The organism is Humibacillus xanthopallidus, from assembly GCF_006716675.1.
Lineage (GTDB): Bacteria > Actinomycetota > Actinomycetes > Actinomycetales > Dermatophilaceae > Humibacillus > Humibacillus xanthopallidus_B.
Window position 1 is genome coordinate 57,236 of record NZ_VFPM01000006.1, and the last position, 56,558, is coordinate 113,793.

Here is a 56,558-nt window from a genome sequence, read left to right on the forward strand (position 1 = left end):
TGCGAGCGGCTCTCCGAGACGGCGACCTACCGGTTCCCCTCGAGCCAGCGGCGACACTACGAGAAGGTGCGCGACCTCCTGCCCGGGCTCGTGACCCTCGGCGACGCGTCGAGCAGCTTCGACCCCATCTACGGGCAGGGGATGACGTCGTCCGCGTTGCAGGCAGCAGCCCTCGGAGACGTCGCCTCGCGGATCGGCGTCCTGTCGCCCGAGCTGCCGAAGCGCTTCCACCGCAAAGCTGCTCGCATCATCGACGTCCCTTGGCGCATCGCCGTCGGTGGCGACTTCGGCCACCCCGCGACGGTCGGTCCTCGCCCCCTCGGAACGGCAGAGCTCAACGGCTACCTCCAGCGGGTGGTGCGGGCCTCGCACGTGTCGGTCCCCGTCGCTCGCGCGTTCAACCGCGTCCTCCAGCTCGCCGACCCGCCGACCGCGCTCGTGCACCCCCGGCTGGTCGCGACAGTGCTGCGCGCGTCCAGGCACTCGCCGGTCGCGACCGGCGCCGAGGTGCGTCACCCCCGGATCGGCCCGCCGCAGCCTGCCTGACCCGACCAGCAGCCCTCTGCAGTCGGGCCGCGCGGCCAGCCGTCCGCACGCGTCCCGGATGGGCCGGAGCGCGTCGTGGGTACGACGGGTCGGAGGGGGCGCGCGAGCCCCGCCGGACGGCATACGTTGGTGGTCGCCGCCACCGACCCCGAGCGAGGACAGCGATGCTGAGGACCGACCACTTCATCCGTTTCGAGCGCGTCTCGAGCGTGCGCGAGACCCACCGCGGCATCGAGGCCGACGTGCACGGCGAGCGCTTCCGCGTCGAGGTGTGCCGCCCCGACGTCGTGCGCCTGCGGATGAGCCGCGGCGGCGCCTTCGACGACCAGCCGACGTATGCCGTGTGCGTCGACCCGCTCGCCGCTGACGTCGCGTGGTTGGCCGAGCCGGGCGAGCAGGTGTGGCGCGTCGTCACCGATGAGCTGACGGTCTCGGTGTGGCTCGACCCCTTCCGCGTCGACGTGCACCGGGCCGACGGCTCAGCGGTGCTCGAGACGGCCGCTGACGAGGAGGGGCGCTACTGGACCTATGCGACGCTCAACGACTCGTGGACGACGCGGCGGGTGTGCGGGCCGGACGACGCGTTCTTCGGGCTGGGTGAGAAGGGTGGTCGCCTCGACCGTCGCGGCCGCGACTTCACGATGTGGAACACCGACGTGCTCAACGAGCATGCGACGGCGGAGTTCCGCGCCGGTCTCGAGCAGGCCGACCCCCGGTCCGACATGTCGAGCACGGAGTTCGACCCGTACTACGTCAACATCCCCTTCCTCTACCACCAGAGCAATCCCTCTGCGGCCATGGGCGGTTCGTTCGTCGACAACGGCTACCGCGGCTACTACGAGCTGAGTCGCGAGGCCGACTTCGGCATCGCGTTCGCGGGCGGCCAGTGGACGGAGTACGTCTTCGCCGGCCCCGCCATGCCCTCGGTGCTCGGGGCCTACACCTGGCTCACGGGGCGCGCCTCGATGCCGCCGCTCTGGGCGCTCGGCTACCACCAGTGCCGTTGGCAGGCCTACTCGCAGGACGACCTCGTGGCTCTCGGCGACCGGCTTCGCGCGGAGGGCTTCCCGTGCGACGCGCTGTGGCTCGACATCGACTACATGGACGGCTACCGCGTCTTTACGTGGGACGAGAAGCTCTTCCCTGACCCCTCAGCGATGCTGGTTCGCTTGCGGGACAAGGGGTTCAAGGTCGTCACCATCGTCGACCCCGGGGTCAAGCACGACCCCGGCTACGAGGTCTACGACGACGGACTCGCGCGCGACGTCTTCTGTCGCACCGAGGGCGGTGACACCTACATCGGCCAGGTCTGGCCGGGCAACACGGCCTTCCCCGACTTCGCGACTCCTGAGGCGCGGGAGTGGTGGGGAACGCTCAACGCTGCGCACGTGGAGTCGGGTCTTGCCGGCATCTGGAACGACATGAACGAGCCTGCGACCGGTGAGATCCCCCCTGGGGCAATGCGATTCGACCACGGTCGAGAGTCGCACGAGCGCTACCACAACCAGTACGCGCTGCTCATGGCCATGGGGACGCACGAGGGCCTGAACCGGGCCCGCCCCGGTGAGCCGACCTTCATCCTCTCGCGGGCCGGCTTCGCGGGCATCCAGCGCTATGCCGCGAACTGGATGGGTGACAACCAGGCCCGGTGGGACCACCTGTGGCTCAGCGTGCCCATGGCCTGCGGCTTCGGCCTGTCGGGCCAGCCCTTCGTCGGGGCTGACATCGGCGGCTTCCAGGGCAACAGCAACCCCGAGCTCTTCGCCCGGTGGATGCAGGCCGGCACGCTGACCCCCTTCTGCCGCAACCACTCCGAGACAGGGAACATCGACCAGTACCCGTGGTCGTTCGGGCCCGAGGTGCTCGACATCGCACGCGAGGCGGTGCGGCTGCGCTACCGGCTCATGCCCTACATCCATGCCGCCTTCGAGCACGCGGTCGCCACGGGTGAGCCGGTGCAGCGGCCGCTCGTGCTCGACCACCAGGACGACCCCGCGGCCGTCGCCGCGGACGACGAGTACCTCTTCGGCCGGGACCTGCTCGTCGCACCCGTTTACGAGCCCGGCGTCACGTCGCGCGATGTCTACCTGCCGCGGGGGCACTGGTACGACTGGCACTCCGGTGAGCTCCACGAGGGCGGCCAGACGATCACGGCGGCCGCCCCGCTCGACCGGATCCCGATCTTCGCGCGGGCGGGGGCACGAATCCCCCTGTGGCGCGAGGCTCCCGCCTCGACGGCCGACGCCGACCTGTCTGACGTCGAGTGGCGCGAGTTCGCAGAGGTGGAGAGCTGATGTCCGAGATAGAACATGGGGAGACGGACGCGACCGCGAAGACGGGCGAGCACGGGGAGACGGCTGAGCGCGGGGGGAAGGGAGAGCAGGCCGGCGGGGGCGAGAGCATGCTCACCGTCATCATCGCGCTGGTCGCCAACGCCCTCATCGCCGTCGCGAAGTCGATCGTCGCCGTCATCACCGGCTCGGCCTCGATGGTCGCCGAGGCCGCGCACTCGTGGGCCGACGCGGGCAACGAGATCTTCCTGCTCATCGCCGAGCGCCGGGCCGCGAAGCCGCGCGATGCCGGGCACCCGTTCGGCTACGGGCGCGAGGCCTACGTGTGGTCGATGTTCGCGGCCTTCGGGCTCTTCGGAGCCGGCGCCGTCGTCTCGGTCTGGCACGGCATCACGGCACTCGGTCATGAGGAGCCGGAGACGTCGTACTTCTGGGCGTATGCCGTTCTCGCCATCGCCTTCATCCTCGAGAGCGTCTCCTTCTTCCAGGCGACCCGCCAGACGCGGGCCGAGGCACGCCGGCTCGGGCTGCGGCCGCTGCGGTTCATCGCCAACACGTCGAACCCGACCTTGCGTGCCGTCTTCGCCGAGGATGCGGCGGCGCTCGTCGGTCTCGTCATCGCGGGACTCGGCATCCTCCTGCACCAGATCACGGGAAACGCGGTCTACGACGCGATCGGCTCGATCCTCGTCGGACTGCTCCTCGGCGTCGTCGCGATCTTCCTCATCGGTCGCAACCGTGACTTCCTCGTCGGTGAGACCGTGCGCCCAGAGCTGTGGCGCCGTGCCTACGACGAGCTGCACGCCAGCGGAGAGGTGGAGCGCGTCACCTTTCTCCACCTCGAGTTCGTCGGACCGAGCAAGGTCTTCCTGGTGGCCGCAGTCGACCTGACCGGCGACGACACCGAGGCGCACGTCGCCGGCCGGCTCACCGAGCTGGGTCGCCGCCTGGAGCGCAGCGAGCTCATCGAACGAGCCATGATCACCCTGTCGCGCAGCGACGCCCCGGAGCTCGACTTGGGTGACGGCCCCCTCGCGCACGGGGGAAGAGTCAGCGCCGACCCCGCCTGACCGCTACCGAGGTTGCCGGCAGAACCAGGAGAGCGGCCTACCGCCGATCGCGGCAGAGCCGAGCGGGCTACAGGTCACCCTCGAGGAACTGCGCGCGGCCGAGGCCGAAGGACCAGTCGGCGGGCGTGTTCTCGACGACGGAGACGACGAGGTCGGTCGGGGCGAGGCCGCAGCGCGCTTCGAGCTGCTCGGCGAGGGCGGCGTAGAGCGCCTTCTTCTGCTGCTCGTCGCGCCCCTGTTGGGTGATCTGGATGACCACCACCTCGTCGGTGCGCTCGAAGCCGAGGCCGGTGTCGAGCGCGATGATGCGGCCTGGCCGGTGCTCGTGGATGACCTGGTAGCGGTCGCGCTCCGGTGCGGCGAAGTGCTCGACGAGGACGTCCTGGACGGTGTCGGCGAGGCGGCGGAGGTCATCGTCGGACCGTCCTTCGATGACGTCGATGCGCACGAGAGGCATGGCGGCTCCTTGGGTGGGTTGGGCTCGTCCCCCTTCGTACCCGACGACCCTGCAAACGGCTCTCAGACGGCTGCGGGCATGCCTCAGTCCCCGCTGGTCTCGGCGGGGATTGGGGCGGGTGGTTCAGGTGTGCCAGGTGACGCCGTGGGCGGTGACTGTCGCGGTGAGGTTGCGGCGGTGGACCTCGGTGTGGTGTCTCGGGCACAGCAGGGCGGCGTTGAGCAGGTCGGTGGGGCCGCCGAGGGCCCAGTGGGTGACGTGGTGGGCGTCGCACCAGCTCGGGGGCATGGTGCAGCCTTGCCAGCTGCAGCCCTTGTCGCGCACGCCGAGGGCGAGGCGCTGGGAGCGGGTGAAGAGGCGTCTGCGCTGGCCGACGTCGAGGGGTTTGCTGTCGCCGCCGAGGACCATGGGGATGATCTGGGCGTCGCAGGCCATGCGGCGCACCACGCCCGGTGACAGGACGTCGCCGCTGAGGGTGATGCCAGTCCCGGTTCCCGTGCCGGTGGCTGTGCCGGTGCGGGTGCTGGTGGGGGGCTTGCGGCGGAACGCGTCGGGGATGTCGTCGCCGATGTGGTCGCCGAGGTCGTCGCTCAGGTCGGTGAGGAGGGTGTCGAGGTCGATGAGGACGACGACTTTCGCCTTGTCGGTGGTCGGCACCCGGTCGGCGGAGGCGACGCCACGTTGGAGCATGGCCAGCAGGGCGTCCATCCGGCGGCGGGCGGGGGTGCGGTCGTCGGCGGTGATGGTGTGGCCGTGTTCGTCTCTTTCGGGGTGGGGGAGTGAGAGGGGGTCGATGGCGGACTTGAGGATGGCGGCGCCTTCGGGGTCGAGGGTGCCGCGCAGGCCGACCATGCCGGTGGCGTTGGGTGGGGTGAACCACAGCCCCCGCGCGGTGCGCCGGCGGTGGTCGAGGTCGTCCTGGTCGCGGGGCGGTGTGATCTGTTCGGTGTGGTGGCGCACGAGCCGGGCCAGCTCCTCGGGGCGGAGCTGGCGGGCTTGGTCGGTGAGGTCGGTGAGGGCGGTGGTGAGGTCGCCATCGTCGGCGACCGGGGCGGTGCGGGTGTGGAAGTCGAGGATCTGGGCGGCGTTGCCGGCGGTGACCTGCCCGGTGGTGACGAGCAGGCGCAGGTGCGCCCAGCGGGGGTCGGTCAGGGCGGTGCCGACGGTGACGAGGGCTTTGGCCTGGGCGGCGGTGAGGGAGGGGTCGTGGCGGCGGAGCCAGTCGACCCGTGAGAGCCCGTCGGGGGTGTCGACGCCGCGGGAGACCAGCTCGGAGACGATGGTGACGAGGGTGACCTCGAGGGTGGCGCGCTGCGCGGCGACCCGCTCGGCCGCGGCCGCGAGGTCGGTGTCGGCGTGAGCGGTCAGGGACCGGCCGACGACGGCGTCGAGCTGCACAGCCTGGCGGGCGTCGGCGCGGCTGCGGTCGCTGTCCCACGTTGCGGCGCGGGCGGCGGTGGCCTCGATCCAGTCCGGGTCGTCGACCATCGCGAGCCACTCCGTCTCGGTCAGGGGCTCGAGTCCTTGCGGGTCGATCGAGTCCAGCACCTCCGCAGGCACCCCGGACCACGGCCCCCGCGGCGAGGTCACCGGCCGCACCTGCGGCGCGACCCGGCGGCTCGGCCTGCGCCGCGACGTCCCCGTCGATCCTTGGGACGGCCCCGGCTCTGCCGGGCCGCTCGTGGTCCTGCCCCACTCGGCCCACACGCCCGCCCCGTCAGCCTCCGCGGGTGCAGTCGTCACAGACGGTCGCGACGGGCCCGACGCGGTCGCGGAGGACGTGTCGGGCGCGGACGGGCCGGACGGGCCGGATGGCATACCGCCCGTGAGGCGGTGCCAGAAGTCGGTCGCGGACGTGCCGACACCGGAGCGCTGCCGCGTCTCCAGGTCGGCGAGCCGGCTCCTCAGGAGCTCGAGCACGTCTGCGTTCTCTGCCATGAAACGACACTAGAGGCGACCACCGACAGTGCTCGTCCGCGGAGTCCCGACGCCGCATCCCCCTGTGGATAGGCCCGCAAACCCCAGCAGTGCCAGCTCAGCCCAGCGAGCGGACCGACCCCCGCACCTGGAGCGGCATCTCGACGAGGTGCTCGCCTGTCGCGTCGTCAGGTCGCAGCAGCAGCTCCATGGCCTGACGACCCATCTCCTCGTAGGGCAGCCGCGCCGTCGTGAGCGCGGGCCGCATGTAGGAGGCGATCTCGTCGTCGTCGAAGGATGCGATGGACACGTCGTCGGGCACGCGCAGCCCCCGCTCCGTCAGCGCCTGCTGCGCACCGAACGCGACACGGTCGTTGAGGCAGATGAGCCCCGTCACCGGCGCACCGGACTCGAGCACCTTCTTCGCCGCGTCATAGCCGTGCCACGGCTCCCAGAACTCGAAGTCCTCGACGGCCACTGGTGTCACTCCGGCTTCGGAGAGTGCGCGGTGAATCCCGTTGAAGCGGCGTCCGATCGTCACCGAGACATGCGGATCTGACTGCGCCACGGGCGCATTGCCGAGGATTGCCAGCCCGGCACCATGGCCGGCGTCAAGCAGCTGGCGGGCGACGGCATACCCCGCCTCCTCCTCCGAGGGGAGGACTGCGGTGGGCACGGTGGGGCTCACGCAGTTGACGGTAACGGCGCGCATCGACTCGGGGAGCGTGGGCAGCTCGAGCAGGCGGGCGGTGAGGGCGCCGAAGACGAGGCCGTCGACCTGGCGGTCGACCATGAACTCCAGCGCCTTGGCCAGCTGCTTGGGGTGGTTGCCGGTCTCGGCGATGAGCACGCCGTTCTCGTTCTCGTCGGCGACGTCGAGCAGGCCGCGGATCATGGCGGAGGCAAAGCGGGTGATCGTCACCTCGTCGGAGATGAAGCCGACGGTGCCGGTGCGGCCGAGGCGCAGCGAGCGCGCGGCCGCGTTGGGTCGGTAGTTGAGCTCGCGCGCGGCCTCGTGGATGCGCGCGACGGCATCGGCCGACAGGCGCGAGCCGGGTCGGTCGTTGAGCACGAGGCTCACGGCCGTCTTCGACAGTCCTGCGCGCGCGGCGACGTCGGCGAGCGTCGGTCGCTTGGTCACGTCCACCCCCTCGTGCGGGCGCCAGAGCAGCCCGTATGCCGTGTGGCGCCGTCCGTGGCACCCGTGGGCCAGCGTAACCCACCCCGAAACGGACAGTGACACGTCTTCGCAGGTGAAAAGGTTTTAGCAAACTCTTGTGTCGCGGTTCCCGAGCCGCTACGGTCTGTTGCTGAAAGGTTTTAGCAGTGGCGCTGACCTTCCCACCCCGGAGGAACCGATGACACACACCTCGACCACCAAGCGCGTTGCCGTCGGCCTGCTCGCAGCCGCGCTCCCCCTCACGATGGCTGCCTGCGGCAAGGGCGGCAGCAGCTCGAGCGACGCCTCCGGCGGCGGCGAGCTGACGATGTGGACCCACAACGCCGGCAACAAGGCCGAGCTCGGGGCCATCACGGCGATCGTCAACGACTACAACGCGAGCCAGAGCAAGTACAAGGTCAAGATCCAGGCCTTCCCGCAGGACTCCTACAACCAGTCCGTCGTGGCCGCCGCCGCCAGCAAGAAACTGCCGTGCATCCTCGACATCGACGGCCCCAACGTGCCCAACTGGGCCTGGGCGGGCTACCTCGCCCCGCTCGAGGGCCTCGACGACACGCTGTCGAAGTACCTCCCGACCGTGCTCGGCAAGTACGACAACAAGACGTACTCGTACGGCTACTACGACGTCGCGCTCGTCATGGTCACCCGCAAGACGATCCTCGACAAGTACGGCATCCGCATCCCGACGGCCGACCAGCCGTGGACCAAGGACGAGTTCGACGCGGCGCTGAAGAAGATCAAGGCCTCCGGCGACTTCCAGAACCCGCTCGACATCGCGACGAGCTTCACCGGCGAGTGGTGGCCCTACGCGTACTCGCCGATGCTCCAGAGCTTCGGCGGCGACCTCATCGACCGCAAGGAGTACAAGAGCGCCGAGGGCGTCCTCAACGGCCCGCAGGCAGTCGCCTGGGCGACGTGGTTCCGCAGCCTCGTCACGGACGGCCTCGTGCCGCTCAAGTCCGGCGCTGACCCGGCCAAGGACTTCATCAACGGCAAGTCGGCGATGCTCTACAACGGCACCTGGACGGCAGTCGACACGCGCAAGGCCTTCGGCAAGGACACCCTCTTCCTCCCGCCGCCGGACCTCGGCAACGGCCCCAAGATCGGTGGCGGCTCGTGGCAGTGGGGCATCTCGCAGAACTGCTCCGACCAGGCCGGCGCGCTCGACTACATGAAGTTCGCGGCCCAGGACAAGTACGTCGCGAGCGTCGCTCGTGACACGAACAACATCCCCGCGACCGACGCGGCCGCCGCGCAGGTCAAGGGCTACGAGGAGGGCGGCGAGAACCGCATCTTCCTCGACTACGCCAAGAAGTTCGCCGTGCTGCGCCCCGTGACTCCTGGGTACCCGTTCATCGCAACGGAGTTCACCAAGACCGCGCAGGACATCCTCAACGGGGCCGACCCCAAGCAGGCCCTCGACTCGGCCGTCAAGAACATCGACGCCAACCAGAAGTCCAACGGCTACTTCCAGTGAGCTCCTGAGCAGGGGTATGCCGCCGGGTGCGGCAGGAGGGGCAGCGTGACCGCGCGCTCTTCCCGCCAGCCCGCCGGACGGCATACCCCTGCTCGAAGCCCTGCAAGTGACCGCACGCTGACCCACGAAAGGGATGGACAATGTCGACCATCACCGCGGCTGAGAGCGCGAGCGCTCCGGCTGCCACGGCGCGAAAGCGCAAGCCCATGAAGGGCTCTCGCTCGTCGACCACCACGGCGCTGCTCATGCTGCTGCCCGCTGCGGTCCTGCTGATCACGTTCCTGCTCATCCCGATCGGTCTGACGTTCGGGCTGGCCTTCACCAACGCCCGGCTCATCTCGCCGCGCCCGGCCGAGTTCGTCGGTGTCGACAACTTCACGCGGCTCTTCGACGACGAGACCTTCTGGGCGTCGTTGCGCAACACGATCATCTTCGCAGTGGTCATCGTTCCGCTGCAGTCGGCCTGTGCCCTCGGGCTGGCGCTGCTCGTCAACGTGAAGATGCGCGGTGTCAACTTCTTCCGCACCGTCTACTTCCTGCCCGTCGTCACCTCGATGGTCGTCGTGTCGATGCTCTGGCTCTTCCTCTACCAGCCCAACGGCCTCATCAACCAGGCGCTGGCCCGCTTCGGCATCCAGGGGCCCGACTGGCTCGGCGACCCGCACACGGCCCTGCTCGCGATCATCCTCATGTCGGCGTGGCAGGCCATGGGCTTCCACATGGTCATCTGGCTCTCCGGGCTGCAGACCATCCCCGGGGACCTCTACGAGGCGGCCGACCTCGACGGCGCCGACACCTGGCAGAAGTTCCGCTACGTCACGTGGCCGGGCCTGCGCGCGACCCGCACGTTCATCCTCATCACCATCACGATCTCGGCGTTCGCGCTGTTCACCCAGGTCAACATCATGACCCAGGGTGGCCCGCTCGACTCGACCTCGACGCTGGTGCTGATGGCGGTGCGAACCGGCTTCCAGCAGCAACAGACCGGCTACGCGTCGGCGATCTCGCTCGCGTTCTTCGTCCTCGTGCTCGCTGTCACCCTCGTCAACCGCTACTTCACCCGAGACAAGGACGTCGTCCGATGAGCGCCACAGCCGCCAGCGAGACCCTGGCCCACGTCGCCGAGACCGCCGCCCCGGAGCACCACCGCAGCGGCGAGCGGTCGCACCGGGCCCGGGCGGGTCTGGGGATGCTGTTGCGCATCATTCTCTGCCTCGTCTTCGGGTTGCCGCTGCTGTTCATGCTCGTCTCGAGCTTCAAGCCCGACCTGCAGATCTTCGACGACCTGGGCAGCATCAAGGCCTTCCTGCCCACCGGGGACATCTCGACCGCCAACTACAGCGGCGTCTTCGGCCGGGTCCCGTTCGCGCAGTTCATGATGAACTCGGTCGTCATCACCGTGGTGACCGTCGTGTTCGGCATCCTCGTCAACTCGATGGCCGCCTTCGCGCTGGCCCGGATCGGGTTCAAGGGCGCTGGCATCGTGCTCGGCATCATCCTCGCCACGCTCATCGTGCCTTTCGAGACGCTCGCGCTGCCGTTGCTGTGGTGGTCGAACCAGCTGCCCTTCCTCGGACCAGACGGGTTCAGCCAGGGCTGGCTCGACACCTACCAGGTGCAGATCATCCCCTTCATCGCGAACGCCTTCTCGATCTTCCTCTTCTACCAGTACTTCGACTCCATCCCGAAGGAGCTCGACGAGGCCGCGAAGGTCGACGGTGCGGGCTGGTTCCGCATCTACCGCAGCATCATCATGCCCCTGTCGGGGCCGGCCGTCGCGACCGTCGCGATCCTGACGTTCCTGCCGATGTGGAACCAGTACCTCTGGCCGCTCATGGCCGTTCAGTCCGAGGAGCTGCGGCCGGTCATGGTCGGCATCGACTACTTCAAGCAGCTCAACACCTCGTGGGGGCAGATCATGGCGTACGCCACGATGATCACCGCGCCCGTGCTCATTCTCTTCATCGCCTTCCAGCGGTCCTTCATCAACTCCATCGCCAGCAGTGGCGTGAAAGGCTGAGTCGTGTTCAAGCTTCCCGAGGCGTGGGTGTGGGACTTCTGGACCGTCGACGACGGCGACCGCTACCACCTCTTCTTCCTGTATGCGTCTCGCGCGCTTCGCGACCCGCACGCGCGGCACTACCGCGCCTCCGTCGGCCACGCGGTGTCGGACGACCTCGTGCACTGGGAGCGGGTCGTGGATGCGCTCGTGCGCTCGGACGCGCCGGCCTTCGACGACCTCGCCACGTGGACCGGGTCGGTCGTGCAACACCCGGACGGGCGGTGGTTCATGTTCTACACCGGGGCGTCGCTGAACGCTGACGGGGCCAACGTCCAGTCCATCGGGTATGCCGTCTCGTCCGACCTCTACACGTGGGACAAGGCGCCCGGACCGGTGCTGCGCGCGGACGGCGAGTGGTACGAAAGGTTCGCGCCCGCGCCCGAGGGGAACTGGCACGACGAAGCATTCCGTGACCCGTGGGTCTTCGCCGACCCCGACGGGGACGGCTGGCACATGCTCATCACGGCCCGGTCGGCGGTGGGGCCTGCTTCGGATCTCGCTGAGACGGTGGACCGTGGTGTCGTGGGGCACGCGTGGTCGGCGGACCTCGAGAACTGGGAGCTGCGGGAGCCGTTGACCTCGCCCGGCCAGGGGTTCGGGCAGCTCGAGGTGCTCCAGCCCTTCGTAGTCGACGGTCGGCAGGTGCTGCTCTTCAACTGCCTCGCCGGCGACGCGTCCGACCGTTTGAAGGCGACGGGCACCGAGGGTGGCGTGTGGATCGCCACGGCCGAGTCACCGCTCGGGCCCTACGACATCGCCGGTGCACAGCGGATCGACGACCCGAGCCTCTACGTCGGAAAGTTCATCGCCGACCGCGAGACGGGCGAGACGAAGTTCATGGCCTTCCGCAACGAGACCGGCGGCTCCTTCATCGGCGAGATCACCGACCCGTATGTCGTGAGCTGGGAGGGTGACCGCCTCGTCCTCACGCCCTCGGTCAGCGAGGCGCCCCTCCTGGAGAGCGTGACGGGGTGATGGGCGCGTCCTGATCGAGACGGGACCCGCCGGGCGCGGACTCAGCCTCGGTCAGGGTGCGCGGCGGGCGGCATACGTCCGCCGCGCATCCTGTCAGTACATGGGGCCCTGCTCGGCGAGCGCCCTCTCGCGGCGGCGAATGAGGTCGCGTCGCGCGGCGCTCGTCAGCCAATCCGGGCGGCCGAGCGAGGTGGTCGTGGCGTAGGGGTCGAGGCCGGCGGCCTTGCGGAACATGGGGCCGCGCGACGATGCGCCCTTGATGCCGAAGTGCGCCCAGAGCTCGCCGGCCGTGATGCCGTAAGAGCCGCTGACGACGATCCCGTTGGCGCGACCCACGAGCCAGGCCACCACGGCTGCCGCGCTCGCGGTCGACCCACGTCGGCGAAAGATGCCGGGGTCGCCCGCGACGACGGTGGCGAGGAACCGGCGACAGGCGGTGCGGAACTCGACGTCGAAGCGCTCGGTCGCGAAGTTGTCGAGCAGTCTGACCGTCTCGGCCACCGGCTCGGTGATGTCGGCGGGCACGACTGACCAGTCGAAGTCCTCGTCGGGCAGCGGATCGGAGTCGAGGGCCGCGAGAGCCTCCCGCCCCCCGACGTGGTCCGCTGCCTGGTCGAGCACGAACTCCGTCCAGTCGAAGGCCTCCGAGCTCTCGAGCACCGGCACGATGCCCACTGGGTCGCCGAGGAGGGCCGCGTAGTCCTTCACGGCTTCGCGCAGCCGCAGCGCCTCGAAGGACGTGACGAGGCCGACGTAGTCCGGCCCGAACTCGTCGACGGCCTTGCGCACCGCGACGATGTCTGCATCTGCCGCATCGGCCTGCCCCATGCACCAGACGGCAAAAGCCTTGAGCAGCTCAGGGATTCGCCGGGCGATGTGCTCGTCGACAAGCAGGGTGCGAGGGAGCAGGCCGAAGAGGAAGTCGCCCAGGCGGTCTGGCGTCCAGTGGAGGAACTCGTCATCGGGCATGGGCCCGGAGGTCCCGACGATGAGGGCCAGGGCCGCCTGATCCCGGTCGCGCGACAGATCCAGTCCCGCCAGAGACGCCGCCGTCGACGACGCGAACTGGTCGACGAGCTCTCGTCGTGAGTCGAGGAGCGTCTCGACGAGCTCGTCGAGCGCGGACTCCTCGTCGAGGACGATGAGATCGCGGGGGTCGTCGAAGTCCTTGCGGCCGTCGAGCTGGGCCCAGCCCTTGCCGCCCTCGGGCATCGTGCCGAGCAGCCAGTCGAGGATCGGCCGGGCCGCCGGCCACGTGTCTGACGCAGGGTCCCAGTCGTCCTCGTCGCTCGCGTCGAGGGCCTGCTCGATGAGGCGCCGCGCCTGCGCCAGGTCGATCTCCTCGAAGGTCGGCTGCTCCTCCTCGGGGGACGAGTCGGTGATCTGGCCCAGGACGCTCTCGATGGGAACGGGCGTCGGGAAGGCGTCACGCACCACGGTGCCGAGCCGGTGGTCGACGTAGACGAGGAAGGACGCCCCGCCACCTCCCGACCACTCGACGTCGAGGACGACATTGGCGCCGAGGTCGTCATCGGCAGACATGAGATGCGCCCTGCTGACGCGCAGTTCGCGAAGGTCCCTCAGCCACAAGGGCATCGGCTGCCGTCGGTGGGCGAGCTCCTGGTCGATGTCATCGACGATCTCTGGGTCCGGCACGAGAACGGCGAGGGCCGTCAGCGCTGCGGTCGTCTCGGCGAGGTCGACGCCGATGAAGGACTCGACGAGGCCTGCGAGCCCGACGCTTGAGCCGGTGGTGTTGGTGCCGTCTGCGTCATTTGGTCCAGCGACCTGGACGATCGTCGACACGAAGGCCAGGAACGACCACGGGTCGTCGTCGCGCAGCCTGCGACGCAGGTCGAGGATGAGCGGCTGCATCGCATCGCCAGCCACGGTCGTCCCGCGCTTCGGCTGGGCCGCCCCGCCGTGCACGACGCGCAGCCGCGCGTCACCCCTGCCCCGCTTGTGTGCTCGCCTGCTCACGTGGCTCGTTCTCCCGCTGCCGTATGCCGTCCGGTGCCTCTCGCTGGGCATCTTCCCATCGCCAACGGGTCACCGGGGGAGGCGTGCGGCGCAACCGTCATGAGCACCAGCGCCTGGAGGGTGTCGCCCCAACTTCGACCCGTCACCTCATGGATAGAGTGGTCGGATCATTGCGGACCGACGGGCTTCCCTGCGGACATGCCCCCACACCGCACGAGTCACTTCGTGCTGCCAGGGGACCTGTTCGTGCACCTTCTCCGCACCTCCGTTCGCGGGTTCTCCGCGCTGGAGGCCCATCTTGCCGACCGCCTCACTGAGCAGATGAGTATCCAGACTGGTCGTCGCCCGGCGGCTAGCGAGTCGCGATCCTGGGAACGGAGTTTGCCAGCGCTCCGGGCCGACCTCGTGTCGGCCGGGCTGGACGACGTCGAGATGCTCATCGAGTACCAGCTGCCGCTGACCAGCAAGCGCGCCGACGTGGTGCTCGCAGGCAAGCACCCCAAGACCGGACTGCCTTCGTACGTGATTGTCGAGCTCAAGCAGTGGAGCTCAGCCGAGAGCTTCGAGGGCAGCGAGACGCTCGTGTCGGTGGAGCAGTACGGGCGCCGTGCGGTCACGCACCCAGCGCTGCAGGTAGCCGACTACTGCGACTACCTGGCGTCTTTCACTGTCGTCTTGGCCGACCACCCGCACTCTCTCGCCGGCGTCGCCTACCTGCACAACGCGACGGACCTTGGCGTTTCGGACCTTCTCGCTTTGAAGCGGACGAAGGAGGGCGCCATCTTCCTGGGCAGCGTCGCGGAGCGTTCATCGACTACCTGCGCTCGCTTTTGGCGCCGGGTCAGAGCGGAGCCGACGCTGCCGACGCCCTCCTGCGAAGCAAGATCCAGCCGAGCAAGCAGCTGTTGGCCGTCGCCGCCGAAGAAGTCCAGAGTAGGGAGCAGTTCGTGCTCCTCGACGAGCAGCGCGACGCTTACGAGCACGTCCTGCATGCCGTCGAGCGGGCTCGACGATCGAACACCAAAACCGCAGTCGTGGTCAGCGGCGGGCCGGGCAGCGGCAAGTCGGTGATTGCTCTCTCCCTCGTGGGTGAGCTGTCCCGACAGGGCCGGTCAGTCATGCATGCGACGGGTTCGCGGTCCTTCACGATGACGCTGCGTAAGGTGGCAGGCAGGCGGGCCCGAGGGTGCAGAAGCTCTTCACGTACTTCAACTCGTTCATGACGGCGGAGCCCAACGACCTCGACTGCCTCATCCTCGACGAGGCACACCGCATCCGCGAGACCTCCGTCAGCCGGTACACCCGGAAGGAGCTCCGAAGCGTCGGACGTCCGCAGATCCACGAGCTTCTCTCCGCTGCAAAGGTGCCGGTCTTCCTTCTGGACGAGCATCAGGTGGTCCGGCCCGGCGAGATGGGCACGGTCGATGACATTGAGGCGCACGCCAAGGCGCTGGGGCTCAAGGTCGAGCACATCAACCTCAACGACCAGTTCCGTTGCGGCGGCTCGGAGGTCTTCGTGGACTGGGTGCTGCGCCTGCTCGGCCTCAAGCCCGGCGGGCCGATCGAGTGGAAGGGCGACGACGGTTTCCACGTGTCGGTGGCTGACACGCCGGAGGAGCTGGAGCACGTTCTCGCGACGTGGCAGGGCGATGGCTACTCAGCTCGGATGGCGGCTGGCTACTGCTGGCCATGGAGCGATCCTCGCCCTGACGGGTCGTTGGTCAACGACGTCCAGATCGACGGGTGGTCACGTCCTTGGAACCTTCGCGGCGACCGCTCTGTCGGTGGTGCTCCCCCTGCCGCCCTGTGGGCGAGCGATCCCGCAGGCTTCGGACAGGTCGGCTGCGTTTACACCGCGCAGGGCTTTGAGTACGACCATGCGGGCGTCATCATCGGGCCGGACTTAGTCTGGCGCGACGGACGGTGGAGGGCCGTTCGAGAGGCGAACCGCGACCCGGACTTCCGGAACCGGATCAAGGTCACCGACCAGGAGTTCGACCGCCTCGTCCGCAATGTGTACAAGGTGCTCCTCACCCGCGGGATGCAAAGCGTGACCATCTATTCGACCGATCCACAGACGCGCGAGTACCTACGGAGCCTCATCGGCCACTGACGGCCCGGGAAGACCAACCTGTCCGGCAAGTGCGCTGACCTTGGGCAATCGCGGCGGTGTGACGGCTGTCGCCGGCCACCCACTAGATCCAGGTGCTGGACCGGCGGATCTGATTGAAGATCGTTTCGACCTCTTGATCGGGCAGGACGGACGGCAGTGCTGATGCCCACCGTTTCAGCCCGCGCCGTGTGGTGATGGTGACGTCTCGCGGCGACGTGCGAATCGTGAGCTTGCCGGGGTCCACGAGAACGATCACGCTGTGCGCCTCGATGGGGCTTCCGGTGGCGGCGGTCAGCAGGCGGCTGGCGCGAGCAGCTTCATGCCGCGAGTTACGCAGGTACGGCTGCTTGCGTCCGTTCACCATGAATGTGTGCTCACCGACCCAGATGGATGCGCCCGGATGCGCCTTGGTATTGAGGGTGAAGACGCCTCCTGGGCCTACGAGTACGTGATCGATGTCGGAGCCTCTGGTCCCCACCGGAACTGAATGGACGTAGCGCCAGGCCCCGGGGCGGGCGATGCGCCAGAGTTCCGCTGCCACGGTCTCCTCACCCCGGGCGCCTTGGGTCCACGCGCGGGTTTCCCGTCTGGCGGAGAAATCGAACCACCGTGGCTCGGGCAGCTGGGCGGCGCGGTGCCAGAGTGCGTGGCCGGGATCATTCCTGACCAGGTCGCGCCAGCCTGCATGGGGAGGGTCCACCGGCACTCTCCAGCTGGGGTGGTCCAGCTGCCACTCTCGGTGGGCCGCGACGGCGCGCGCGTGCTCCCGTTGTGAACGGCGTCGGGCCAGCCAGGCAGTCAGCCCACGACCGGACGGCGGTTCGGGCGGGGACGGTTCGCTCGACTCTGGGCCGCAGCGGATGCCGTGCGTGCGTAGCCAGTCGGCCAGCACGTGCTCCATCAGTTGGGCGTAGTCCGGAGAAGTCGGGTAGTCGTTTCCGGTGTCGAGGTCCCGATAGCCTGCAATCGTGCCATCGCTGAACCAGACATAAGCGTGGTTGATTCCTGGTTCCTGGCGCCATGAGATCTCTGCCGACAACACGCGTAGAGAATGCCCGCCTAAGCGGTCGGTGTCCTCAGATTCGGGAAATTGAGAGGCGCAGAGCGAGGTCGAATCCCGCGACCTGACGCAGCGCGGCGAAGCCCCGGGTCCAACGATTAGTAGCGGGTCGTCCCGGCGGGACATCGCGTCCGAACGGCGGCGTCGCCAGATGACCCGCGGAAATGCCCGGTGCCAACGCGGCGGTGGACTTTCGTGGTTGACCATCGAACGGCAACGCGTCAGGCTAGCCTGACAGGCGTGGGACGAGGACGCAGCAAGTGGCAGGACGGTCGACGTGCATGGGAGCGACTGAACCACTGGCATCGTGGCGTCGTCGATCGCTTCCCGGACGAGTATCCGGATCGAGCATTGGTCGGCCGGGGAGCAGTTGCCGCTCTAAGCGACATCACTTTCGTGCGCCAACTGCTCGATGAACTCGAGACCCGACTGGTCCGAACCGCTCGTCAAGGTGGAGTCGCCTGGTCCGAGATCGCAGCACCTCTGGCGATTACTCGTCAGGCAGCTTGGGAGAGGTGGCATGACTTGGACGATCTCACTTCCAGTGAAAGCACCCAGACCGCCGAGTGATCAGCTCCGTTTCGTAGCCATCAACTGGCGGTCTCAGTGTTTGAGGCCGAGGACGAGGCTGAGGGCGACTCGCGGCGTGAAGACGCACCATGCGTCGGCCGCGTGCAGACCTCGTCGGGAGCCTCCGCTGGGCGCCGAAGCCCCTTCATCGAGATGCGGCCTCTAGCCGCGTCGAATAGCGTGACCCAGTCGAAAGGGAGTTGGATGGCGGGAAATACGGCGTCTGGTTGGTACCCGGATCCGATGGGGAGGTTCGATCACCGTTACTGGGATGGCAACGGATGGACCGAGCATGTAAGCAGCGCTGGCACGCAGGCCATAGATCCGGTGGAAGCGACCGCATATGAGGGTGCAACCGCCATTGCCCCATCCGGGGGTGCGGCCGAGCCGGGGACCTTGACCGACGCAGGAGGGACCAACTCCGGGTCGGCAGGCGTCCTGGCAGGAGCGTCGACTCCGCTGTCTGAGGCTGCCGCCCACGCAGCGACCATGAAGGTCAACACCTTCAATGCGAAGCGCGTCGCCACTGAGCTCCAGAGCGAGTACGGCGTCCTGACCCGTGAAGTGGCACGCCTCCGGGGGATCCTGGCCGATCTGGGTGCCTTGGATATGGCCGCCCGGCAGCGCCGCATCGACGAGCAGCGACAGACGGAAGAGGCGCTGCGCCATCAGGTCGCCGAACTGCGGCGCCAGCTCAGCGAACTGGACCAACAGGTGATCGTCAACCGCGACCGACTTGTCCTCGAGGAGGTTGGCCTCTTCGACTTCGAACATCCTGCTGAAGCGTCTGCCTCGCTGGCGACGGAACTGGAGTCCCTCAGGTCACAGATTCGCCAGGCAAACAAGCTGGGAACCGCCATCACCGCAACATCGAACTTCACGTTCAACAACTCCGCCGCGAAGGGTCGCACCTTCGTCAACCAGATGAGCAGGATCATGCTCAGGGCCTACAACGCCGAGGCCGAAAACGCCGTCAAAACCGTCAAGGCCGGCAACCTGGCTTCAGCGCAGAAGCGACTGTCAACCGCCCGCGACCAAATCGCCAAGCAAGGCCAGATGATCGATCTCACCGTGACCGATCACTACCACTGGCTGCGGCTTCGCGAGCTGGAACTGGCGTCACGACACCTGCAGGCCGTTGCCGCCGAGAAGGAACTCGACCGCGAACGGCGGGCCGAACTGAGAGAGCAACGCGCGCTGGAAGCCGAGATCAAACGCGAGAAGGAACGCCTGGAGAAGGAACGCGCGCACTACCTCAACTCGATCCAACGGCTACGAGACTCCGGTGACGCCCAAGCGGCCGACGCGCTCCAAGCCGAACTCGACCGCATCGACGCCGAAATCGCTGAGGCCGACTACCGCGCAGCGAACATCCGCGCCGGGTACGTCTACGTCATCTCCAACATCGGCGCCTTCGGCGAGGGCGTCGTCAAGATCGGCATGACACGACGACTGGAACCGATGGACCGCATCCGCGAACTCGGAGACGCATCCGTCCCGTTCACATTCGACGTGCACGCCCTCTTCTTCAGCGACGACGCTGTCACCATCGAGGCCATGCTCCACAGAGAGTTCGCCCAGCAAAGGCTCAACAAGGTCAACCCGCGCCGCGAGTTCTTCAGAGTGCGACCCCAGCAGGTCCTCGAGGCCTTGACCGAGCACAAGGTCTCCGTGCTCGAATTCACCACGCACGCCGCGGCAGATGACTTCAGAATGAGCTGGCCAAGCGGATACTCATCAGAACCCGACGACACGGCAGCCAGAGCAGCCGGACCCGGCGGACCCGACCATTTGCTTCCCTCACGTTGAGACTCCAGCGATAGGCCGCGCTGAGGTGGGCCAAGGTCGGCGGTCGGCACGCGGCGGAGTGACCCACCTTACGTCTGTGGCTCGAGGGATCTATCAGCATGTCGCACTCGTGACGGGTCGGCAGGGCCCGGGTTGGGCATGGCCATGCGATCACGGCGAGTCGCTTTTCACCGTGCGTGGTCCCGAATCAAGTGGCATGCTCTGAGAAATTCGTTTCGAGGACAAGGAGTCATGGGTGGCGGACGAGACTCTGGAACTGTCCTATGCTGGCCCGGCCCTCGAATCGCACAGCATCGACGCCAGAGAACTCGGGCCGGCGCTCATCGCCATTTCTGACCTCTTTGTCACCGCACACATTGAGCTGGGTCGCGAGGGTCCGCTCCCGGCTGTGCGCGTTGTAGCCACCTCCGAGGGATCCTTCATTGTTCACCTACTCGTCAGTACGCCTTCCAACGTCCTTGGCGCGTACCTAGAACCAGTCGCGGACTGGCTAAATACGTCGGGACCGATGGCCACAGTCACTGGGCTGGGCATCGTTACACCCGTCATCGGGGGTCTAGCGTGGATGGTCGCGCGGGTTCGAAAGGGCATAGAGAAGCGCGTTACTCCGGTGGCACCCGGGGAAATCGAAATCGAGTGGCCTGATGGCACCAAGCTGCGCGTGTTGGGAGAGGCCGCCCAGATCGTCGAGAGCATGGACATGAGACGTGCCATCAAGAAGGTTGGCGCGCCACTCCGCCGCAGGGGCGAGATCGACCGAATGACTATCCGGACCACGGACGAGAACCAGCCCGAAGTCGCGATGGAGTCCGCCGATCTTCGTGCGCTCGATGCCCTTCCTACCGATGACACGCTTCTCACCGACACCGAGCGAGAGGTTGTCCTTCGGCTCAAGAAGGTCGCCTTCGATCACGAGCGCAAGTGGCAGGTCACCGACGGCAGTTCAACCTTCTGGGCGGCGATGATGGACCTCAACTTCGCCCTCAAGGTCGCAGATTCACAGGAGTCCTTCTCCGCGAATGATCAGCTTCGGGTCAGCCTGCGCGAGAGGCAGTTCACTACGGACAGTGGCGGCATCCGAGCTGAGCATTCGATCGTTCACGTGATCGAGCATCTCAAGTCGCCTGAGCAGTCACACCTTCCCTTCGATGATTCGTAGGCCCTAGTGGAGCCTCACACAGAGGTGGAAGGGCACGGGTCCTTCGCGGCGAAGTGGGGCACCCATGGCGGGCGCTCTTGCCGCCGATCGTCCCCGCCGCCGGCCCCCGAGCCGCCGCGCAAGAACTGGTTCGCCGGCCGCAAGACCCTCACGGGGCTGGTCGGACTGGGTCGTCCTCGCGATCGTCGCCGCGGCTCTCAACGGCGGTGGAGGGGGGCGCGGCGTCCACCATCCTGTCGCCCGTCGTTGTTACGGTGCGGGCACCGAGACAGGGGAGATGCACGATGGCGAACGACGAGTGGTCGCGACCGACGACGGAGCAGTTGACCCATGCGAAGAGCCAGGCGCTCCTGGCTCTGCAAACGGAGCGCTCCGGGTGGCGCCTTCGCCGCTACTACGACACGGCGGGTGACTACGCCGGTGCCAGCTTCGCCACGATCGGCACGAACGACGCCAGCGTGATCGCGGCCGACGACCTCTTCGCGGTGACCCTGCTCAGCGTCAGCATCCCGGCAGGTGCAGCCCGCCTCCTCACGGAGCCGGGAGGGTCGAGCGACACGGTGAACGAGGCGCTGCGAGCGCTACCGACCGAGTCGCTTCGAGACGTCGAGGATGGCGGGCTGCGTGACATGGAGACGTTCTATCGACGCGTCAAGGCCGCCCTGGCGAAGGCCGGCGTCGAGAACTCCAACCCGTGGGTCACGGCCAGCAAGCTCTGTGCGCGCAAGCGCCCAGATCTCCTTCCGGTGCGTGACAACGTCGTATGCGCGCTGCTGGGCCTGCTGCCCAAGGGCAACTACCAGGTGGACTGGCAGGTCTTCCGCCATCTCATGCGGGATCAGGAGGTGCTCGATGCCATCGAAGCCGCCGCTGAAACGGCCATGCAGGACGCGGACGGCACGCTCGTGGTGATCGACAGGGAGCCGCTCCGGATCCTCGACGCAGCCCTGTGGTGCAGCGTGATCATGCCCGATCGTGTCGAGGCCACTGCCTGAACCAGGTCGTGTCCCGACGGGTCGCTCGGTGGACACGGCGCCGCCCCCTGCGGGTCACTCGCAGTTGATGCACACTCCGGAGAGCGGCATCTCCATGAAGCAGGTCGGGCAGATCGACCCGCGGCGTACCTCCGGCGTCGCCGCCCTGGGACTGCGCTCCCGAGACTCGCGCATGCGGGGAGTCAGGGTCGGCCGCGCATCGCCCGGGACGTCCGCTCCCCAGTGTCGGTAGCACTCGAGGCGCGAGGCGGCTGCGTGGGTTTCCCGCTCGAGCTGGTCGTGGATCGGCGGCTGGCCGGAGACGCGCAGCACTTCGTCGTAGCCGGCACCGACCTGTCCGTCGTCCTTGTGCACGACGAGTGACGTGAGCGGCGGCTCGCTGCGTACGTGGTTGACCTTGACGATGTCGGCCAGCAGGCCACCGATCCAGTTGCGCATTGCGGACCGCGTGTAGAGCTTCGAGCGCCGCTGCACCTCCTCGGCCAGCTCGGAGTAGGTGATCACCGCGTTGTAGCGCCCCGCAGTCTCCACCAGCACCTCGTACGCGTGCTTCGCCCAGTAGGGCTGAGCCACCTTGGGCGTCACATACCTCTCGCTGTCCGACACAGTCAGTCATTCCCTTCCACGCGTCATCGACAGTGGACAGTCTCCACCGGCGGCGAACTTGCCACCGAGGCGGTGCCCTGCGGCTCGGCAGAACCCGCGCGGTGAGCCGAGCGTTCGCGCCGCGAGCGCGGACGGTGTCGCGACGCACGGGGCGGGCGGTCTCGCCAATGACTGATCGACCGCGGCTCGCTGGTGGTGTTGGACATGCCGGGGACGTTCCTCGCACCCTGCTCCAACTGACGGAGCAGGGTGCGAGGAACCGCCCGAGACGTCTCGTCGCCAGGGACCTTCGTCAGTCGAGTGGGTCGCGGGTCGCCACCCACAGCACCGCAAGACTGACCAGGGCAACGGTTCCCCACAGCGTCAGCGAACCAGCCCAGCGCTGACCGGTCGCAGACGGGAAGAGCTCCACCCACCGCTCGAGCGGGCGGGCGACGGCCAGCACCAGCACGATCGCAAGGAGCCCCCCTGCCACAGCATCACCTGGCTCGGCCGCCCGCCGCCGCGCCGCCGCCGAGACGGCGAGAGCCCCGAGTACGAGCCCGGCCAGCTGTGTGACGACGCCGAACCGAGCACTGTCGCCGGTGCGCCCCGCCGCCAGGACCATTGCGAGGGCGCCCAGCCCGACGATCGCAGCAGCGACGAGGAGCCGAGCCAGGCTCCGGGCGCGCAGCGTGGTCGGCGTCGCCGCCACGGCCTCGCTCGCTGCCTCGTCCAGCACGTATGCCGTCCCCGCCGCCAGCAGCGGAACGCCCACTGCCGCAATGGTGCCCGCGACGGACGCGGTCGGCCAGGCCGAGACCACCAGCAGGAGCGCGAGCCCGCTCGTGGTGAGCAGCGCGACGGGCCGCCACGGCACTCCCGTGACGGGCCCGAGCGCGGGGGGAAGAATCACTTCGTCGTGACGACGGCAGGGCCGTCCGGGTAGGAGCGGACGGGTTCGCTGAGGCCACCACTCGCCGCGAGGACGTAGGTCACCAGCGACACGGCGACGAGCACGCCACCAGCCCTGACGAGACGGCGCCGGGTCTGGCCTTCGGACCGCCACAGCAAGGCGGCAAGCCCGGCAAGGGCGCACAGGGTCAACAGCCAGACGAAATACCACCACGGCGATCCCGTGAGGCTGAGCACGCTGTCGGTGTTCTCCGACACTGTGGTGAAGCCGCTCAGCGGGGCGAAGAGCCGCACCCAGCGGTGCCAGGCGGGTGGCGAAGCCTCGTCGCCGCTGAACGCACTCATCACCGTCAGGGTCCAGACCGCGACGAGGATGACGAGCACAGCTGACGCACCGCGGAAGCGCCACCACCGCCCCGCGGCGATCCCGAGCAACGTTGCACCGGCGGCCGCGACGACCGAGTTGCCGACGATGACCGTGGCGATCTCGCTGTGGGAGAACACGCCATACATCCAGTCGGGTGCGTCCAGTGCCGCCGGGGTGAAGCCGTAGTAGAAGACGAGCCACCACGACGCCACGAGGCAGGGGATCAGCGTGATGACGCATAGCGCCGCGGTCCGGGCGGTTGTCGAGGTGGGCGCTGCCTCGACGAGCTCGTCGGCGCGGTCGAACGAGCGGGTGATCCGGTAGGCGGCCAGCATCGCGCCGAGTCCCACGGTCAGGGCGACGACGGGAAGCCCCAAGGCGTTGCCCGTGACCTGGTCGGGCTCCTCGCTGAGAGCCATGGCCGTCGACACGATGCCGAAGGCAGTGCCCCCGACGAAGGCGGGGTGGCGTGCGAGGCGCCCAGCCTCGAGGCGGGCGAGAGCAGGCAAGGCGCCGCGTGGGACAGTCGACGTGGCCACGGTCGGCGCGGTCAGGGCGTCGTGCGGTGTGCTCGTCATGACGACACCTCCGTCGAGATCGTGGGGTCGTCGGAGGAGCGACCGGTCGCGCCACGGAGCAGCAGGTAGGCGTCCTCAAGGCTGGGCTCCACGAGCTCCGCGCCACGCGGCACCTGCTCGCCGACGTTGCGATAGCGACCCGACGCCGTGCGCCAGGAGGCCTGCGCCGCCGCATCGGGCTCGGCGGCCATCCACACGCGGCCGGCCGCCAGCGACACGAGCTCGGGCACGGTGCCGTCGAAGTGGACGCGCCCGGCGTCGAGCACGATGACGCGACTGCAGAGCGCTGCGACGTCCTCGGTCTGGTGGGTGGAGATGACCATCGTCGAGGTCGCGGCGATGTCGGCGAGCACCCCGCGCAGCGAGGCCCGCTGCTCCGGGTCGAGACCGGTCGTGGGCTCGTCGAGGACGAGCAGCTCCGGCGTGCCGAGGAGCGACTGCGCGAGAGCGACCCGACGGCGCTGGCCCCCGGAAAGCCGGCTGATCCGCTTCGTCGAGACGTCACCGAGGCCGACAAGATCGAGCACGCGGCGCACCTCATTCGTGCGAGCACTCCGATCTGCCCACTCCTTGAGGACGGCCATGTAGTTGACGAACGCCATGGCGGAGAAGCCACGGGGGAAGCCGAGCTCCTGCGGTTGGTAGCCGAGCCGCCGCCTCACCTCGGTGCGCGCGGCAGGGTCGCCCGGGTCGCGTCCCAGCAGGCGCACCTCGCCGTCATCGGGACGTAGCACGGTGGCGATGACACGCAGCATCGTCGTCTTGCCGGCGCCGTTCGGCCCGAGAAGCCCGGTGATGCCCGGGCCGAGGTCGAGGTCGACCCCGTCGAGGGCGGCGAGGGAGCGATAGCGCTTCGTGACGCCACGGAGCGTGACCGTGGTCGAGCTGCCCGGGCCGTGTGGACGACTCGAGGGGGTTGACCTGCTCGAGCCGGGTGATGAGGTCGAGGTCATGACGAGATCCTTCCGATGGTGCCGAGACGTCGCGCCCGGAGGACGAGCACTGGAGGCCCGATGAGAAGTAGGAGGAGATAGAGGACGACGTAGCGCGGTGCGAAAACCGCCCAGATGCTGTCGAGCCTGCTGGCCGCAGCGGTGCTGATGACCCAGAGGAGGGTGATCGCCGTCGCCGGACGCCACGGACCGAACCACGTCGAGAGCCCGAGCACCGCGGCGGTGAAACCCAATGCCGGCAGCAGCCAGACCCAGGCGGCCGCCTCGCGGAAGAAGAGCTGGCCGACGAGCACGACCGGCAGCGCGGCGAGCAGCACTGCCCCCGTGCGGAGCAGGACCAGCCGTGCGAGGGGATAGGGCGTCGCACTCTCCTGCTCGAGCGCTGCCCCCGCCTCGGGCCCGAAGGCCGTCGCGACCGCGAGCACCGGCACGAGCGGCGCGACGGTGAGGAACATCGTGACGGTGCCGGTCCGAGCCGCCACCGCACCCCCCACCGCGAAGGCGACCGCGAGCGAGACTGCGCAGATCCATGAGCCACGGAGCGCGGGAGCAACGGCGACGAGCATCGCGTCGCCCTGAGGCAGGCCGAGACGACCCAGGATTCGCTCGAGTCGCGACACCCGCGGCAGCTCGATCTCGTCGCGCACGGATGCCCAGACGGCGTCGAGGTCAGGAAGTGAGCCCACGTGGGAGGCCGGCGGATCAGGCTCGCTCGACGCGGCGGCATACGGCAGCGGAGCGGCGTCGAGCACGCTCGCAACGGCGCCCTGGCATTCGGCGCACGCGACGACGTGCTGCTCGACCGAGAGCGACACGAGACCGTCCGCCTCACCGAGCACCCACGCGCGGAGGTCGCGGGGGAGGACGTGGTGCGTGCTCATGAGCGGTGTCCTTCCATGAGACTGGCGCGCAGATGCGCCTTGGCGCGGTGCACGCGCGTCTTGACCGTGCCCTGCGGGATGTCGAGCAGCCGTGCGGTCTCTCGGGTCGTGAGCCCGTCGAGGACCGTGGCCTGGATGACGGCTCGCATCTCCGGGGAGAGGTTCGCCATCGCTCGGCCGAGGTCGCCGTACTCCACCCCCTGGAGCAGCTCGTCCTCGACGGTCGGCGAGGTGGCCCCCGAGACCGCCGGGTCGCGCAGCAGCACGACGTCACGACGGGAGCGCAGGCGACTCACGAGACGACGGATCGCGATGCCCCACAGCCACGCGCCCACCTCCCCCCGCCCCCGGTAGCGCTGGGCGCCCTGCCACGCCGCAACGAACGTGTCCTGGAGGACGTCCTCGACGACCTCACGGTCGTTGCACCGGCGTGCGAGTCGCACCGACAGCCACGGCGCGTGCCGGTCGTAGAGCTGCCGGAGGGCGCCCAGGTCACCATCGGCCAGAGCCTCGAGGAGGGCCTGGTCGTCGGGGACGACGAGCGGTGCCATATCTCCACTGTCGCGCGGTGGTGCCCGAACGGTTCCCTGATCTCCGGTATGCCGCCTGGCTCAGGCAGTGGGGCAACGCCTCCTCGCGTCGGGGCCGGGGACAACACCGCGGCCCGGACGGCACCCATCGCGACCGGTATCAGGCCGGTGCTGCCGCTGGGCCTCAGGCGGTGGCGGCGTTGGCCTCGAGCAGCCACTCGATCATCTGATCGGTGGTGGTGACCTGTGCAAAGAGCGCTCCGACCGTGGCGAGCGATGCGCGCTGGACCGCCTCGACACTGAGGCCCGGAACTCCGCCGGTGGTCGTCGCATCGCTGATGAAGAAGGCCCGGACGTCGCGGACCATCGCCTCGCGAGCAGTGGTCTCGCAGCAGACGTTGGTCTCGATGCCGGTGATGATGATCGTGTCGGCCCCGAGCTGCTCGAGCCGCTCCAACAGGTCGGTGTCGTGGAAAGCCCCGAAGTGCGGCTTCTCGAGGCGCTGGTCCTTGCGCTCGATGATGAGGGACTCGTGGAAGGCCGCCGTCTGCGAGGTGCGTTCGAGCATCCCGTCACGCACGGACGGGAAGAGCTCGCCGAGCAGGCCGGTGTCCGCCCCCGCCGGGTGGGCATGTCGCACGTGGATCACCGGCATGCCGAGCGAGCGGCACGCAGCTGCAAGGCGGTTGATTCGCCCCACGACCTCGAGCGAGTTCGCCGCCATCTCGACGAAGACGTTCTGGATGTCGACGTTGATCAGAGCCATCCGATGCGGCGCGACCTCGAACTGCATCATGGGCAAGCCTCCTCAGCGGCCCGTGCGAGCCGAGCGCCGGAGAGAGAGGCGCACGCCGAGGGAGTCCGTCGCCGTTGCGGGCAGCACGAGAGAGTGGTCGTGCGGCCACGCTACTCGGGACGGCGCTGTCGCACGGCTGGATGCGGACGGCATACGGAAGGGGCGGGGTCGGCGTGACACCGACCCAGCCCCTTCGCGCGCAGTATGTCTCTCAGCAGCCCGTGGCAGGCGCCCGGAAGCCGGGGAACGGGTTGAGGTCGCCCATGAGGGTGTAGCGACCGCCGACACCCGACTGGTTCACCTCGGAGCCTGTCGCGTTGGACGGCAGCCGCAGGAACCACGGCAGGAGCGCCTCGTCCTCCGGGTGGTAGTAGCCGTCGGCGCTCTGCGTGCCGTCGGGGTTGGGGCCCTGGCGGTAGGCGTTCGCGCCCATCGCGAAGCCGATCGAGACGACGGGGTCACCGGTCTCGAGCACGCCGGTGCAGCCGTACTGCGGGGCGGTCGGCGTGACCCACGGGTTCACCGTGTTGTTGACGAACGGGTCGTCCGCCCACTCGGCGATCTCGTGGCTGATCGCGTGGATGTCCTGCAGCGCCCAGTTGGTGCCGCCGTCGGGCCGCGAGTAGAAGCCGGGGCGCACGTAGGACGCCCACGCGAAGGTCTGCACCGGGGCGTCGCCCTGTGTCTTGCCCGTGCCGAGCCGGTCACCGGCGGCCTTCGTGCCGTGGTAGCCGATGATGCAGCAGTCAGCGATCGACTTGCCGGTGTGCAGGAAGATGTTGTCGGTCAGGTAGAGCGGCAGGTGCGTCGGGTCGGCGCTCGTCTCGAGATTGTTGATCTGCGATGACCACCAGCCCACGTCGATGCTCGCGCCGTGCACTCCGCGACCGCTCTGGATCAGGCCGCCCTGATTGCTCGGCACCGTGATCGTCACGGGCGCAAGGACATTCGCGTGCAGACGCAGGTGGTAGCTGCTCCCACCGGTCTTGGCGAACTGCGCACGCATCGTCGCGTCCTGCAGCTGGAGGGGCACCCCGGCGTCCGCCTGTGACAGCGCGCCGCCCGGTCCACGCTTGAACGCGGCGTCCGTCGCCGCCGGCGTCGTGCCGTAGTCGTTGTCCGCGAACTGCGGCGAGGCGAGCGTCGGCGCGACGACGTCAGAGCCGTCGAAGGTCTCCCCGCCGATGACGACCTTGATCGGGGTGATGTCGACCTCCACGGTGACGTCGCACGCAACGCCGCTGCACGTGTGAGGGTTCGCGCCGACCATGTTGTAGCCGTACGTCACCCCGTTCGACGGATCCTTCGTCTGGCCGTACCAGTGCGGGATCGTCTTCGTCGTGGGCAGGACCTTCGCCCCGCCCATCGTGATCGACTGGGCCTTGAGGTCCTCGTCGTGGATGAGCTGCGGCTCCGTGGCCGTCGTCGCACTGGTGCCGCTGGTGGGGCTCGTGCTGCTCGTCGTGCTGGCTGTCGCGGTGGTTCCCGCCGCCAGCACCAAGGCGCCGGCGGCGATGACCGCCGTCGTCAACGAACGAATCGTCATGTGATTGTGGCTCCGTCCATGGGTTGTGGAACTGACCCCCGATGGATCGGAATGTAACCTCGCGAATCCGCGCTTCGGACGCTGGGCGGGGGGTCAGTTTCGGCCGAATTCCTCTGCTACGCACGGCATTCAGCGAACTCACATGGTCCTGGCATCTCCGTCCCAGCCACCCGGGGCGCCGCCCGCCACCCTCCGACACAATGAGCCATGGCCCTCGCGCTCTGCCTCCTCTTCGACGCACCGACCGACCGCCGCGTGCGCGAGCTGTGGGAGCGGCTCGAAGCACACGGCATACGGACGCTGCTCACCCACACCCACGGGCGTCACCATCCCCACCTGTCGTATGCCGTCCTGCGGGCCTGGGATGCCGAGGCCGTGGGTGCCGCCGTGGCGGGCTTGCCGGACGGTGGGGCGGTCGAGGTCTCGGTGCAGGGCTCGCTCGTCTTCCCCCGCGGACGGGTCTCGTTCGCCTGCTCCGTCAGCTCAGACCTCGCCGCACGGCAGGAGCGGGCGGTCGCGGCCCTCACGTCGACGGGCGCCGACCTGCACTGGCACTACGCGACGGGGCGGTGGGTCCCGCACGTGTCCGTCTCCACGGGGGCTAGTGCCGACCAGCTGCCCGTGATCACCTCGGCGGTCTCGGACGTGCTGCCCCTGACCCTCCACTGCGACCGCGCAGCGCTGATCGACAGCTCGACCGGCGAGGTGTGGCCACTCGACGGCGTGCCATGACGGCGTGCCATGACCGCGTGAGGTCAGTGCTGCGAGCCTCTGGAGTGAGTCACGCGTTGACTCAACGCAGAGGCGCTACGCGACGGCGATGTCGACGAGAAGCTCGGCGGCGAGCCGCTCGAGGTCGGCGCGGAGTGCGCTGGTGTCCGACCCCGCGGGCACGTCGACGACGACGTGCGCCTCGAAGAGCAGGCCACCGGCCATCGGCGCCTCGCGGGTTCCGGTCGTCATCGTCTCGATGGAGAGGTCGTGGTGGCTGAGCACCGTGGAGACCTCGCGGACGATGCCGGGGTGGTCGTTGCCGAGCAGGTCGATCGTCAGCTGGTCGGTGGCCGCACCTGCGCCCTGGACCTCCGCCGCGGGCTCGGCCCCGGGGTGGGCCGACACCTCGAGCAGCCCATCGAGCGTGCTGAGCGACGTCGCGAACTCCTCGGCGCGGTCCTCGGGCACGCTCACCACGACGATGCCGGCGAACTTGCCCGCCAGCTCCGCGAGCTGACTCTCCTCCCAGTTGCCACCGTGCTCGGTGACGACGTCTGCGAGGGCGCGGACGAGGCCGGAGCGGTCGTCGCCGATGACGGTGAGCACGAGTCTGGGCACGCGCCGATCCTATCGACCGCTCGCCCGGACCGAGGTGGCAAGCACCGACACCCACAGGTCCGACGTCACGACGGCCGCGACCCGAGCACCTCCCAGAAATGGTCCCGCAGGAGGTAGCGCAGGTGCTCGTCCACGTCATAGACGCCGAGCCGCGCCGACAGGTCGAGCAACAGTGCCCGGTCGAGGTCGTTCGGGATGTAGGGCCGCTCCGCGAGCATGCGGCGGCGGTCGTCGGCGCTCGCGGTCACGGACCACGCGGAGATCACCCCACGGCATACCTCGTCGATGAGCTCGAGCTCGCTCGCGCTCGTGGAAGCGGTCTGACGCGACCCCGCTCCGTCGCTCGAGCTCGACCAGATCGGCCTGCTCGCCGCTGACCCCGGTCGGGCGCTGCCGCCCGTCGCATCAGCCGCACGCGCGACCGGTCGCTGGCCGGCGAGCATCGCCGGAGTCGGGCGGGGCTCCGACCCAGCGCTCGCGGTCGCCGCCGCCTCGGAGGAGCGTGGACCCGGCAGCGGAACCACCGTGCCGCCCTCGGCCCCCGCCGCGGCAGCCGACCCCACCGGAGCCTCCTCCGGCTGGAGCTGGCGCACGTGTACCGTGTCGTCGACGACCGAGCCGTCGAGGACGATGAGGTCGTCGGCCTCGCGGATGAGGTGCTTCGAGACAGCGTGCGGCTTGCCCGCGCGGTCCGGCACGGCCATGAGCACGACCTGGACGCCGTGGTTCTGTGCCTCCTCCACGGCCTCGCACAGGTCGTCGTCGCCGGAGACGAGATAGATGACGTCGACGACGCGGTTGCGGCCGTGCGCGGCGAGGTCGAGCCCGATCCGCAGGTCGACACCCTTCTGCTCACCCTGCGGCGAGATGCGCCCGAGCCGCAGCTTCACCCGCGGCAGCATGCCGATGGCCTCCTGGGCGCCGTCCGGCGCGCCCCCGCTGCGGCGGCCGGAGTCGTACCAGTGGACCCGCAGGAGCGGCATACCGCTGGCCTCCTCGGCGGCGGCGACGAGCCGCGCCACGAGGTCGGGGTAGGACACGACGACCCCGCTGCGCAGGGACGTGCCCGTGACGCGCGTCGCCGACGCGGCGAGCAGGTAGCCGACGTCGACATAGAGCGCGCAGTGAGACCTCATGTTCAGCACACTGTCACGGCTGGGCCGATGCCGCCCGAGGCGCCAGCGACGGCATCCTCCGAGATCCCACAGATTCCGCGCATTCCGCCACGCGCGTACCACATCTGATGCTAGGAAAGGGACATTGCGCGGTGCGTCGTCCGTGAGTTGCGACACCCACAGGGGGGAGCGCGACGGCGACAGCCGAGACCGGAGGTCGCAATGTCGCGTGTCAGTGCCCTGCTCTCCCGTATCGCCGCCGCGTGCGCCGTGCTGCTCGTCGCGGCCCTCCTCGCCCCCGCCGGCTCGGCAGCCGCCGCACCCGTGGCGGGCGAGATGTCGTATGCGTGCGCGCTCAAGAGCAACGGCGTCCTGAGGGCCGTCTCCTCGCTGAGCGAGTGCAAGGGCAACGAGACCAAGGTGACGCTCAAGCCGGGCCCAGCCATCTTCTGCGTCCAGCCCTCCGGCTCCACCCGCCTCGCCACCAAGCCCAAGGACTGCAAGTCGCCGGCGACCGCGCTCACGCTGCCGCCCACGTCGGGCACCGTCTACTTCTGCGCGGCCCTGCCCTCCGGCACCCTGCGCTACGTCACGGGCCCCGGCCAGTGCCTCACCGGCGAGGTGCAGGTGCAGGTCACCCCCAACGACGCCGCGCCGAGCGTGACGTCGACGAGTCCCGCCGACGGCGCGACCCACGTCGCGACTGACGTCAGTCCGACCGTCACCTTCAGCGAGCCCGTCACCGCGACCGTCGGCTCCTTCGCCTTCGCGTGCGACGCAACCCCCATCCCCTTCGCCGTCAGCGGGTCCGGGGGATCCACGCTGACTCTCGACCCGACCGGCTCGCTCCCGCAGGGGGCCAGCTGCACCGTCACGGTGTATGCCGCCGGGGTCACCGACGTCGACTCGCTCGACCCGCCCGACAACATGGTCGCCAACCGCACCTTCTCGTTCGAGACCGACGCCGCGCCCAGCCTCGTCTCCTCGACGCCGGTCGACGGCGCGGTCGGGGTCGCCACCTCGACGAACATCGTCCTGACGTTCAGCGAGCCCGTCGACGTCGCGAACGGCGCCTTCTCGCTCGCCTGCGGCGGCCCGGCCCTGCCGTATACCGTCACGGGCTCGGGAACGTCGACAGTGACGGTCAACCCCGACGCCGATCTGGCACAGACCGCGACCTGCACCCTGACGGCGCCGGCCGCAGACATCACCGACGTCGATGCGGGCGACCCGCCGAACGCACTGACCGCCGCCGTCGACATCAGCTTCCAGACCGTCGATGCAGCCCCGACGCTCGTTTCGATCTCGCCGGCGGACGGGGCGACCCATGTCGCAACCGACGCGAACATCGTCATGACGTTCTCCGAGCCGGTCAGTGTGCCGAACGCCGGCACCTTCTCCCTCGAGTGCCCGGCCGGCTTCCCCCAGGGCTACACCGTCCTCGGGCTCAGCGGGACCACCCTGACGATCGATCCGGCAGGCCCGCTGCCCGAGGGGGAGACCTGCCGGTTCACCGGCGACGCCTCGACCATCACCGACAACGACGCGGTCGACCCTCCGGACAACCTCACGGCGAACATCGACGCGAGCTTCACCGTCGACAGCCCGCCGGCCGTCGTCTCGACCGACCCGGCTGACAACGCGACGAATGTGCCCGCGGACCAAGAGCTCACGGTCACCTTCAGCGAGCCCGTCACCGTCAGCCAGAGCTCCTTCACCCTGACCTGCGACAGCAACCCCGTGGCCTTCACCATCGGCGGCACTGACACTGCCGTCACCCTGACCCCGACGAGCGCCCTGCCGGGCACTGCTGCGTGCCTCCTCACGGTCGTCGCCGCGCAGGTGTCGGACGCCGATGCAGGCGACCCGCCAGACACGATGACGGCCAACGTCACCGTGAGCTTCACGACCGTCGACACCGCGCCGACCGTCGTCTCGACGAGCCCGACCAACGGCGCGACCGACGTGGCCAGCGGCGCCACCATCACCGTAACCTTCAGCGAGCCGGTGACAGCGGACGCCGGCGCGTTCAGCCTCGAGTGCCCCGTCGCCACGACGACGGCCTTCGCGCTCAGCGGGTCGGGCACAGACTGGACGCTCACCCCCGACGCCAAGCTGCCCGCCGCCGTCCTCTGCACCCTCACCATCGACGGCAGCAAGATCCACGACACCGACACGGTCGACCCGCCCGATGAGATGGTCGCGGACGTCACGGTGGAGTTCACCGTGGCCGCCAACAGCGCGCCGACCGACCTCGCGCTCTCCGCAGCGACGGTGGCCGAGAACCAGCCGTCCGGCACCGCCGTCGGCACATTCTCGAGCACCGACCCCGACCCGGGCGACACCTTCACCTACACCTTGGACGCCGGCCCCGGTGACACCGACAACGGGTCGTTCACCATCGTCGGCGACAAGCTGCGCACCGCGGCGAGCTTCGACTTCGAGGCCAAGGCCTCCTACTCGATCAACGTGCGCACGACCGACTCTGCCGGCAACGTCTTCGAGAAGTCCTTCGTCATCACCGTGACGGACGTCAACGAGGCGCCGACCGACATCAGCCTCAGCAACGCGACGGTCGCCGAGAACGAACCTGCCGCAACGGTCGTCGGATCCCTCACCGCCACCGACCCCGACGCGGGCCAGAGCCACACCTTCACCGTCGTCACGACTGGATGCGGCGGCACGTACGCCGACGGCAGCAGCTTTACGGTCACCGGAGGATCGCTCGTCACCTCGGCCCCTCTCGACTACGAGGCGAAGTCGTCCTACACCGTGTGCGTGCGGGTCACCGATAGCGGCACTCCCGGCCTGACCTTCGACGAGCTCTTCACGATCACCGTGACCAACGTCAACGAGGCCCCGGTCGTCGGCGGTGACAGCTACTCCGGCGCCATCGGCAACACCCTGGCGCTGCGCGGCGTGACCGCGACCGGCCCCAGCACGACCCTGACCGGCGCCCTGCCGCTCGCCAACGACACCGACCCCGAAGGTGACACGATCAGCGTCGTCGCCGGCACCCTCGCGACGACCGGCGGCGGCAGCGTCACGATCAACGCCAACGGCACCTTCAGCTACCTCCCCGGCGTCGGTGACGTCGGCCAGACCGACACCGTCACCTACACGGTCACCGACGGTCTGCTGACCTCCACCGGGACGATGAGCATCGCGATCGGCAACGATCGGGTGTGGTGGGTCAACGCCGCCGCCCCGGCGGGTGGCGACGGTCGCTCCACGGCTCCGCTCACCACGCTGACGACGCTCAACGGCGCCGGCGGATCGGGCGATGTCGACGGTCCCGGCGACTACCTCTTCGTCTACGCCGCGGCGGGGTCGTATGCCGGTGGGCTGGCTCTCGAGGCCAACCAGCGTCTCCACGGCCAGCGTCACGGGCTGACCGTGGGGGGCACGGTCCTCGTGCCCGCCGGCGCCACCGCCCCGACGATCACCAACGCCGCGGGCAACGGGGTCACCCTCGCCAACGGCGTCGACGTGCAGGGCGTCACGGTGTCGGGCGCGTCGGCCGACGGCATCCACGGCGACAACGTCACGACCGCCACCATCGGCAGCGCCGTCACCGTCAGCGGCAGTGGCGCCGACGGTATCGACCTCACGGGTGCGGCCACCGGCAGCATCGGCGTCGCCGCCACCGTCACGGGCAGCACGGCCCGCTCGGTCAACGTCAGCAACCGCTCCGGTGGGACGACCTCCTTCACCGGCCCGATCAGCGGAACCGGCATCAACCTCGCGTCCAACACCGGGGCGACGGTCACCTTCAGCGCCGCGCTGACGATCTCGTCCGGCGGCACGAGCGCCTTCAGCGCCACGGGCGGCGGCACGGTCACCGCCTCCGACACGACGTCGACGCTGACGAGCACGACCGGATCGACCCTCGTCGTCGAGAACACGACGATCGGCGGGGCCGGCCTGAAGTTCCGCTCGATCAGCGCGAACGGCGCGGCGAACGGCATACGGCTCAACACCACCGGCAGCTCCGGTGGGCTGAGCGTGCTCGGTGGTGGCAACACGTCGCTTGGCGGCAACGCGAGCGGCGGAACGATCCAGAACACCACCGGCCCCGGGGTCTCCCTCACGAGCACGTCCTCGGTCAGCCTCAACAACCTCACGGTGAGCAACACTCCTGGCGCGTCGGGCATCAAGGGCACCGGCGTCGCCGGCTTCTCCTTCACCTACGGCACGGTCACGGGCAGCGGCTCAGCCGGGGGCGGTGCCGCCGGCGCGGTCGCGTCCAACATCGCCTTCGACGGCACCGGTGACGGGATATCCAACGTCAGCGGCGCTGTGACGGTGAGCAACTCGGTGCTCACGAGCGGCTACAACCACGGCCTGACGATCTACAACAACTCCGGGGTCATCTCCACCCTCACGGTGACGGGCAACACGATCACCAGCGCAGCCACCGCGGCTGGCTCGATCGGCAGCGGGGTGCTCGTCCAGGAGTTCGGCTCCGCCGGCACCGGTGCGACGATCACCACCGGCTCGATCTCGAGCAACTCGATCACGGGCTTCCCGAACGGCAGTGGCATCCGCCTGACCGGTGGCAACCCGACCTCCCTCGCGGCTCCCGTCTCGCAGATCGGCACGTCCGGCAGCCACTTCGCCATCACCGGCAACCTCGTTCACGGCTTCAGCACGTCGGTGCTCATGTCGACCGAGGCGATCATCGTGCTGGCCCAGGGCCGCGGCACGAGCTACATCGACGTCACCAACAACGGCACGGTCGCGAACCCCGTCGGCCTGACCCAGGGCGACGGCATCTCCGTCAACGCCACGTGGCAGCACAACCTCACGTCCGCGATCACCGGCAACGTCATCGCGCCGGGCACCGGAGGCGTCGTCACCAACCGCGGCATCACGGGTGGCGCTGCAGCCGGCGGCATCCCCGGCGGCACCGGTGACACGGCGGTGCTCAACGCCACGATCAGCAACAACACGGTGAGCCAGACGAGGGGCAACGGCATCTACTTCGTCGCTCGCGAGAGCAGCACGCTCCGCACGACGGTGCAGAACAACTCGGTCGCGGCCCCGACCCTCATCGGTGCCGGCATCCGGTTCGACTCCGGCACGCCTGCCCCCAACAGCGTCAACGCCACGCTGTGCGCCCTGATCAGCGGCAACACGACGGCTGGGTTCTCGCCCAACCCGGGCATCGCGCTCCGCAAGGAGGGCACCGTCTCCAACGTCAACACCTTCGGGATCTTCGGCCTCAGCCCGTCGCCGACGACCACGGCGCTCGAGACGACGAGCTACGTCGCCACCCAGAACCCCGCCAGCAGCGGAGGCGCGCTGCTCGTCTCGGCCCAGACCGGTTTCACCGCCTGCACGCCCTGACCGACCAAAGGAGCACGTCATGACTGAACCGTTCCTCGCAGAGATCCGGCTCATGAGCTTCCAGTTCGCCCCCAAGGGCTGGGCGCTGTGCAACGGGCAGCTGCTGCCGATCAACCAGAACCAAGCGCTCTTCGCACTGCTCGGCACGACCTACGGCGGCAACGGCCAGACCACCTTCGCCCTGCCCAACCTCCAGGGGCGCGTCCCGCTCCACCGCGGGAACGGGCACACCCAGGGCGAGGTGCAGGGGGAGCAGACGCACACCCTGTCGGTCGCCGAGACACCCGGCCACACGCATACCGTGACCGGCACGAGCACGCAGGCCACGACGCCCGTGCCGGGCAACACCGTCACTCTGGGCACGAGCGTCGGGGCCGCGGCCTACCAGGTGCCCGAGGGCTTTGTCGCGATGAGCAACGGGTCGATCTCACCCTCCGGTGGGAGTCAGCCGCACCCGAACATGCAGCCCTACCTCACGCTGAGCTTCTGCATCGCCCTCCAGGGCATCTTCCCGTCGCAGAACTGACCCATCCCCGCACCGACCCACAGACCGAGCACGACCCTCTGAAGGAGGCGACATGTCACAGCCGTACGTCGGCGAGATCCGAATGTTCGGAGGCAACTTCGCGCCATCGGGCTGGATGTTCTGCGAGGGGCAGCTCATGCCCATCTCCGAGAACGAGACGCTCTTCAACCTCATCGGCACGACCTACGGGGGGGACGGCCAGTCCACCTTCGCCCTGCCCGACCTGCGCGGCCGGGCGCCCCTGCACCAGGGTGGCGGCTTCGTCCTCGCGCAGACCGGTGGCACCGAGACGGTCACCCTGACGACGGGCCAGATGCCGGCCCACACCCACGGCGTGCTCGGCAGTGCCGCAGGCGCGGCGGGCACGAGCGCGGCGGGCAACATCCCCGGCGCGATGGCGGGTGTCACGACCTACGCCTACGGCAGCGACCAGCCGACGACCCCTCTCGCGCCCGGCACCATCGGGCCCGCGGCGGGGGGCAACCAGCCCCACGACAACATGCAGCCCTACCTCTGCATCAGCTTCATCATCTCGCTCTTCGGCATCTTCCCTTCCCAGACCTGAGGAGCCATCATGACCGACCCCTTCGTCGCCGAGATCCGCATCTTCGGCTTCAACTTCGCCCCCAAGGGCTGGGCCTTCTGCGACGGCCAGCTCATGCCGATCTCGCAGAACACCGCCCTCTTCTCCCTCCTCGGCACGACCTACGGAGGAGACGGCAAGTCCACCTTCGCGCTGCCGAACCTCCAGGGCAGCGTGCCGCTCCACCCCGGTCAGGGGCCCGGCCTGTCGCTCTACGACCTCGGGCAGACCGGTGGCTCCGAGACGGTCACGCTGCTCCAGAGCGAGGTGCCGTCGCACACCCACGATCTCAACGCGTCGGCTTCGGAGGCCGTCGCGACCTCTCCGGAGGGGCAGCTCTTCGCCGCGGGGCAGGGGGTCGCGGAGTTCGCGCCACCGGGGTCTGCGGTGACACTCGCGCCGCAGATGGTCACGCCCGTCGGCGGCAACCAGCCCCACAACAACATCCAGCCGTCGCTCACCCTGAGCTTCTGCATCGCGTTGCAGGGCGTCTTCCCGCCGCGCTCCTGACCGCCGTATGCCGCCCGCCCCACGTGCCGTGCCAGCGTCGGTGACGCTTCGTCCCGTCACCGACGACGACCGCGAGTTCCTCTGTGCCGTGTACCGATCCACCCGGGAGCCGGAGCTCGCGATGGTGCCGTGGGACGAGGCGACGAAGGACGCTTTCGTCGCGCAGCAGTTCACGGCCCAGGACCGATCCTGGGCGGCGCAACGTCCGGACACGGTGCGCGAGGTGGTGGTCATCGACGGGGTTCCGGCTGGGCGGCTCTACGTCGACCGCACGGCCGACGAGATCCGCGTCGTCGACATCACCCTCCTGCCCGAGCACCGGGGGACGGGCGTGGGGGAGGCGCTGCTCCGACCGATCCTCGACGAGGGCGACCGTGATGGGTTGCCCGTGACGATCCACGTCGAGCGACACAACCCGGCACTGCGGCTCTACGGCCGGCTCGGCTTCGAGGTCGTCGACGACCTCGGCGTCTACCTCTTCCTCCGGCGACCGAGCGGTCAGGCGAAGACGGCCTCGTAGCGCTGCCGCCCGTCGACACCCGGCCCGATGGGCACGAGGAAAAGGTCGAGCCCGCCCAGCGACTCGTGGTCGAGCCGCAGGATCCTTTGTCGCACAGGGGGATTCGGCCCGCCGGCGAAGGTGAGCGTGAACTGCTCGCGCGTCGGGCCGCCCGCCCCACGGCATACGTCGACGAGGGTGAGCCTGAAGTCGTCGCCCGCGGGCATGCTTGCGGTGAAAGGGGTCTCGAGGTGCGGCGTGAAGTCGGCTGCGGCTGCGGTGGCGAGGTCGAGGGTCACAGTCGGTTCACCACGGCCGTCCAGGTGGTGCCGTTGGATCCGGGCACGAGGTGCAGCGTCGTGGCCGCGAAGCCGGCCCGGCTCAGGCTCACGGTGCTCTCACGACCCGCGGCCGCCGAGGTGAGGCGCAGCGCGTAGCGGCGGTCGGAGCCAGGCGAGCCGGGCAGGTCGTCGACGGCGGCCAGGCGCACCGACCACGTCGACGTCGAGGACTTCGCGCTGAACGTGCTGCCGACGTAGGGGGTCCACCGCGACCTGCTGAGCGGGTCGGTCGGCGCCTTCGCCGCGAGCGCGGTGCCCGACGGCAGGGCAACCGCTGCGACGCTGACGGGGACGCTCTGCAGCACCCGACGACGACTGATGACGACCATGTCCACCCGCCTATCCCTTCCCCGAGGCCACCCCTCCCGGGCGACCTCTCAGATCATCCCGTGGGAGGCGCGTCGCCGTCAGCAAAATGCCCCGACGGCGTCGGGAAGTGAGCACTCGACGCGAGAGTGCTTGACGCGAACCGCAATGTCGAGTGCCCAGTTCCCGACGGCCGCGCCAGGTCGAGTGCCCAGTTCCCCACGGCACCTCAAGGTCGAGTGCCCAGTTCCCGACGGGTCCCGGTGTGGGGAACTGGGCACTCGACGAGAGGGTCGAGAGTGAGAGGAGCCGGTCAGGCCGTGATCTCGGGGAGCGCGCTCTTGCGGCCGCGGGCGAAGTAGCTGATCGGGCCGACGAAGTTGACGAGGATGACCGCCGCCCACTTGCCCTTGCTGCCGTTGATCTGGTCAGCCGGTCGGCGCAGCAGGTCGACGTAGGCCGCCGTTGCGAGAGCCACCTCGACGACCCCCAGCGCGACCACGGCCTTGCGCTGGCCGCTGGTGAGGTCTGCCCACTTCTTCTTCGCCATCGTCTCCACCTCTCTCGCGGGCCACGACGGCCCTCTCTCCTGCCTAGCACGCGGGCGCCGGTCCGGCCCACCGGTGTGAGCGACGAGACGCCACAGGCCCCTGCCGGGCCTGCCAATGCGGTGTCACGCTGGAAGGGTCAGGCCCACCGGAGGAGTCACCATGAAACGCGCATGTGCCATCGTCGCAGCCGTCGCTCTCCCACTCGCTCTCGGGCCGCTCGTGGCGGGGCCTGCCGGGGCCGCGCAGCCCCGGATCTACCACACCATCAGCAGCACCCACGGCTCTGCCAACCTCGTCGTGACGCAGGGGTGCGAGGTCTCCGAGGTCTACGTGTCGTCGAGCAAAGCCATGTATGCCGCCCAGCCGGGTCCCGTCGGCAAGCAGGGGCTGACGGGTGTCTTCGTCCGCGTCACCGACGTCTGTGCGTCCTCGCATGCGCTCGCCTCGGCCCCTGCCGCCGGCGGTGGTGGGAGCGTGGTCTTCGAGGCCGACGTGCAGAACAGCGCACCGCTCGTCGTCGACGCGCGCCTGACCAAGGCCTCTGTGACCACCGACCTGCCCGGCACGGACGGCAACGGTGACCCGGTCACGGTCCACCTCGTCGCGCGCTGGACGGGAACCGGGCCCCTGGAGCACTCGACCGTCAGCACGCACACCCACTTCGGCGACGGCAACGTCAGCGCGAACGACAACAACCTCCGCCGCGCGGCCGTCGCCTCGGTCTCGGTGCAGGTCGCCGGGCGCAGCATCACCGGACGGACCGACGATGCCGGCCTCGAGCAGGTCAAGTCGCACTGCATCGAGGTGCCGCGGCCCGGCGCGATCGACTTCTACCCTTGCTTCGGCTTCCCCGGCTGAGCCGGACGCCGGTCGCGTCAGCCGGCGGGGGTCTCGGGGTGGCGACGGAGGTAGGACGCGTCGTCGTTGACGTAGGCGTAGTAGAGGCCGATGAGCACGCCGCCGCCGATGAAGTTGCCGACGAGCGCGATGGCGACGTTGCCGGCGGCGAGCCCGATGTCGAGCCCCTCCTGCAGGCCGACGATCGTGAAGAGGACGGTGTTGGCGACCGAGTGCTCGAAGCCCATGAACGCGAAGATCGCGACGGCGACGACCATGACGAGGCTCTTCGTCAGGTCGTCGCGGATGAGGCCGTTGTAGACGAGCAGCACCGCGATGTTGATCATGAAGTTGCAGAGCACGGCTCGCATGAACAGGTCGCTCCAGCCCGACGGCCCGGCGGAGACGTAGGCGAGCTTCGTGTCGACGGCGTGCTGCATGAGCGGCATCGCGGTGCGCGTGACGGTGCTGAAGAGAAAGGGCAGCGCGACGAAGAAGCCGCCGATGGCGTTGCCGAGGTAGCAGAGGCCGAGGAGGCGCAGTGCTCGCCGCCACGACGTGCGCCGGTGGTAGGCGCCGATCGAGACGATCATCATGTTTGACGTCAGCAGCTCGGACTTCGAGTAGTGGATGAAGACGAGGGCCCAGCCGAACGTCACGGCGCCGGCGAGACGCCCGAGCGTGATGAGCGACGAGCCGCCGACCTCCACCGCCTCGAAGGCCGCGACGACGGCATAGCTCGTCGCGTAGAAGAGGCCGATGATGATGCCCGCCATGGCGGCCCGCTGGAGGTAGCGGCGCGTCATCTCGCCCGACATCTCCACCTTGGCGTCGAGCGCGCCGAGCACCGTGCCGATGAAGTGCTTGCCCGGGAAGAGCGGGTTCGCCTGGGTCGTCATGCGATCACTGTGGCACGGGCCCTGCTGTCTCAGCGCAGGATCGCGCGGAGGGCCTCGAGCAGGATCTCGACCTCGGTCTCGCCGACGACGAGCGGGGGAGCGAGGCGCACGGTGCTGCCGTGCGTGTCCTTGACGAGCACGCCGTGCTCGAGGAGGCGGTGGCACGCCTCGCGGCCGGTCATGAGGTCCGGGTCGATGTCGATGCCCGCCCAGAGGCCGCGGCAGCGCACGGCGTCCACCCCGTGGCCGACGAGCTCCTCCAGGCCGGCGGCGAGTTCGCTGCCGAGACGCCGGGCGCGCTGCTGGTACTCCCCGGTCGCGAGCAGGTCGACGACGGCGTGCCCGACGGCTGCACCGAGCGGGTTGCCGCCGAAGGTCGAGCCGTGGCTGCCGGGGGTGATGACGCCGAGCACGTCGCGGTCGGCGACGATCGCCGAGACCGGCACGATGCCGCCGCCGAGCGCCTTGCCGAGGATGTAGACGTCGGGCACGACGCCCTCGATGTCGCAGGCGAAGGTCGAGCCGGTGCGGCCCAGGCCCGACTGGATCTCGTCGGCGAGCATGAGAACGTTGCGGCGGCGGGTGAGGTCGCGCACGCCGCGCAGCCAGCCGTCGGGCGGCAGGATGACGCCGCCCTCGCCCTGGATCGGCTCGAGCAGCACGGCGACCGTGTCGTCGGTGATTGCCGCCTCCAGCGCGGCGAGGTCGCCGTAGGGCACCGTGTCGAAGCCGGGCGTGTACGGGCCGTAGTGGTCGTGGGCCACCGGGTCGTCGGAGAAGCTGATGATCGTCGTCGTGCGTCCGTGGAAGTTGCCGGCCATGACGACGATGCGCGCCTGACCGTCGGGAACGCCCTTGACCTCGTAGCCCCAGCGCCGGGCGACCTTGATCGCCGTCTCGACGGCCTCGGCTCCGGTGTTCATCGGCAGGACGAGCTCCTTGCCGGCGAGCGTTGCGAGGTCGCGGCAGAAGGGGCCGAGACGGTCGCTGTGGAAGGCGCGGCTCGTCAGGGTGAGGCGGTCGAGCTGCGCGCGGGCCGCGCCGACGAGGGCCGGGTGCAGGTGACCGAAGTTGAGGGCGGAGTAGCCCGCGAGAGCGTCGAGGTAGCGCCGCCCCTCGACGTCGGTCACCCACGCGCCCTCGGCGTGCGAGATGACGACGGGCAGCGGGTGGTAGTTGCTCGCCAGCCACAGCTCCGCGAGGGAGATGTGCTCGTGGGTCGGGGTGCCGGGGGCTGGGCCGCGGTGCTCACGGGCCCCGGGTCGTGCGGCCGTGTCGCTCACTCCTCGATCGTCGCACCACGAGTCACCACCGGGCCACGGATTGTGAGGTGATCCCGCTCTCGGGACGGCGCCGGCACGCGCACCCGGTGGGAGACTGGCAGTGGCGGGTCTCGCAGCCAGGACTACCCGCGCTGGGGTGTGTCGGTCACGTCGGTGACCTGAGCCGTGGAGACTGCTATGACCACTGCCCCCTCGTCAGCCACCCGCGTCGTCATCCTCGGTGCGGCCGGACGCGACTTCCACGACTTCAACGTCGTGTTCCGCGACGACCCGACGCACGAGGTCATCGCCTTCACCGCGACGCAGATCCCTGACATCGACGGCCGGCGCTACCCGCACGAGCTCGCGGGCCGGCTCTATCCGCAGGGCATCCCGATCGTCGACGAGTCCGAGCTGCCCGACCTCATCACCCGCGAGCACGTCGACCTCGTCGTCTTCGCCTACTCCGACGTGCGGCACGAGCAGGTCATGCACCTCGCCTCGACGTGCATCGCGGCCGGCGCCGACTTCCGGCTGCACAGCGCCCGCCGGACGATGCTGCGCAGCACGCGCCCGGTCGTCGCCGTGACCGCCGTGCGCACGGGCGTCGGCAAGAGCCAGACGGTGCGCTACCTCTCCCGCCTGATGCGCGAGCAGGGGCTGCGGGTCGTCGCCGTGCGCCACCCCATGCCCTACGGCGACCTCGCCGCCCAGGCGTGCCAGCGCTTCGCGACGTATGCCGACCTCGACCGCTACGACTGCACGATCGAGGAGCGCGAGGAGTACGAGCCACACATCGACAACGGGGTCGTCGTCTATGCGGGCGTCGACTACGAGCGCATCCTGCGCGAGGCAGAGCAGGAGGCCGACGTCGTGCTCTGGGACGGCGGCAACAACGACCTGCCGTTCTACGAGCCCGACCTGCACATCGTGCTCGCCGACCCGTTGCGCCCGGGGGACGAGGCGGCATACCACCCCGGCGAGGCGAACGTCCGGATGGCTGACGTCGTCGTCATCGCCAAGTGCGACTCGGCGCGGTCGGTCGACATCGAGGCCGTCGAGGCCTCGGTGCGCTCCCTCAACCCGCGCGCCACGGTGCTGCGCGCCGAAAGCCCTGTCACCGTTGACGATCCGACGGTCGTCCGCGGCCGCAAGGTCGTCGTCGTCGAGGACGGCCCCACCCTGACCCACGGGTCGATGAGCTACGGGGCCGGCGTCGTCGGCGCGCGCGCCGCGGGTGCCTCCCACATCGTCGATCCGGTGCCGTATGCCGTGGGGTCGATCGCCGCGACCTACGCGAAGTACCCGAACGCCCGGGGCATCCTGCCCGCCATGGGTTACGGGGCCGAGCAGGTCGCCGACCTCGAGGCGACGATCCGCGCGGCGGTCGACGCGGGCGCGTGTGACGCCGTCGTCGCCGGCACGCCGATCGACCTCACGAGGGTGTTCACGGTGCCCGTCCCGCTCGTGCGGGCGCGCTACGAGCTGCGCGAGGTCGTTCCCGGTGGCCTGGCCGCCGCCGTCCGGGGGGCGCTGCCGGTGGGCGTGAGCGATGCTCGGGAGGCGAGCCTGTCATGAGCGCCCCAGCTGCACCTCGGTCGCCCGGGTCGCCGAACGCGTCTCCGGGCCGTCATGCCACGCGTTCCGCCCGGCGGGAGGCCTCGCGGTCGTCGAGCAGGCGCGCCGGCTACGCGGGCTCGCTCGTCGTCAACCTCCTCATGCTCTGGCTCGTCAACGTGTGGCCCGGCTGGCAGGCGGTGCCCTTCCTCACCGCCGCCACCGTGCTCGTCATCGGGGCCGTCAACGCCTCGATCGTCGCGCGGGCGGCGGCCGACCTGGTCAACCTCGTCTTCGACCTGCCCCGGCTCCGGGCGCTCGGCGACATCATCTCGATCGCCTTCGGGCTTGTCGCCCTCGTGCGGATCTGGCAGGTCTTCCCCCTCGATGTCATCGGCACCCCGTGGGAGGTCGTGGCGCGGGTCCTGCTCGCCATCGGCATCGTCGGAAGCGTGATCGGGATCATCGAGGCCGCGGTGCGGCTGTTCCGTGGGTATTTCCCAGGAGGTGCGTCATGACTGCCACCGGCGGTCCCAGCGGTCCCAGCGGTCCCGACGTCCCCGGCGGCCCAGGCGGCCCCGGCGGCCCCGGTGGTCCCGGCGCGCCGGTGGCTACTGCTCCGCACCCTGCCAAGCGGCACCTCGTCGCGCTCATCATCGGCTGCCTGCTCATCCTGCCCGGGCTCGGACTGCTCCTCGGAGGGGCAGCAGTGGCCGGTGCCTACGCGTTCGGCCGCGACGACGCGGGCTTCCTCTCCCTGTCCGTGCCGACGCTGCGCAGCCCGACGGCCGCGATCACGGTGGAGGACATCATCGTCGAGAACGCTCCCGACGCGCCGTCGTGGGCGCTCGACCGGCTCGACCTCGACCTGCGGATGACGGCGCGTCCGGTCACGCCCGGTGCCGACCTCTTCCTCGGCGTCGCGCCGGCCGATTCGCTGACGACCTATCTCCGGGGAGTCGCGCACGACGAGGTCGTCGGCCTCAGCGAACCCCGCTCCGGGGAGTCGAGGATCGCGGTCCTGCGGACCTCGCCCGGCGCGGCCACGGCCCCGGCGCCGACGGGCGAGACCTTCTGGACCACCTCGGCGACCGGTGCCGGGCAGCAGACGCTGACCTGGAACGTCACCGGCGGACGCTGGGCCGTCGCGGTCATGAACGCCGACGGCAGCGCCGGCGTCGACGTGGCCACGACGATCGGGGTGCGGGCCGGCTTCCTGCTGCCCCTCGCGCTGATCCTGCTGGCGATCGGCCTCGTCATCAGTGGCATCGCCGTCGCCCTCATCGTGCGCGGCGTGAGCGGTGGCCAGCCGGCGCCGCCGTCCCCGGGCGAGCAGTCCTGGGGTGAGCCGTCCTCCCGGGCGCCACTTGCGGCTGGTGCCGCTGCGTCGCAGTGGGCACCGCACCCGCGAGCCGTCAGCCCGGTGTCGCTCAACGCGCGACTCGACGAGCCGCTCTCGCGATGGTTGTGGCTCGTCAAGTGGTTCCTCGCGATCCCGCACTTCATCGTGCTCGGCTTCCTCTGGATGGCGTTCTTCGTCGTCGCGGTGGTCGCCTTCTTCGCCATCCTCTTCACCGGGAGATACCCGCGTAGTCTCTTCGACTTCAACCTCGGGGTGCTGCGCTGGTCGTGGCGCGTGTCCTACTACTGCTCCAACGGTGGCCTCGGCACCGACCGCTACCCGCCCTTCAGCCTCGACGAGGAGCCCGACTACCCGGCCCGGCTCGACATCGCCTACCCCGAGCACCTCTCGCGCGGGCTGGTCCTCATCAAGTGGTGGCTGCTCGCCATCCCGCAGTACCTCATCGTCGGCCTTCTCGTCGGCGGCAGTGGGTGGGCCTGGAGCTTCTCCCAGGGCCACGGTGTTCGCGTCGAATCGTCGGGGTGGAGCGTGCTGGGTCTGCTCGTGGTCATCGCCGGGATCTCGCTGCTCTTCACGAGCCGCTACCCCCGGGCGCTCTTCGACCTCGTCATCGGGCTCAACCGCTGGGTCTACCGCGTCGTCGCCTATGCCACGCTCATGACGGACGTGTACCCGCCGTTCCAGCTCGATGAGGGTGGCGCCGAGGTGCCGCTGCCGCCGCCTTCGGCTCCGGTGCCCCAGGTGCCGCCCGAGCCTCTGGAGCCTCCGCCTCCGCCGCCTCCGCCGCCTCCGGTGCCCCCGGACCGCGCCCCGCAGGACACCGCCTGGGACCTCGACAACTGACCGGATCGCCCTCGCCCTGCGCCCGCCGGATGCCAAGCCCCAATCGAAAGAGCAGTTCGTCGCCCCTTCGCGTGACAGCGCACGGCCGCTCGACGGCGACGAACTGCTCTTTCGATTGCTCCGGGGTCCGCTCTCCCCGATCGAGAGCACTCCGTCGGCCTTCCCCCGATCGAGAGAGCACTCCGTCGGCTTCCCGCCCCACGTGGGTGGCGGGATCACCTCGAACGGGCGGGAGGGCGCGGCATACGGGCGCTCTCGCCAATCGGCACCAGCGGGCCCTCGGCGGGCATAGCCTCCGAGTCATGACACCGTCGTCCGTCGGCCGGCGCACCCTGCTCAAGGGTGTCGCCGCAGCCACCGCAGCGCTTGCCGTCCCCCGCGTCTTCGACCCCGCCGCTGCTGCGGCGCCGGCGAGCAAGGGCATCTTCGGTTACGGGGTAGCCAGCGGCGACCCGACCGCCGATTCCGTCATCATCTGGACCCGAGCCACCCCGCCGCCGCGGCCCGGCGAGCCCGTGGCGGCTCCCGGCAACGGCCTCGGCCGCCCGATCCCCGTGCGGTGGCAGGTGTCCACGACCGAGCGGTTCAACCGCGTCGTCGCCCACGGCACGGTCATGACCTCCCCCGACAGCGACCACACGGTCAAGGTCGACGTGACCGGCCTCGACCCGTACACGCGCTACTTCTACCGCTTCCAGTCGCTCGGCGAGTTCAGCGCGGTCGGGCGCACCCAGACAGCGGGCGACATCGCGGGCGAGACGCACGCGCTGCGCATGGCCCTCGTGAGCTGCAGCAACTACACGGGCGGCTTCTTCACGGCCTACCGCGCCATCAGCAAGCGCGACGACCTCGACTTCGTGCTGCACGTCGGCGACTACATCTACGAGTACGGCAACGGCGCCGACCGCTACGGTCCCGATGCGCTCATCGGCGTGCGTGACGGCCAGCCCGCCACCGAGACGATCGACCTGACGGGCTACCGGCTGCGCCACGCCCTGCACAAGGCCGACCCCGACTGCCAGGCCGCCCACCAGGCGCTCCCGTGGATCACGATCTTCGACGACCACGAGGTGGCCAACAACGCCTGGGCCGACGGCGCCGAGAACCACCAGCCCGGAGAGGGTGACTACCTCGTGCGCCGGGCGCAGGCGATGCAGGCCTACCTCGAGTGGATGCCCTTCCGCATGCCCGACCAGTCGGTGCCGCACCAGGGCACGCGCTTCTTCAAGCGGTTCACCTTCGGCGACCTCGGTGACCTGTCCATCCTCGAGACCCGGCAGAACCGCAGCCGTCAGGTCACGGTGCCGGGCGTGCCGTTCGACGGTTTCGTGCCGATCGGGGTCAACCCGCAGATCGACGGCGCCCTTGCCTCCCCGCTGCGTCACCTCCCCGAGCCCGAGCAGCTGGCCTGGCTCAAGGACGGCGTGGCGCAGCAGGGGCGGCAGTGGCACCTGCTCGGCAACCAGGTGATGATCGCACCCGTGCTCTACCCGGGCGCCGCGCTCGGTGCCCCGGGCCTCACCTTCGTCAACGCCGACCAGTGGGACGGCTACACCGCCGACCGCACGAGCCTGCTGACGTATGCCGCCGCGCAGCCCGAGTCCGCCGGTGACATCGTCGTGCTCACCGGTGACATCCACGCCTCCTTCTCGAGCGACCTGCCGGTCGCCGCGTCACCCGGCCAGCCGGCATACGCCTCGGCGGGCGTGGAGGTCGTGTGCCCGTCCGTGACGAGCGACGGCTTCTACGAGGTGCTCGGAGGAACCCCACAGCTGGCGGGACAGCCTCCCGAGGTCGTCGTCGCCGTGACGCGCCAGGCCATCGCAGCGGCCCAGCAGCTCAACCCGTGGATCAAGTACCTCGACGGCGTCGGGCACGGCTTCGTCGTCGTCGATGTCACGCCGGAGCGGGTGCAGGCGGACTACTACCTCACCCCGGTGCCGTCGAGCGCCGATCCCGACCCGCGCGTCGACCCGGAGACCGCGCTGGACTACATGCACAGCGTCCAGACCCTCGCGGGGTCGCGCCGTCTCTCCGCTGCCGTCGGTGCCGTCGGCGCGAGGTCTGACGAGCCGCGCACCAGCTGACCTCCGCCCGCACGTCGAGTGCCCACTTCCCTCCGCCTCTGAGCCGTCGGGAAGTGGGCACTCGACGTGACGGGGGGCGTCGGGAAGTGGGCACTCGACCTTGTCAGGGGGTGGTGCCGCCGCCGCGGCGGCGGGCGCTGAGCGCGAGCGCGAGGCCTGCGAGCACGACGACCGGGCCGATGATCGCCCACAGCGTGACCCCCGACATCACGCTGCCGCCGACGACGCCGAGTCCCTGCAGGGTCCACAGGGCACCGACGAGCACCAGCAGGATGCCGAGGCCGATGCGCAGCGGGCCGCTCACGCCGGCGCCTGCGCCGTCTCGAGGTGGGCGTCGAGCCACTCGAGGATCTCGAGCTCGACCTCGTCGCGGTTGAGCTCGTTGAGGATCTCGTGCCGGGCGTCGGGCCACAGCGTCACCGTGACGTCGCGGACACCGAGGCGCTTGAGCTGGTCGGCCGCCTGCTGCACGCCCTTGCCCTTGGCGCCGACCGGGTCCTGGTCGCCCGAGGTCAGAAAGATCGGCAGGTCCTTGGGTATGAGCGCGACGGTGCGGTCGTCGTTGGCCATCGCCAGGCCGCGAAGCAGGTCGGCGAATCCGCCTGCGCTGAAGACGAATCCACAGTCAGGGTCGTTGATGTACTTGTCGACCTCAGCGGGATCCCTTGAGAGCCAGTCGAAGTCGGTACGGGTGGGCTTGAAGGCAGAGTTGTACTGACCGAAGCTGAGCTTGTTCATCAACCCGCTCGTGTGGGTGTGGCCCCGCAGGCGCGCCTGCGTCGACGCGACGAGGACGCCGACCTTTCCGAGGGCACCTGCGCCACCGGCGGTTCCGGAGAGCACGAGGCCAGCGAGCTCCGAACCGTACTGCGCGGCATACCCCCTCGCGATGAAGGAGCCCATGCTGTGGCCGAGGAGGAAGACGGGCACGCCGTGCTGCTCATGGCGAGCCCGAGCCGTGACGGAGTGGAGGTCGTCGATGACGGTCTGCCAGCCGTCTCGCTCGGCGAAGGAGCCGCGTGGGCTCGACGTGCGCCCGTGGCCGCGGTGGTCGGAGGCGTAGACGGCATACCCGTGGTCGGTGAGGCGCTGCGCGAACCGGGCGTAGCGCGCGGAGTGCTCGGCGAGTCCGTGGGAGATCTGCACGACGGCCTTCACCTCCCCGTCGGGCAGCCAGCGGTTGACGAACACCTCGGTGCCGTCGGGGGTGGTCAGCGTGAAGGAGCTGCTGTGCATGATCGTCCTCGATCTCGGAGTGCCGTTTGCCCGCACTGTATGCCGTGTGGCTGTCTCGCAGTCAGCCGATCCGGTATGCCGCGTGGCTGAGTGTCGCCGCCTCAGCTCGCCGCTCGCTCCGGGGTGTCGGAGGGGCGTCGCTCGGCGAGGCCGGCCATCCCCCAGCGCACGGCGGCGGTGCCGAGGTGGCCGAGCGGCCGGGCGACGAGGGAGGACGCGGCCCGGGGCAGCGGGATCCCGAGCATCGACCGGGCCCACCCCGGCAGCAGCGAGACGCCGCCCGAGGCGAGGGTGCTGTAGCCCGCCCGCGCGTAGAAGGGGAGCGGCGGCTCGAGCAGGAGGAAACGGGCGGCCTCGCGCGCCGCGTCGGTGGCCTCGAGCTCGGGGCGGTAGGCGGCGAGCGCCACGCGGAGGCCATCCACGGTGGTCGGGGGGTCGATGACCCCGAGACGAACGGCGGGGATGCCGGTCTGCTCGACGTAGCGGTCGGCCTCGTCAGCGGTGAGCGGCTCGGCGCCGAAGGTCTGGTGCGCCCGGAGGAAGGAGTCGACCTCGGCGAGGTGCACCCACGTCAGCAGGTGGGGGTCGCTCGCGCGGTACTCGCGCCCCTGGGCGTCACGCCCGCGCACCCGCTCGTGGATCGAGCGGACCATCGCGATGGACTCCTCGGCGTGCTCGATCGTGCCGAAGGTCGTCGTCGCAAGGTAGTGGCTCGTGCGCTGGAGCCGGCCCCAGGGGTCACTCTTGTAGCCGCTGTGGCCGGCGACGCCCGCCATCGCGAGGGGGTGGAGCGACTGGAGCAGCAGCGAGGCGACGCCCGCCGGGAACATCGAGGCATCGGCGTGCACCCGCCAGATCGGGTCGTCGTGGGTGAACCAGCGCTCGCCCTCGGCACCCCAGATGCGCTGCGCGCGAGCGGGGGCGTCGTCACCTGCGACCTTGGAACGCAGCATCCTGCCCAGCTGGCGCTGCACCAGCCGGGGGCCCGCAGTGAGAGTCATGGACAGCAACGTACGGTCGACCGGCGACGGTCGAGAAGAATCTGTCGAGGGTTGGCGGGTGTCGCCCGGGTCACGTCAGGGTGATGCGGATGCCGGCGCGCGGCTTGTCCTTGACGACTCTCGAGGTGAGCGGCCTGAAGACGTCGCCGAGACGGGCGAGCAGGTACTTCTCGCCGATGGCGCGCTTCACGGCAGCGACCTCCTCCGGCGAGCGGACGACGCGAGCGGTGCCCTCATGCGTCGGAGCGCCGTCGGGCACCGCTCCGCGCATGTCGCACTCGCGCACCTCGACCCTCGCGGTGTGGGCGAGACGCTTCGTCTTGCCGACGCCGTCGATGGTGATGACGACGAGCTCGTCACCGTCGCGGGCGATCCACACCGGTGTCGCCACCGGCTCGCCCGACCGCCGGAAGGTCGTCAGGGACACGTAACGGTGAGCGGCGACAGCGGCGAGGGGGTCCGGCTGCGTGCGGGGAGGCTGGGGGTCCACGTCGCCACCCTAGTTACGGTTCGGCCACCCCGGAGTCACGGATTGACCACCCTCGGCGTGTTGCGCGTGTATCGCGCGCGCACCCTCGCCACACTGATGAGCAGAGAGACTTCGGCGGCTGGCCCGTTGTGGTACGTGAACCGCCAGGGAGCCCGGACTCGCACCGCGAGCCGGGCTCCAATACGTTCACGCGGGAGTGAGGGCCTCCGCGAGGAAGGCGCCCCAGGCTCGAGCCCGCACGACCTCGTCGTGCGACAGGGGGCCGTCCTTGCCGCCCACCCAGAAGCTCTCGCCCCGAGAAGCACGCTCGAACCCCTTGCGCCGCAAGGCGATCGCCGCCTGCTTGGCTGCCGATCCGGGCATCATCCGCACATGCACGCGCGTGTCGAAGGTGTGCACCGGGAGGTCGGCCCGCGGCTCGCAGGAGTCGATCCACTCCCGGATGCCGAGGCGGGGCGTTCCCGTCGCGCCCTGACGCACCGCATCAGCGCGGGTCGACTCGCGCGACATCGAGAAGGCGTGGGTCGGGCCGCCGACGAGCAGCATCGTCACGTCGTCAGGGATGCGCGTCGGAGCCTCGCTGACGGGGAGGACGGTCACGGCCTGGCCCGGCGGAGACTGTTCTCCCTCGCGCCGGATGCCCTCGGCCAGCGCCTCCGCAATCGCCTCGGTGTTGCCGAACATGGATTCATAGACGACGAGCACGCTCATGACTGATCTCCTCCGAACCCATTGTCCCGCCGTCACGCCCGGCCGTCGGCCAGGCGTGACGAAGGAGACGCGCCCCGGGTCACTCCGACTGGAACGCGCGCACCTCGACGGCGCCGGCACAGGCCGCTGAGCCCTCGGTGGCGATGGCCAGCGCGGCCTCGAGGTCGTCGGCCTCGACGATCCAGAAGCCACCGAGCCACTCGCGGGCCTCGGAGAAGGGCCCGTCGGTGACGGAGGCAGTGCCGGAGGTGGCATCGACGACCTTGGCCTCGGAGCGGTCGACGAGGCCGCCGGCGTAGACCCACTGGCCGCGCTCCTGCAGCCGGGTGTTGAAACGGTCGACGGCAGCGAAGATGGCCGGGATCTCGTCCTCCGAGGGCACCGGGTCGTCGGCGCGGTGGTGGACGGACAGCAGGTACTGGGTCATCGGAGTGCTCCTCGGGCGTGGGTGGTGCGACGAGGCGACATCTCGACACGGCGCCCCGAGCACTTACGTTCGCGACACGCTACCCATGCCGCGAGAACGGGCGAGGCCCCGGTGCCGACCGTGCGGGTCGACACCGGGGCCTCGTCGGGCCTCGTCGGGCCTCGTCGGGCCTCGCTCGCCTCAGACGCGCGCGCCGTCGCCGGGGCCGCCGGGACGCTCGCCGTAGTAGTCGCTGAGGCGGCCGCGGTACTCGTCGTTGACAGCGGTCTCGCTGCCCTCGACGCGGTCCTCGTCGCGCAGCTCGGGCGAGTCCTTGATCTCGTCCTTGGTGCGGTCGACGTAGACGTCCTTCTCGTCCCAGTCGACGCGCTCGATGGTGCCGGCGGGCAGGAGCACCTTGCGGCCGAAGATCCAGGGGCCGGTGTCGACGACGACATAGCTGGCGTCGACCTCGCGGGTGGCGCCGTCGATCTTGCCGATGTGTCCGTCGGTGGCGTGGACCGTGAAGCCGGCGAGGTCGTCCTGGCGGTTCGACAGGTCGGTGCCCTCACGGTAGTTCCAGGCGTCGAAGTCCTGGCGCGTCGAGTCGTGCTGCGTCGAGTCGTGCTGCGACATGGGGTTCCTCTCCATTGGGGGTTGCCGTGCAGCACTGCTCCTACCCGGGGGCGAGATGTCACTAACCTCACCATTCGCGGTGAATTGCGTTCCGTTGGAAGCCGACTCGGGTCAGCTGGTCGGGAGGTGCTCGCGCAGGAACTCCGCAGTGGTGCTCCAGGCCAGCGCCGAGGCAGCCGCGTCGTGCCAGGGCATCTCGTCGTTGTCGAAGGCGTGGTCGGCGCCCTCGTAGGTCTCGAAGACGGTCGCGGGCTGCTGCGTCACCGACTCCTCGATGGCGCGCACCGTGGCCGTGTCGATGAACGAGTCGGCCAGGCCGAAGTGGTGCAGGCTCGGCGCGGCCACCGTCATGGCTGCGTGCAGCCCCGGCAGTGCGGAGCCGTAGTAGGAGACGAGCGTGTCGACGGGAGCAGCGCCCTCGGCCTCGAGCCGGGCGGCCACGTTGAAGCCCAGGCCGCCGCCGAAGCAGAAACCGACGACGCCCACTCCGGCATCGACGGCCTCCTGCCGGCGCAGCCACTCGACGGCGGCCACGGCATCGAGCACCGCCCGGTCCCAGTCGAGCCGCTGGACCAGCCCCATGCCTTGCTGGAGCGCGTCGTCACCCTCGACGGGCGAGGTGACGCCGAGGCGCCAGAAGATCTCGGGCGCGGCCACGACGTAGCCGAGCTCGGCGAGCTGCGCTCCGCGGCGCTGGATGTAGGCGCTCACGCCGAAGATCTCCTGGAGCAGGACGATGCCCGGCCCGCGTCCGGCCGGGGGGCGCCACAGGTGGGTCGGCATGGCGCCGGAGTCGGTCGGGACCATCACGGATTCGCTCATGGGCACATCCTGCCCGCCGCGCCCCTGCCGCAGCCCCCGGCACTCTGACCGGATGGCCCGGCCCGGCCCGATCCGGACCCGCTTCCACCCGGTCCCGCCCGGCCGTGCCCGCTCCGAGCGTGACTCGTCCGAAGAAACTCACAAAAACGGGTGCCCGTATCCATTTACTTGTGACTACATCAGTGGTTTCATGATCTCACTGGGCCCGTCGCAGGCACAGATCAGCGAGATCGAGTAGACACACCCTGAGGACGAAGGAGTCCGATGTACGCAGCGGAGCGGCAACAGCGCATCATCGCCCAGGCACGTCGTGCCGGCCGGGTGGAAGTCGCTGCGCTCGCTGACGTCCTCGGGGTCGCGGCCGAGACCGTCCGTCGCGATCTGACCGCCCTCGAGCGGCGTGGCTCCCTGCGCCGCGTGCACGGCGGTGCGATCCCCGTCGAGCGCCTCGAGATCGAGCCGACGCTCGCGACGCGCACCGGCCGGCTCACCGAGGTCAAGCGCCGCATCGCCGCCCGCGCCCTCGACGAGCTGCCGAGCGGCGGGAGCATCATCCTCGACGCCGGCAGCACGACGCAGGCCGTCGCCGAGCTGCTACCTCCCGACATCGACCTCACGGTCCTCACCAACAGCCTCGCGGCGGCGAGCGTCCTCTCGTCACACCCCGGCATACGGCTCTACCTGCTCGGCGGCAGGGTGCGCGGCACGACCGGCGCAGCCGTGGGTGACTGGGCCACGAGCGCGCTCGAGGGAGTCGTCGTCGACGTCGCCCTCGTCGGCACCAACGGCCTCTCCGTCGCCCGCGGCCTCACGACCCCCGACCAGTCGGAGGCGCTCGTCAAGCGCGCCATGGTCGCAGCCGCCCGCAAGTGTGTGGTCCTCACCGACTCGAGCAAGACCGGTGACGACCACCTGCACCGATTCGCCCAGCTCGCCGACGTCGACGTCGTCATCACCGACACCGACATCGACGATGACGTCGCTGCCGAGATCCGCTCGGCCGGACCGGAAGTGGTGACCGCATGATCGTCACGCTCACGCCCAACCCCAGCATCGACCGCGCGGTGCTCATCGACGCGCTCCGGCGCGGTGAGGTGCACCGCGCGACCGGCAGCCGCATCGACCCGGGAGGCAAGGGAGTCAACGTCTCCCGCGCCCTCGCCGCCCAGGGCGCCGACACGGTGGCCGTGCTGCCGAGCGGCGGGCCCGAGGGTCACCTGCTCGACGAGCTGCTCGACAGCGCGGGCGTGGCACACGCGAGCGTGCCCGTCTCGGGCACGGTCCGGATGAACATCAGCGTCCTCGAGCCCGACGGCACGACGACCAAGCTCAACGAGCCGGGTCCGACCCTCTCGGAGGCCGAGGTGGCGGCGCTGCTCGACACGACCCTCGAGCGCTCCTCGAGCGCCGGCTGGGTCGTCGGCTGCGGCAGCATGCCCCCCGGCGCCCCCACCGACCTGTATGCCGTCCTCGTCCGTCGGGTGCGCGAGCGCGGTGGGCGCGTGGCGATCGACTCCTCCGGCGCCTCCTTCTCGGCCGCTGTGGCGGCCACCCCGAACCTCATCAAGCCCAACCACGAGGAGCTCGCCGAGCTCGTCGGGCACGAGCTGCCGATGCTGCGTGACGTGCGCGACGCCGCCCGTGAGCTCGTCTCCGACGGCATCGAGGTCGTTGCCGTCAGCCTCGGCGGTGACGGCGCCCTCGTCATCACCGCCGACGTCTGCGCGCACGCCATCGCGCCGATCTCGGCCCCCCTCTCGACCGTGGGCGCCGGCGACTGCATGCTCGCCGGCCTGCTCCACGGGCTGTCGACCGGTCACGAGCCGGCCGACGCCCTCGTCACCGGTGTGACGTGGGGCTCCGCGGCGGTCACCCTGCCCGGCAGCCGCGTCCCCTCGCCCGCTGACCTCGCCGGCATCCGCGCAGAGCTCACCCTCGACCCCGACCTCTCGCGCGCGATCCGCTGAACCCTCCCTCACGACCCTGCCCACTGCTCCCGAGAACCCGCCACCCGGCATACCACCTGCTTGGAACACGAACTGCTTTGAACACCAACTGCTTTGAACACCAACTGCTTTGAACACCAACTGATCCGAACCGTCCCGGCTCTGTGATCCTCCGGAAAGGAACCCACATGTCCCTCATCACCGAAGAGCAGGTCGTCCTCGACCTCACCGGTGCCGACCGCCACGAGGCGACGCGACTGCTCGGGGAGCGACTCGTCGCCTCCGGCCGTTGCACCGACCTCGACACCTTCATCGCCGACGTGCGCAAGCGCGAGGAGACGATGGCGACCGGACTGCCCGGAGGCATCGGCATCCCCCACGCCCGCAGCACGGCGATCACCGAGCCCTCGCTCGTCTTCGGCCGCTCCGCGAACGGCATCGACTGGGGCGCCAAGGACGGCCCCGCGACGCTGATCTTCCTCATCGCGGCCCCCGAGGGCGGCGGTGACGCCCACATGCAGATGCTCCCCAAGCTCGC

General features: G+C 69.7%; 53 protein-coding genes and 2 pseudogenes (2 of these 55 running past the window's edge). 27 read left to right on the top strand and 28 right to left on the bottom strand.

The features are described from left to right. The 3 genes from FBY41_RS22865 to FBY41_RS22875 form a co-directional block, all read left to right on the top strand. Positions 1–546: the 3' end of an FAD-dependent oxidoreductase gene (locus tag FBY41_RS22865; protein ID WP_141847588.1), read on the top strand. Its footprint begins 819 nt before the window's first position; only the last 546 of its 1,365 coding nucleotides appear in the window; its start codon lies beyond the left edge, outside the window; the stop codon is at positions 544–546. Positions 547–710: 164 nt separating this feature from the next. After that, the gene (locus FBY41_RS22870) at positions 711–2,840 is read left to right on the top strand and encodes a glycoside hydrolase family 31 protein (RefSeq protein ID WP_141847590.1); all 2,130 of its coding nucleotides are present in this window, start codon (positions 711–713) and stop codon (positions 2,838–2,840) included. Beyond that, entirely contained in the window at positions 2,840–3,907 is a 1,068-nt protein-coding gene (locus tag FBY41_RS22875; protein ID WP_311769428.1) for a cation diffusion facilitator family transporter, read from the top strand. Before FBY41_RS22870 ends, FBY41_RS22875 begins: the two co-directional genes overlap by 1 nt. A gap of 67 nt (positions 3,908–3,974) precedes the next feature. On the opposite strand, the gene FBY41_RS22880 is transcribed toward FBY41_RS22875, so the two are convergent. The 3 genes from FBY41_RS22880 to FBY41_RS22890 all read right to left on the bottom strand — a co-directional run bounded on the left by FBY41_RS22880 (position 3,975) and on the right by FBY41_RS22890 (position 7,422). After that, the gene (locus FBY41_RS22880; protein ID WP_141847592.1) at positions 3,975–4,364 is read right to left on the bottom strand and encodes a tautomerase family protein; all 390 of its coding nucleotides are present in this window, start codon (positions 4,362–4,364) and stop codon (positions 3,975–3,977) included. Positions 4,365–4,487: 123 nt separating this feature from the next. Continuing rightward, entirely contained in the window at positions 4,488–6,302 is a 1,815-nt protein-coding gene (locus FBY41_RS22885) for an HNH endonuclease signature motif containing protein (RefSeq protein ID WP_260439985.1), read from the bottom strand. A gap of 97 nt (positions 6,303–6,399) precedes the next feature. Continuing rightward, complete coding sequence (locus tag FBY41_RS22890) at positions 6,400–7,422, bottom strand: LacI family DNA-binding transcriptional regulator (protein WP_260439986.1); 1,023 nt, start codon at positions 7,420–7,422, stop codon at positions 6,400–6,402. 217 nt (positions 7,423–7,639) lie between these two features. Here FBY41_RS22890 and FBY41_RS22895 point away from each other — a divergent pair, with 217 nt between their 5' ends. The 4 genes from FBY41_RS22895 to FBY41_RS22910 all read left to right on the top strand — a co-directional run bounded on the left by FBY41_RS22895 (position 7,640) and on the right by FBY41_RS22910 (position 11,975). Next, positions 7,640–8,938, top strand: coding sequence for an ABC transporter substrate-binding protein (locus FBY41_RS22895; protein ID WP_141847594.1), 1,299 nt, complete (start codon positions 7,640–7,642; stop codon positions 8,936–8,938). 140 nt (positions 8,939–9,078) lie between these two features. Continuing rightward, entirely contained in the window at positions 9,079–10,023 is a 945-nt protein-coding gene (locus FBY41_RS22900) for a carbohydrate ABC transporter permease (RefSeq protein ID WP_141847596.1), read from the top strand. Then, positions 10,020–10,958 carry a carbohydrate ABC transporter permease gene (locus FBY41_RS22905; protein WP_185749228.1) on the top strand — a complete coding sequence of 313 codons (939 nt, stop codon included), beginning with the start codon at positions 10,020–10,022 and terminating at the stop codon, positions 10,956–10,958. Before FBY41_RS22900 ends, FBY41_RS22905 begins: the two co-directional genes overlap by 4 nt. A 3-nt stretch (positions 10,959–10,961) precedes the next feature. After that, positions 10,962–11,975, top strand: coding sequence for a glycosyl hydrolase family 32 (locus FBY41_RS22910; protein ID WP_141847598.1), 1,014 nt, complete (start codon positions 10,962–10,964; stop codon positions 11,973–11,975). Positions 11,976–12,068: 93 nt separating this feature from the next. On the opposite strand, the gene FBY41_RS22915 is transcribed toward FBY41_RS22910, so the two are convergent. Then, entirely contained in the window at positions 12,069–13,955 is a 1,887-nt protein-coding gene (locus tag FBY41_RS22915) for a DUF6398 domain-containing protein (RefSeq protein ID WP_141847600.1), read from the bottom strand. Positions 13,956–14,180: 225 nt separating this feature from the next. Between FBY41_RS22915 and FBY41_RS24110 the strand changes: the two genes are divergently transcribed. Together FBY41_RS24110 and FBY41_RS23705 are read left to right on the top strand one after the other, a co-directional pair. After that, entirely contained in the window at positions 14,181–15,026 is an 846-nt protein-coding gene (locus FBY41_RS24110; RefSeq protein WP_260439991.1) for a hypothetical protein, read from the top strand. A 14-nt stretch (positions 15,027–15,040) separates the two neighbouring features. Further along, a pseudogene (locus tag FBY41_RS23705) lies at positions 15,041–16,068 on the top strand (DNA/RNA helicase domain-containing protein). Between the two features lie 82 nt (positions 16,069–16,150). Here the strand turns inward: FBY41_RS23705 and FBY41_RS22925 are convergent. Continuing rightward, positions 16,151–17,110 (bottom strand): nuclease-related domain-containing protein, encoded by a 960-nt coding sequence (locus FBY41_RS22925; RefSeq protein ID WP_221629414.1) that lies wholly within the window; start codon positions 17,108–17,110, stop codon positions 16,151–16,153. Between the two features lie 792 nt (positions 17,111–17,902). Here FBY41_RS22925 and FBY41_RS24315 point away from each other — a divergent pair. From FBY41_RS24315 to FBY41_RS22940, 4 genes and pseudogenes are all read left to right on the top strand, one after another. After that, a pseudogene (locus tag FBY41_RS24315) lies at positions 17,903–18,001 on the top strand (DUF2510 domain-containing protein); the annotation flags it as partial. Between the two features lie 186 nt (positions 18,002–18,187). Further along, on the top strand, positions 18,188–19,507 hold the full coding sequence (locus tag FBY41_RS22930) for a DUF4041 domain-containing protein (RefSeq protein WP_446496955.1): 1,320 nt from the start codon (positions 18,188–18,190) through the stop codon (positions 19,505–19,507). 235 nt (positions 19,508–19,742) lie between these two features. Next, a complete protein-coding gene (locus tag FBY41_RS22935) occupies positions 19,743–20,666 on the top strand; it encodes a hypothetical protein (RefSeq protein WP_141847604.1) in 924 nt (307 codons plus the stop codon). A 206-nt stretch (positions 20,667–20,872) separates the two neighbouring features. Continuing rightward, the gene (locus FBY41_RS22940; RefSeq protein WP_185749229.1) at positions 20,873–21,661 is read left to right on the top strand and encodes a DUF6308 family protein; all 789 of its coding nucleotides are present in this window, start codon (positions 20,873–20,875) and stop codon (positions 21,659–21,661) included. 54 nt (positions 21,662–21,715) lie between these two features. Here FBY41_RS22940 and FBY41_RS22945 read toward each other — a convergent pair whose 3' ends face one another. From FBY41_RS22945 to FBY41_RS22980, 8 genes are all read right to left on the bottom strand, one after another. Further along, entirely contained in the window at positions 21,716–22,246 is a 531-nt protein-coding gene (locus FBY41_RS22945) for a hypothetical protein (protein ID WP_260439987.1), read from the bottom strand. A 313-nt stretch (positions 22,247–22,559) separates the two neighbouring features. Further along, entirely contained in the window at positions 22,560–23,162 is a 603-nt protein-coding gene (locus FBY41_RS22950; RefSeq protein WP_141847610.1) for a hypothetical protein, read from the bottom strand. Continuing rightward, positions 23,159–24,106, bottom strand: coding sequence for a hypothetical protein (locus tag FBY41_RS22955; RefSeq protein ID WP_141847611.1), 948 nt, complete (start codon positions 24,104–24,106; stop codon positions 23,159–23,161). Before FBY41_RS22955 ends, FBY41_RS22950 begins: the two co-directional genes overlap by 4 nt. Beyond that, positions 24,103–25,059: an ATP-binding cassette domain-containing protein gene (locus FBY41_RS22960; protein ID WP_141847614.1), complete on the bottom strand. Its 957-nt coding sequence runs from the start codon at positions 25,057–25,059 to the stop codon at positions 24,103–24,105. The genes FBY41_RS22955 and FBY41_RS22960 overlap by 4 nt, the downstream gene beginning before the upstream one ends. After that, positions 25,056–25,940 carry a hypothetical protein gene (locus FBY41_RS22965; protein WP_141847616.1) on the bottom strand — a complete coding sequence of 295 codons (885 nt, stop codon included), beginning with the start codon at positions 25,938–25,940 and terminating at the stop codon, positions 25,056–25,058. Before FBY41_RS22965 ends, FBY41_RS22960 begins: the two co-directional genes overlap by 4 nt. Beyond that, positions 25,937–26,491, bottom strand: a complete 555-nt coding sequence (locus FBY41_RS22970) for an RNA polymerase sigma factor (RefSeq protein ID WP_141847617.1) — start codon at positions 26,489–26,491, stop codon at positions 25,937–25,939. Before FBY41_RS22970 ends, FBY41_RS22965 begins: the two co-directional genes overlap by 4 nt. A 163-nt stretch (positions 26,492–26,654) precedes the next feature. Then, complete coding sequence (locus tag FBY41_RS22975) at positions 26,655–27,266, bottom strand: isochorismatase family cysteine hydrolase (protein ID WP_141847619.1); 612 nt, start codon at positions 27,264–27,266, stop codon at positions 26,655–26,657. A gap of 211 nt (positions 27,267–27,477) precedes the next feature. Continuing rightward, positions 27,478–28,812 (bottom strand): hypothetical protein, encoded by a 1,335-nt coding sequence (locus FBY41_RS22980; protein WP_141847622.1) that lies wholly within the window; start codon positions 28,810–28,812, stop codon positions 27,478–27,480. Between the two features lie 207 nt (positions 28,813–29,019). Here FBY41_RS22980 and FBY41_RS22985 point away from each other — a divergent pair, with 207 nt between their 5' ends. Continuing rightward, a complete protein-coding gene (locus tag FBY41_RS22985; RefSeq protein ID WP_141847624.1) occupies positions 29,020–29,544 on the top strand; it encodes a 2'-5' RNA ligase family protein in 525 nt (174 codons plus the stop codon). A gap of 75 nt (positions 29,545–29,619) precedes the next feature. On the opposite strand, the gene FBY41_RS22990 is transcribed toward FBY41_RS22985, so the two are convergent. After that, positions 29,620–30,144, bottom strand: coding sequence for a glycine cleavage system protein R (locus FBY41_RS22990; RefSeq protein WP_141847625.1), 525 nt, complete (start codon positions 30,142–30,144; stop codon positions 29,620–29,622). Positions 30,145–30,209: 65 nt separating this feature from the next. After that, the gene (locus tag FBY41_RS22995; protein ID WP_141847627.1) at positions 30,210–31,280 is read right to left on the bottom strand and encodes an NYN domain-containing protein; all 1,071 of its coding nucleotides are present in this window, start codon (positions 31,278–31,280) and stop codon (positions 30,210–30,212) included. A gap of 201 nt (positions 31,281–31,481) precedes the next feature. Here FBY41_RS22995 and FBY41_RS23000 point away from each other — a divergent pair, with 201 nt between their 5' ends. The 5 genes from FBY41_RS23000 to FBY41_RS23020 are packed head-to-tail and all read left to right on the top strand — an operon-like array spanning position 31,482 to position 38,747. Next, complete coding sequence (locus FBY41_RS23000) at positions 31,482–36,608, top strand: beta strand repeat-containing protein (protein WP_141847629.1); 5,127 nt, start codon at positions 31,482–31,484, stop codon at positions 36,606–36,608. Between the two features lie 19 nt (positions 36,609–36,627). Next, positions 36,628–37,134, top strand: a complete 507-nt coding sequence (locus FBY41_RS23005) for a phage tail protein (protein WP_141847631.1) — start codon at positions 36,628–36,630, stop codon at positions 37,132–37,134. A gap of 52 nt (positions 37,135–37,186) precedes the next feature. Beyond that, entirely contained in the window at positions 37,187–37,699 is a 513-nt protein-coding gene (locus FBY41_RS23010; RefSeq protein WP_141847634.1) for a phage tail protein, read from the top strand. Between the two features lie 9 nt (positions 37,700–37,708). Then, on the top strand, positions 37,709–38,227 hold the full coding sequence (locus FBY41_RS23015) for a phage tail protein (RefSeq protein ID WP_141847636.1): 519 nt from the start codon (positions 37,709–37,711) through the stop codon (positions 38,225–38,227). 40 nt (positions 38,228–38,267) lie between these two features. After that, on the top strand, positions 38,268–38,747 hold the full coding sequence (locus tag FBY41_RS23020) for a GNAT family N-acetyltransferase (RefSeq protein WP_221629415.1): 480 nt from the start codon (positions 38,268–38,270) through the stop codon (positions 38,745–38,747). Here FBY41_RS23020 and FBY41_RS23025 read toward each other — a convergent pair. The 3 genes from FBY41_RS23025 to FBY41_RS23035 form a co-directional block, all read right to left on the bottom strand. Further along, a complete protein-coding gene (locus FBY41_RS23025; RefSeq protein ID WP_141847638.1) occupies positions 38,726–39,025 on the bottom strand; it encodes a DUF6916 family protein in 300 nt (99 codons plus the stop codon). The two genes, FBY41_RS23020 and FBY41_RS23025, sit on opposite strands and share 22 nt — an antisense overlap. Then, positions 39,022–39,396, bottom strand: coding sequence for a DUF6916 family protein (locus FBY41_RS23030; RefSeq protein WP_375869902.1), 375 nt, complete (start codon positions 39,394–39,396; stop codon positions 39,022–39,024). The genes FBY41_RS23025 and FBY41_RS23030 overlap by 4 nt, the downstream gene beginning before the upstream one ends. A 290-nt stretch (positions 39,397–39,686) precedes the next feature. Further along, positions 39,687–39,923, bottom strand: a complete 237-nt coding sequence (locus tag FBY41_RS23035) for a PLDc N-terminal domain-containing protein (RefSeq protein ID WP_141847642.1) — start codon at positions 39,921–39,923, stop codon at positions 39,687–39,689. Positions 39,924–40,083: 160 nt separating this feature from the next. On the opposite strand from FBY41_RS23035, the gene FBY41_RS23040 reads away from it, so the two are divergent. After that, a complete protein-coding gene (locus FBY41_RS23040) occupies positions 40,084–40,782 on the top strand; it encodes a hypothetical protein (RefSeq protein ID WP_141847644.1) in 699 nt (232 codons plus the stop codon). A gap of 17 nt (positions 40,783–40,799) precedes the next feature. On the opposite strand, the gene FBY41_RS23045 is transcribed toward FBY41_RS23040, so the two are convergent. After that, positions 40,800–41,660 (bottom strand): formate/nitrite transporter family protein, encoded by an 861-nt coding sequence (locus FBY41_RS23045; RefSeq protein WP_141847646.1) that lies wholly within the window; start codon positions 41,658–41,660, stop codon positions 40,800–40,802. A 29-nt stretch (positions 41,661–41,689) separates the two neighbouring features. After that, entirely contained in the window at positions 41,690–42,943 is a 1,254-nt protein-coding gene (gene rocD / locus FBY41_RS23050; protein ID WP_141847648.1) for an ornithine--oxo-acid transaminase, read from the bottom strand. A 177-nt stretch (positions 42,944–43,120) separates the two neighbouring features. Here rocD and FBY41_RS23055 point away from each other — a divergent pair, with 177 nt between their 5' ends. The 4 genes from FBY41_RS23055 (at position 43,121) to FBY41_RS23070 (ending at position 48,772) form a co-directional block, all read left to right on the top strand. After that, positions 43,121–44,500, top strand: a complete 1,380-nt coding sequence (locus tag FBY41_RS23055) for a cyclic 2,3-diphosphoglycerate synthase (RefSeq protein ID WP_141847650.1) — start codon at positions 43,121–43,123, stop codon at positions 44,498–44,500. Next, positions 44,497–44,997 carry a hypothetical protein gene (locus FBY41_RS23060; protein WP_185749230.1) on the top strand — a complete coding sequence of 167 codons (501 nt, stop codon included), beginning with the start codon at positions 44,497–44,499 and terminating at the stop codon, positions 44,995–44,997. The genes FBY41_RS23055 and FBY41_RS23060 overlap by 4 nt, the downstream gene beginning before the upstream one ends. Continuing rightward, a complete protein-coding gene (locus FBY41_RS23065; protein WP_260439988.1) occupies positions 44,994–46,685 on the top strand; it encodes a DUF4389 domain-containing protein in 1,692 nt (563 codons plus the stop codon). The genes FBY41_RS23060 and FBY41_RS23065 overlap by 4 nt, the downstream gene beginning before the upstream one ends. Positions 46,686–46,987: 302 nt before the next feature. Next, on the top strand, positions 46,988–48,772 hold the full coding sequence (locus FBY41_RS23070; RefSeq protein WP_141847652.1) for an alkaline phosphatase D family protein: 1,785 nt from the start codon (positions 46,988–46,990) through the stop codon (positions 48,770–48,772). Between the two features lie 103 nt (positions 48,773–48,875). Here the strand turns inward: FBY41_RS23070 and FBY41_RS23075 are convergent, their stop codons facing one another. From FBY41_RS23075 to FBY41_RS23110, 8 genes are all read right to left on the bottom strand, one after another. Continuing rightward, positions 48,876–49,076, bottom strand: coding sequence for a hypothetical protein (locus FBY41_RS23075; protein ID WP_141847654.1), 201 nt, complete (start codon positions 49,074–49,076; stop codon positions 48,876–48,878). Continuing rightward, positions 49,073–50,008, bottom strand: a complete 936-nt coding sequence (locus FBY41_RS23080) for an alpha/beta hydrolase (protein WP_141847656.1) — start codon at positions 50,006–50,008, stop codon at positions 49,073–49,075. Before FBY41_RS23080 ends, FBY41_RS23075 begins: the two co-directional genes overlap by 4 nt. A 101-nt stretch (positions 50,009–50,109) precedes the next feature. Further along, positions 50,110–51,009, bottom strand: a complete 900-nt coding sequence (locus FBY41_RS23085) for an oxygenase MpaB family protein (protein ID WP_141847657.1) — start codon at positions 51,007–51,009, stop codon at positions 50,110–50,112. Positions 51,010–51,079: 70 nt separating this feature from the next. Further along, a complete protein-coding gene (locus FBY41_RS23090) occupies positions 51,080–51,499 on the bottom strand; it encodes a PPOX class F420-dependent oxidoreductase (RefSeq protein ID WP_141847659.1) in 420 nt (139 codons plus the stop codon). Positions 51,500–51,685: 186 nt separating this feature from the next. Continuing rightward, positions 51,686–52,210, bottom strand: a complete 525-nt coding sequence (locus FBY41_RS23095; protein ID WP_141847661.1) for a flavodoxin family protein — start codon at positions 52,208–52,210, stop codon at positions 51,686–51,688. A gap of 79 nt (positions 52,211–52,289) precedes the next feature. Next, positions 52,290–52,637 (bottom strand): YciI family protein, encoded by a 348-nt coding sequence (locus FBY41_RS23100; protein WP_141847663.1) that lies wholly within the window; start codon positions 52,635–52,637, stop codon positions 52,290–52,292. A 180-nt stretch (positions 52,638–52,817) separates the two neighbouring features. Next, on the bottom strand, positions 52,818–53,252 hold the full coding sequence (locus tag FBY41_RS23105; RefSeq protein ID WP_141847666.1) for a PRC-barrel domain-containing protein: 435 nt from the start codon (positions 53,250–53,252) through the stop codon (positions 52,818–52,820). A 111-nt stretch (positions 53,253–53,363) separates the two neighbouring features. After that, a complete protein-coding gene (locus tag FBY41_RS23110; RefSeq protein ID WP_141847667.1) occupies positions 53,364–54,074 on the bottom strand; it encodes a dienelactone hydrolase family protein in 711 nt (236 codons plus the stop codon). 264 nt (positions 54,075–54,338) lie between these two features. On the opposite strand from FBY41_RS23110, the gene FBY41_RS23115 reads away from it, so the two are divergent. The 3 genes from FBY41_RS23115 to FBY41_RS23125 form a co-directional block, all read left to right on the top strand. Continuing rightward, positions 54,339–55,100 (top strand): DeoR/GlpR family DNA-binding transcription regulator, encoded by a 762-nt coding sequence (locus FBY41_RS23115; protein ID WP_141847670.1) that lies wholly within the window; start codon positions 54,339–54,341, stop codon positions 55,098–55,100. Beyond that, the gene (gene pfkB, locus FBY41_RS23120) at positions 55,097–56,041 is read left to right on the top strand and encodes a 1-phosphofructokinase (RefSeq protein WP_141847672.1); all 945 of its coding nucleotides are present in this window, start codon (positions 55,097–55,099) and stop codon (positions 56,039–56,041) included. Before FBY41_RS23115 ends, pfkB begins: the two co-directional genes overlap by 4 nt. A 167-nt stretch (positions 56,042–56,208) precedes the next feature. Beyond that, positions 56,209–56,558: the 5' end (the start) of a PTS fructose transporter subunit IIABC gene (locus FBY41_RS23125; protein WP_141847673.1), read on the top strand. Its footprint extends 1,744 nt past the window's final position; the window shows 350 of its 2,094 coding nt (coding positions 1–350); it begins with the start codon at positions 56,209–56,211; the stop codon falls past the right edge of the window.

What these genes read in the sequence shown, in the direction of transcription:
- FBY41_RS22870 (WP_141847590.1), top strand. Translation starts at nt 711, where the DNA reads ATGCTGAGGACCGACCACTTCATCCGTTTCGAGCGCGTCTCGAGCGTG.
- FBY41_RS22875 (WP_311769428.1), top strand. Translation starts at nt 2,840, where the DNA reads ATGTCCGAGATAGAACATGGGGAGACGGACGCGACCGCGAAGACGGGC.
- FBY41_RS22880 (WP_141847592.1), bottom strand. Translation starts at nt 4,364, where the DNA reads ATGCCTCTCGTGCGCATCGACGTCATCGAAGGACGGTCCGACGATGAC.
- FBY41_RS22885 (WP_260439985.1), bottom strand. Translation starts at nt 6,302, where the DNA reads ATGGCAGAGAACGCAGACGTGCTCGAGCTCCTGAGGAGCCGGCTCGCC.
- FBY41_RS22895 (WP_141847594.1), top strand. Translation starts at nt 7,640, where the DNA reads ATGACACACACCTCGACCACCAAGCGCGTTGCCGTCGGCCTGCTCGCA.
- FBY41_RS22900 (WP_141847596.1), top strand. Translation starts at nt 9,079, where the DNA reads ATGTCGACCATCACCGCGGCTGAGAGCGCGAGCGCTCCGGCTGCCACG.
- FBY41_RS22905 (WP_185749228.1), top strand. Translation starts at nt 10,020, where the DNA reads ATGAGCGCCACAGCCGCCAGCGAGACCCTGGCCCACGTCGCCGAGACC.
- FBY41_RS22930 (WP_446496955.1), top strand. Translation starts at nt 18,188, where the DNA reads ATGAAGGTCAACACCTTCAATGCGAAGCGCGTCGCCACTGAGCTCCAG.
- FBY41_RS22955 (WP_141847611.1), bottom strand. Translation starts at nt 24,106, where the DNA reads ATGACGAGCACACCGCACGACGCCCTGACCGCGCCGACCGTGGCCACG.
- FBY41_RS22960 (WP_141847614.1), bottom strand. Translation starts at nt 25,059, where the DNA reads ATGACCTCGACCTCATCACCCGGCTCGAGCAGGTCAACCCCCTCGAGT.
- FBY41_RS22965 (WP_141847616.1), bottom strand. Translation starts at nt 25,940, where the DNA reads ATGAGCACGCACCACGTCCTCCCCCGCGACCTCCGCGCGTGGGTGCTC.
- FBY41_RS22970 (WP_141847617.1), bottom strand. Translation starts at nt 26,491, where the DNA reads ATGGCACCGCTCGTCGTCCCCGACGACCAGGCCCTCCTCGAGGCTCTG.
- FBY41_RS22975 (WP_141847619.1), bottom strand. Translation starts at nt 27,266, where the DNA reads ATGATGCAGTTCGAGGTCGCGCCGCATCGGATGGCTCTGATCAACGTC.
- FBY41_RS22980 (WP_141847622.1), bottom strand. Translation starts at nt 28,812, where the DNA reads ATGACGATTCGTTCGTTGACGACGGCGGTCATCGCCGCCGGCGCCTTG.
- FBY41_RS22985 (WP_141847624.1), top strand. Translation starts at nt 29,020, where the DNA reads ATGGCCCTCGCGCTCTGCCTCCTCTTCGACGCACCGACCGACCGCCGC.
- FBY41_RS22995 (WP_141847627.1), bottom strand. Translation starts at nt 31,280, where the DNA reads ATGAGGTCTCACTGCGCGCTCTATGTCGACGTCGGCTACCTGCTCGCC.
- FBY41_RS23000 (WP_141847629.1), top strand. Translation starts at nt 31,482, where the DNA reads ATGTCGCGTGTCAGTGCCCTGCTCTCCCGTATCGCCGCCGCGTGCGCC.
- FBY41_RS23005 (WP_141847631.1), top strand. Translation starts at nt 36,628, where the DNA reads ATGACTGAACCGTTCCTCGCAGAGATCCGGCTCATGAGCTTCCAGTTC.
- FBY41_RS23010 (WP_141847634.1), top strand. Translation starts at nt 37,187, where the DNA reads ATGTCACAGCCGTACGTCGGCGAGATCCGAATGTTCGGAGGCAACTTC.
- FBY41_RS23015 (WP_141847636.1), top strand. Translation starts at nt 37,709, where the DNA reads ATGACCGACCCCTTCGTCGCCGAGATCCGCATCTTCGGCTTCAACTTC.
- FBY41_RS23030 (WP_375869902.1), bottom strand. Translation starts at nt 39,396, where the DNA reads ATGGTCGTCATCAGTCGTCGTCGGGTGCTGCAGAGCGTCCCCGTCAGC.
- FBY41_RS23035 (WP_141847642.1), bottom strand. Translation starts at nt 39,923, where the DNA reads ATGGCGAAGAAGAAGTGGGCAGACCTCACCAGCGGCCAGCGCAAGGCC.
- FBY41_RS23040 (WP_141847644.1), top strand. Translation starts at nt 40,084, where the DNA reads ATGAAACGCGCATGTGCCATCGTCGCAGCCGTCGCTCTCCCACTCGCT.
- FBY41_RS23045 (WP_141847646.1), bottom strand. Translation starts at nt 41,660, where the DNA reads ATGACGACCCAGGCGAACCCGCTCTTCCCGGGCAAGCACTTCATCGGC.
- FBY41_RS23055 (WP_141847650.1), top strand. Translation starts at nt 43,121, where the DNA reads ATGACCACTGCCCCCTCGTCAGCCACCCGCGTCGTCATCCTCGGTGCG.
- FBY41_RS23060 (WP_185749230.1), top strand. Translation starts at nt 44,497, where the DNA reads ATGAGCGCCCCAGCTGCACCTCGGTCGCCCGGGTCGCCGAACGCGTCT.
- FBY41_RS23065 (WP_260439988.1), top strand. Translation starts at nt 44,994, where the DNA reads ATGACTGCCACCGGCGGTCCCAGCGGTCCCAGCGGTCCCGACGTCCCC.
- FBY41_RS23070 (WP_141847652.1), top strand. Translation starts at nt 46,988, where the DNA reads ATGACACCGTCGTCCGTCGGCCGGCGCACCCTGCTCAAGGGTGTCGCC.
- FBY41_RS23080 (WP_141847656.1), bottom strand. Translation starts at nt 50,008, where the DNA reads ATGCACAGCAGCTCCTTCACGCTGACCACCCCCGACGGCACCGAGGTG.
- FBY41_RS23085 (WP_141847657.1), bottom strand. Translation starts at nt 51,009, where the DNA reads ATGACTCTCACTGCGGGCCCCCGGCTGGTGCAGCGCCAGCTGGGCAGG.
- FBY41_RS23095 (WP_141847661.1), bottom strand. Translation starts at nt 52,210, where the DNA reads ATGAGCGTGCTCGTCGTCTATGAATCCATGTTCGGCAACACCGAGGCG.
- FBY41_RS23100 (WP_141847663.1), bottom strand. Translation starts at nt 52,637, where the DNA reads ATGACCCAGTACCTGCTGTCCGTCCACCACCGCGCCGACGACCCGGTG.
- FBY41_RS23105 (WP_141847666.1), bottom strand. Translation starts at nt 53,252, where the DNA reads ATGTCGCAGCACGACTCGACGCAGCACGACTCGACGCGCCAGGACTTC.
- FBY41_RS23110 (WP_141847667.1), bottom strand. Translation starts at nt 54,074, where the DNA reads ATGAGCGAATCCGTGATGGTCCCGACCGACTCCGGCGCCATGCCGACC.
- FBY41_RS23115 (WP_141847670.1), top strand. Translation starts at nt 54,339, where the DNA reads ATGTACGCAGCGGAGCGGCAACAGCGCATCATCGCCCAGGCACGTCGT.
- pfkB (WP_141847672.1), top strand. Translation starts at nt 55,097, where the DNA reads ATGATCGTCACGCTCACGCCCAACCCCAGCATCGACCGCGCGGTGCTC.